The organism is Siminovitchia thermophila (genome assembly GCF_016909185.1).
GTDB classification, from domain to species: Bacteria; Bacillota; Bacilli; order Bacillales; family Bacillaceae_C; genus Siminovitchia; species Siminovitchia thermophila.
This window is the reverse complement of record NZ_JAFBFH010000019.1, coordinates 1-57,671: the sequence shown is the minus strand read 5'-3', so window position 1 is coordinate 57,671 and position 57,671 is coordinate 1. Positions and strand designations below refer to the sequence as shown.

Genomic DNA, 57,671 nt, shown 5'->3' with positions numbered 1-57,671 from the left:
TGCCGGTCACCATTCCGCGCCATCCAAGGGAGTAAAAAAGCCGGTTCATCATACGGATCCAAGAGAGGAAGTCGCAAATCTGTTCATCCCCCAGTTGATCGTCCCCGTCAAAGAGAGTAAGTCACAAATCTGTTCATCCCCCCGGTTGATCGTCCCCGCTCAAGAGAGGAAGTCGCAAACCTGTTCATCCCCCCCCGGTTGTTCGTCCCCGCTCAAGAGAGGAAGTCGCAAACCTGTTCATCCCCCGGTTGATCGTCCCCGCCCAAGAGAAGAAAGCATAAAACTGGCCATTACCCCGGTTGAAGATCCCTTCCAACTAAATAAACCCGCAAAGAGGGGCGGAATCGCATCTAAGAAAAGGGGGCAATCAGGTAATTTGTCGGTCTTTGGATACCCTTCTCTTTATTAAAATTTTTTTTAAAGGAATGATCTTTTTTGGATAATCCCTCTAATCCATTGAAGATTTTGATGCGTTTCGCTTGTTTTCTCTAATATCCGGGATTTTTATTTTTAATGTAAATTGATTTTGAATCACGGAAAAATCGAGCACTCCACGGTATTTATTGACGATTCTATTGATTTCCCGCGTTCCGATTCCTTCGTGATGTCCCGCTTTTGTAGATGTTGCTTTGTTCGTAAACATTCGTTCGATTATGTGTTCGGGAAGGGGCAGGGTATCGTTTTGGCAATGAATGATCCAGATACCGCTCTGTCTTCGGCATATTAGGCACACTTTACCCGGTTTCTCCTTATTTTTGCCAAATTCGGCTGCGGCTTCAATAGCATTTTCCAACATATTTCCTAAAAATGAGACACATTCGAATTCAGAGAGCGGCAATCCCGATAAAGGGTGTTGGATGTGATAGTCCAAGAAAACTTCCTGTTCCTTTGCTTGTTCAAGATATGAGTATAAAATGCCCGCGATGACATTGGATTCACCGCGAATGATTTGATCCAATTCGATATAGCGGGAATGTACATCAGCCTTATAGGCTGATATTGCCCCGGATTCCCCGTCATGATGCAATAGGGCCGCTGCATGCTTTTGAAGATCGTGCCGTTGTCTTCTTAATTCATATAATAAGGCTTTTTGTTGTTCAAAGTTTGCAGCCATGGCCATTCTTCTTTGTTTTTCTTCCCGAACCGTTTGCATCATCACCAACAGCGCAATAAGCTGCACAATCATTCCGAGCGTTAAAAAGGGAGTATCCGTGAAAAATGCCGCGGCAATCCAGCATAATTGCAATAAAGCGGACATGACAAGCCATAAAAATGGAGCAGGGCCTTTTTTCGCAAGCGGAATATGGAAAAGTGCCCCGATACACAATAGAGCAGCGATCACCAGATGTTTCGTCCAGAACATCCATCCGACCGCCAAAACCCATGGAATCAGAAGTATGAATAATTCCACCTTTTCACCTCAAAAATAATACTTTTGCAAGTAATCCATTTTTTCTTTCGTTAACATGGCGATGTTTTTTGTACCTTCAAATGATACACTGTATGATTTTTTTGTATAAACCGAAAAGCTTTTTACATAATGAAGATTAATGATAAAGGAACGGTGGGAACGGATAAAATGGTGTTCCCTAAGACTCCCCTCCAGCTCCGTGATCGTCATATATGTGATAAAAGTATCGTTACTGGTATGGATTGTTGTGGTGCGTCCTGTTCGTTCAACAAAGATGATGTCTTTTTTGGGAATCAATTCAATGCGTCCTTTTTGCTTTAGGACAAGCCTGCCCGTAAGATTTCCGGAGTGCTGCTTTTCCCGATATTTATCCAATGCCTGTAGCAGACGCTCTTTTTTATACGGTTTCAAAATATAATCATGGACATTCAGTTCAAAAGCATGAACGGCGTAACCGCTCTTGGCTGTCACAAAGATGACCGTGATCAGCAGTCCATGCATTTGGATAAAGTCTGCCAGTTCATATCCCGAAATGCCCGGCATTTCGATATCGGCTATTAAGAGGTCGATCTTGTTTTTTTGAATTTCCAAGTAGGCTTCTTCGGAATCGGTTGTGGCAAAGACAATCTCAACGTCATCTATCGGCTCCAATATAAACTTTATTTTTTCGAGATCAATGAATCTATCATCGACGATTCCAACCCGCATCTGAAAAGCTCCTTTGAAAAATCTATGTATTATTATAAAGCAATTCTCAGCAATATTCAGGAAAATCATGTAGGGACAGGCCAAGTAATCCATACTTCGCTCTTTTTGCGACATATAACTCCCCCTTCGCGACATGATGGCAGACGGAGTCTCCTTATCGATATACAATAAGATTGAGTGCAAAAAGGAGATGAGTGAAAATGATTCAAGTAGCGCATGTCTCAAAACAATTTAAAGATAAAAAGCAAGTGATAAAAGCGGTTGATTATGTATCGTTGCAAATACGAAAAGGGCATGTGACAGGTTTGATCGGGGAAAATGGCGCGGGAAAAACAACGTTATTGCGCATGCTTTGTACGCTGATTGAACCGGATGAAGGAACCATCTCGATTGATGGTGAAAATATCTTTCATCATAAAGAAAAAGTGAGACGCCGACTCGGTGTTTTGTTTGGATCGGAAACCGGCTTGTATAACCGCTTGACAGCCAAAGAAAATCTGGAGTATTTTGGGAATCTTTACGGCATGACGCAACATGATATTAAAAACAGAATAGAGACGCTGGCGAAACGCTTTGGCATGCGCAAATATATGGATAGAAAAGTGGAAGGCTTCTCAAAGGGCATGAAACAAAAAGTGGCGATTGCCCGCACACTAATTCATGATCCGGATATTATTTTATTTGATGAACCAACGACGGGCCTGGATATTACTTCTTCCAATATTTTTCGTGAATTTATTTATCAGTTTAAGAGTGCGGGGAAAACGATTGTTTTTTCTACTCATATTATGGATGAAATCGCCCATCTTTGCGAGGATGTTATTATGATGCACAAAGGACAGATTGTATATGAAGGTGGATTGGAAGAGTTATATGAAGCAGAAAACAGCAGGGATCTGAATTATTTATTCACTTCAAAAGTAGTTAGGGGTGATTTATATGTTTAAAACGATATTTTTAAAAGAGATGAAAGATGTACTTCGCGATAAAAGGAGCATTACTCTGCTTGTTTTGCTGCCCTTATTGATGATGATGGCATTAACGATCTTTTATGATAAAATCTTGACCTCCCACAGTGATAAAAGCTTCCAAGTCGGTGTTGAGAAAGCAGCGGACCGAGAATTCATCGATCAGTTAGAAACGTATTTGCCTGATGCGACAATCAAGGAATATGCAGATGTGCAAAAAGCGGTTGAAGAGAAAGAGGCCCAGATCGGGATTTCGATCGATTTCGCTTGGAACGAAAAGCTAAAAAAGCAAGAGAAAATCCCTGTACATATTTACTTTGATCCCGGGAGCCAGGAGTCATCAAACGCCTTCAGTCTTGTACAGACCGTTTTTTCCAACTGGCAAAATGAGACCGTTCAACTTCGTTTGAAAGAACAGCAACTGGATCCGTCTGTGCTTGAAGTCTTTCAAATAAAAACGAAGACAACGAAAGATGAAGATGATGCGATCGCCTCATTTATGTTGACCATTTTGATTCCTTTACTCATTCCGATAGCGATCGCAAACGGTTCTTATCCATCCGCCACCGAGCTGTTTGCGGGAGAAAAGGAAAAGAAAACAATTGAAGCATTGCTCATAACGCCTGTAAAACCGATAAAAATTTTATTGGCAAAATGGCTGACTATATCACTCCTGGGCATTTTTACGGGCTTGCTGTGCATTGGGCTGCTCAGCCTACTCATGAATTTTACAACGGAACTTAAAAAAGGGCTGGGCGCGCTGGAGCATCCACTGTTATTTGTTTCCATGAGCGTTGTCATCATCGTTCTGTTCTCCATTTTCATGGCGGAGGTTGAAATGATTTTAAGTATGCTGGCCAAATCGGTAAAGGAAGCCGGATATTATATTACGCCGGTTATGGGTCTGATGACGCTTCCAATGCTGTTCATGTTCTTTACAAACGAATCGTTAAATCTTGCTTTATATTCCATCCCGTTCATGAATCTGTTTATATTTGTCCGCGATGCATTTACCGGCCAATTGACCGTTGCGGCATTTTTGATCGCTGTGGGATGTTATGTTGTTATCATCGGCTTACTATTTCCGATTGCCCTGAAAATGTTTCATAATCATCGTCTCATGCTGGGGAAATAATCTATATGGATAAATAAGGCATTTTTGGGGAAGGCAAGTTCTTCATATATCATTTTTTTCAATCAACAAGAGGGGATGGATGCCAAATGCTGCAAGTGTGACGATGGACGCGTGGTTGAGGGATTGAATAGGGATTCTCGGTGCTCCCAAGGGATGTCTGGGTGAAAGTAGGCGCTCAAGCAATCCCTGACTCTAACCTGAAAATTTCAAGCATCGTTAGAAATAGCAAGACACACTAGTTGAGCACCTTACCTTACTATTTGCAAGCAGCTGAAAAGGACTTCTTCTCAAACGAATAAAGGCGCATAGCTAACGTAGCATGCGCCAATTTGTTTCTTTGAAAATGTATGTATTAATGCAATGGTCTATAATAAGATGAAGAATCTTCTTTCTTTCCTTCCAATTGGGCGAATTTACCTTTTAGTGTTTCAAGCAAGTACAGCCTGATAAAATATTGCAACTCATATTCGTCCATTTCTTTTACAATTTCCAACAGATCTTCGTGATCATACCCTTCCAAAACGGCAAAAGTAATCATGTCTAAATCTTCTTCCTCTCCGGTTAATTTATCCCGGTATAATTCAAATAACTCATCAATCAGTTTCATTTTGATCAACCCCCTTTCAGAATACGCTGCTCCTTTTATATATACCCATAATTGAAGTAATAAATCAGAGTCACTATTAATCCCATTATTAAGAATAAAATAAGATTGTGCAAGGCAAAATATGCATAAACAATTGGTTGAAGGAGTCATAACAGTGAACGAGGAAAAGAAAACTTACTATATCTCCGTTGGAGCCGGCGAAATTATGAGGGTTCCGAACGCGTCCCCATGGGAATTTAAAATTGAAGCCACCGATGAAGAAATAACAGAGATGCGCGCAGTATTTGATATGATGCAGGATAACAGCATAGGTGATTTCCTTCGCACGCATGTTCCATTTGTTGAGTATTCTCACGACCCGACTAATGATGCCCATGATGAAAGTCTGCACAAAATTTTTACGATGATTTACGAACTGGGAGATGCCGAAGCAAAGCAACATGTCAAAAGCCTTGGCATTTTGGACGGGTTTAAAAGTGATTGACATGTGACTCCTTTTCTTTATAATTGGTTCGATAACCAATTAAAGGATGATCTCACATGAGCATACAGTTTTTTGATCAAAAAGGAAAGCGTGTAACGCTCGCTTTTCAAAAAAACGCCTTTCAACAAAGTTCAGGCCATGTTTTGGCGATTTGCCGATACCGAGATGAATGGCTGTTAACAAACCATCCCGCAAGAGGTTTGGAATTCCCCGGCGGTAAATTGGAAAAGGGGGAATCCGTTGAAGATGCAGCCATCAGGGAGATCTATGAAGAAACCGGGGCTGTTGCGAACATCCAAGCATATGTCGGAGAATATTTGGTGGAAGAAAAAACTGGCGCATCATTTGTCAAAGCGATTGTTTTGGCAAACATACTCAAACTGGAAAAAAAGAATCATTATCATGAAACAAAAGGCCCCGTTTTCGTCCAGGGCGATTTGCTTGCGAAAGTACATGGTGAGGAATTCAGTTTTATCATGAAAGACCGAGTCGTAGAAGAAGCATTGAAAAGATGCTGTCCAGAAAGTCAGTAACACCTGATTTTCTGGACATTCTAACCACAAACATTTCCGAAATGTTAAGACCAATCCGAAATAACGAGTACACCATACAAAAGGACCTTCGTTTAGAAAAAAGGAAGCCCCTTTTCAACAGCAGAAAATACATTACTCGATATCATAGAATTATTCTTGAAGCAAAAGCTTTTTGAATGGGTTGACAAAAAACTGATCATAACACTGATTTCCAGAAGTGATGCATACAACAAAAATGGAAAAGAGCACCGCCAGTCTGCCTTGAATAAAGAGGACTTACACACTTTATTTGACAAACCTTTACGTATCGGCGATCAAAAAAGATTAAACGGCTTAATGCCCTCTAGAATACAGGGATCAAGCCGTTTAACACATTTTATTCATGCAAAACAGCCGTGTAACAGCTATTATTTTTCTTTGATTGGTTCTTCCTGGGTTACCGCAATTTCATGCCGGTCTAAGCCATAATACTCTACGGTATAGTTTAACACGCGATTATTAACAGGCGTGATTTCAGCGCGATAAAGCGTTGGGATAACGGGAACTTCATCTACCATTAACTGTTGCCATTCTTTATACACTTCCTGACGATACTCCTGATCCATCGCTTTTTCGGATGCTCCTTCATCTAACAACCTATCATTTTCTTCACTTGCATAACGTGGAAAGTTAAACAATGCTTTGCGGCCATAGGTACCAGCAGGATTGACATCTGTTGCTACACTCCATGCCGCCATGTAGATATCAATCGCCGGATCATCTTCTCCCGTGTTTCCGACTCGATCATAAAAGGAGTTAAATTCGTGCAAACGACCGTCTAACAATTGAACATGTAAGCCAACGTTTTTCCAAGCTTGAATATAGAAATTAGCAAGCGGTTCAGCCACATCTCCACCAGACATGGACGCAAAGTTAATCACCAGTTCTTTTCCTTGCGGATCTTCGCGCATGCCATCCCCATCGACATCCTTATAACCGGCCTCATCCAAGATTTTCTTTGCTTTTTCCGGGTCATATGTTAATCCCGGGTTATCTTTATCATGAAAAGTTGGATGTGATGGTGGGATTAAGGTGTTCGCTCTCCAGCGTAACCCGTGATAAAACTGTTTCCCTACTGCGTCGTTATCAATTGCGTGCCACATCGCTTTACGCAAATTCACATCGGCCATTTTCTTCTTTGGGTCAGGCTTTACTTCTTTCTTTTCTTTATCCCATGTTCCTAATTTAAAACCAATATAAGTGTAAGACATTTCGATATTGCCTAAAAATTCAACATTAGACATCTGCGCATTATCCGGGTATTGATCGGCTGGAAAACTATCAACTGTATCCACTTCACCTGTTTTTAATGCTTGGACGACCGTTTTAGGGTTAATGATTTTAAGCGTCACCTTATCTAATTTTGGTTCTCCCTCCCAATAATCTTCGTTTTTTGTCATCACTACAGCTTCTCCCGGGGTAATGCTTTCTATTTTAAACGGGCCGAAGCCAATCGGATTTTTCCGCACCGCGTCGGATTCCTCCATTTTGGCTACCGGAATATCTTTAAAGATATGCTTCGCTAAAGGCCGACTCCAAACACCGCCACTTAATAAAGAAGGGGATGCTTTTTTATACGTTATTCTTAAAGTTTTGTCATCAAGCACTTCAATCCCTGAAATAGAGTCGGCTTTCCCGCTATGATACTCTTCCATTCCTTCAATATTAATAAAATCATCATTATACCGGACCCCCGTGTAATCAGGATGTCCAATCACTTCATGAGCAAATGCCCAATCCTCGGCGGTTACCGGTTTGCCATCATGCCAATTGACATTATCCCGAATCTTAAAGGTAAACACTCTGCCACTTTCATCTACTTCAAATGTTGCGGCGCCATCTTGCGTTATATTATGATTTTTATCAGCATTTAGTAACCCACCATAAAACCAATCAATAATCTCTCCATCAGGTACCCCTGAGGAAAAATTATAATTTAAGATTCCCTCAAAAGGTGTATCATAAACGATGCCGTATTTAAAATGCCCACCATCTATGGCTTTTCCTTTGTTTGTCTTCTCCAGTTTAAAATCATCAATGGAATATACCTGTTTACTCTCTTTTTCTGTCTTCTTATCACCAGACTCATCTGCCATACTGTCCTTTTTACCGCTGCATGCCGCCAAAGCAAGCAGCAGCCCAAGCGTACATGCATATAGCATGCGGCGCCATTTTCTTTTACTGCTCATTCAATGAACCTCCCCTTTTTTCATTTCTGCCATGGTGACTTCATCCTTACCATCATTATATGATGTAAGTAGCTTAAAAAATGCCGTGTTTATTTATCACCCCCTGCGTTGTCTGGCATCCGTCGCGCGCTTTAAAGCTTCTCCAACATTGCGAACAGCCAACATTAGTAGAAAAATCATTGCCGCAGCCGGCAGCCAAACCCACCATCTGAGCTCCAATGTTTGCGGATTGCGCGCATATCCCAACAATGTCCCCAAGCTTGGAGTCGATTCAGGAAACCCAAATCCTAAAAAGGATAGCCCGGATTCCAAACCGATATTGGCAGCTAAGTTTAATGTCATGGTGACAATAATAATGGAACTTAAGTTAGGCAGTATTTGCGTAAACATAATCTTCCAATCTGGTGTACCTAATGTTTTGGAAGCTTGGGCATAGTCCAACTCTCTTTCTTGCAATGCTTTTGAACGGATTAGACGAGCTTTTCCCATCCATAAAAAGGCTGTCATAATGAAAGAAAATGACCATATGCTGTATTTGGGCACAATCGCTACAAATACAATAACAATCATTAAAAAAGGTAAGATTAAGAAGAAATCAACAATTCGCATCATGATATTGTCGATTGTTCCACCGTAATAGCCGGAAACCAATCCGTAAATAATGCCAATCATTCCTGTCATTAATGTAACTAGTAAAGCGATGGATAAAGAGTTGCGTGTTCCGATAATAAGCTGGCCAAAAATATCCCGCCCGCCATAATCGGTTCCGAGCCAATATTCGGAAGACGGAGGCTCGTTAATGGCAAATAAATCAACTTTAACAATTTCTGCTTGATTTAAAAATAAAGAAATACCATAGACAAATGCTGTAATGATCACAAGAAATAGTAGTGAAAAAAGTGCGATTTTATCGCGGACGATTTCTCGCCAAATAATTTGCAACATATCAGGAGCTTGTTCCGTCCCTGTATTCATCGTTTCAACATTTACTTGTTCCAACAGGTATCACCTCCATGCCTATCAGAATAAACTTACTTGATCCGTATTCTGGGGTCGACTAAACTTAAAATAATATCTGATAGTAACGCCCCTAAAATAGAAGCAATGCCTAATAATAAGACAACAGATGTTACCACACTATAGTCGCGTTGTAAGATAGATTCCATAAATAAGAGTCCCATTCCCGGATAACTGTAAATCGTCTCAATAAAAATGGTTCCGCCAATTAAGCCAGTAATCTCAAAGCCTAAAAATGCTGCTATCGGCAGAATAGAATTTCGCAAAATATGCTTGTTATAAACCCGGGACTCCGAAGCGCCTTTTGCTCGCGCCGTGATGACGAAGTCTTTTTGCTTCGTATCAATAATTTCACTTCGCAAATATTGGACTGTACTTACAGTAGTAATGAGCGCCATTGACAAAGCTGGCAACAGCATATGGTTAAACTTGCTCATAATATAGGCGAATGACCCGGGTTCTAACCCCGGTGTAACGCTCCCCCCTGTAGGAAACCAGCCAAGTGTATAGCCAAAAACCCACAACATGACAAGCGCGAAAATAAACAACGGTGTCGCAAACCCGATATACGTATACCCGGAGATTAATTGATCACGTAAAGTATCATGATAACGACCGCTTATAATACCAAGAGGAAGCGCTATCATATAAGTGAAAATTAACGTTACCAAAGAAAGCCAAAATGTATTAACAAGCCGCTCGCCAATCAGTTCTTCAACCGGCATTTTAAAACGGAAAGATTGCCCTAAATCTCCTTGCAAAGCTGAGGTAACCCAATCAGCATATTGCACATACCAAGGATTATTAAGCCCTAATTTTTCCCGTTGTTCTTCGATCGCAGCCGGATCAATATTCGGATCGATTAAACCTGATAAGGCATCTCCAGGCATCATTTGCGCCATAATAAAGACCAATACACTCAACAAAATGATTTGCGGCATGGTAATCAACAGTCGTCTAACAATAAATTTCCACATTGTTATCACCTTTCTCTGGCAACGCGACTAAATGTGTATTGGATATACTCCGTAAGCCGTAAGCCATCCCTTCATGATCAAAATAATCGTCATAATGTCTGTTATATTCTTTCTCTACTTTATCCCGCCATTTCTGCTGTTTTTCTCGATTGGAAGGGTCAATATCCGGAATTGCGGCAATAAGGCGTTTCGTATAGATATGTTGCGGATTATGAAAAATATCATCTCTAGAACCTTGCTCGACAAACCTTCCTTTGTACATGATGCCGATTTGATCACACATATGTTTGACAATACCTAAATCATGGCTAATAAAAAGATATGTCAAATGTAAATCCTTTTGGATATCCTTTAGGAAATTTAAAACTTGAGCTTGAACCGATACATCAAGAGCAGATACCGGCTCATCCGCTATAATTAATTTCGGCTTTAACGCGATTGCTCGGGCAATGCCAATTCGCTGGCGCTGTCCTCCTGAAAATTGATGTGGATATTTATACATATTTTCCGCCGTTAAACCAACTTGTTCCAGTAATTCTTGCACTTTTTTTCTTTCTTCTGTTTTTGATAATATTTCGAAGTTGCGCAGCGGTTCTGCAACAATATCCAGTACTCTTTTTTTGGGGTTTAATGAAGAGTAAGGATCTTGAAAAACCATCTGAATCTCTTTTCGAATCTCTTTTCTGTTTGACTTTACATTTGTTAAATCGACACTCGAAAATCGGATTTTTCCGTCAGTCACATGGTTTAAACCAATAATCGCTCGGCCTAATGTGGTTTTTCCTGAACCTGATTCCCCTACAAGCCCGTAAGTCTTGCCTTCTTCAATTGAAAAGGAAACCCCGTCTACAGCTTTGATCTCACCAATTTTACGATTTAAAATGCCTCCACGAATGGGAAAGTGGACTTTTAAGTCTTCAACCTCTAAAAGTGCCATATGCAGTTACCTCCTTGTCGATTTCATCCGGAAAATAAAAGTGCTGATAACATGTACAGCGGACAAAATGGCCAGGAGCTACTTGACGCAATTCCGGATGCGATTCATGTGCTGTTTTATCTATCCACGGAATCCGGGCGGAAAATCGACACCCTTCGCGCGGCATTTTTTGTAAAGAAGGGACAATTCCTTGAATCACATGAAGCTTATCTTTTATTTGATCAGTACTTGGTATGGAGTTTAATAGCGATCTGGTATAGGGGTGTAACGGCTCTTTAAACAAAGTGTGAACATTTGTCACTTCAACGACTTGCCCCGCATACATGACTGCTACGCGATCTGCCATCTCTGCAACCACCCCTAAATCATGGGTGATTAAAATGACCCCCGTTCCCATTTTGTTTTTTAAATCATTGATTAACCGTAATATTTGCGCTTGAATAGTGACATCTAAAGCTGTTGTGGGCTCATCGGCAATGAGTAGTTTTGGTTTATTGGCAATAGCAATGGCAATCACAACCCGTTGCCGCATGCCTCCTGACAGTTGATGGGGATATTGCTCACATGTATACTCCGGTCTGGGTATACCGACTTGTTTGAGTAAATGAACTACCTTACTTTGACGGTCTTGCTTGGATAGTTGTTTATTGTGAAGCAACAATGCTTCACCAATTTGGTCTCCAATTGTCATGAGTGGATTTAAAGCGGCTAAAGGGTCTTGAAAAATCATCGCCATATCATTACCACGCAACTTATTTAACTTCCCAATCGGTAAATTCATGATGTCTTGGCCATGAAAGTAAATATGGCCTTCTATTTTAGCGCGATTATGCAAGCGCATGATGGAGAATGCTAAAGCACTTTTTCCGGAACCCGACTCACCTACAATCGCCAGCGTCTCATTTTTATTGACCGATAAAGAGACATGATCGACCGCGGCGTAATATTGATCTTTTATTCTGAAAGAGGTTGTTAGATCTTTAATTTCTAATAAACGATCGCTCATATGAATCCCTCCCGTTTCATTGGGTAGCGCTAAGCGTTTTTTTATGATCTTCGAATGGTAACCACCGTCTAGCAGAAATCTATCAATTTTAAAAAATATAAAAATATTTATTTAACAGTATATTATACCTATTTATTTTAAAGAATCAAATAATTCAAATTTGATAAATAGTTTAAACCGGAAGTCATCACTTCTACGAAATGGTGTTCGAATACAACAACTGAAATGATTTCAAAATCCCAAGGCTCTCACGCAAAAAGGCAGCACTTTTTTTGGTTCGATGAGGTTAAAACAAGAAAAACAAAATCGCTATTTAATGATGATCAATCTTTCCTGAATAGGTGATGGAATGTTAAAAATTCTTATCGTCTTGTATTCTAGAAAATTGCCAGAAATGGCGCCTGTTGAATATATTATCCATAGACAGATGGGGCTTGTGGAAGGTGAATTACAAACAGGCGAGTGTCTTTTTCAAAAAAAATGGAAACCTTTTCAAAGACTTTCAACAAGTCTCATACAGGAGAAGACTCTATTATGGCGGATAGCTTTTGTAAAAAGATGATACCACTGACAGTACGGTGAGAAACTGACGGGGCTGTCACAGAAATCGGTATTTATGGACTTTCCGGACAGTCCCGTGTTGGGGCTTTTTAGATGCCCCCCTAACGGTGATCTTTAAGGAGCTTTTTTTCCAGCAATTCAACAAGCATATACATGATTGTGGCAAAAATGACAATGAGCAAGAGAGCGAGCATGACGAGCGTAAAATTGAATACTTGAAACCCGTAAACAATCATATACCCGAGACCTTTTGCCGAAACGAGAAACTCACCGACAATGACACCGACCCAGGAAAGACCGACATTGACTTTTAATGTTGAAATAATCGTTGGAAAGGATGCGGGCAAAACCGCCTCTTGAAAAATATGTCTCTTACCGGCGCCAAATGTCCGGAGTACTGTTAAATAGTTTTCGTCGACATCCCGAAATGCCGTATAGACAACGATTGTCGTAATAATGATGGATATGATCGCCCCCATCGCAATGATCGATGTAAATCCGGGACCAAGACCGACGATCAGGATCGGTCCCAGCGCCACCTTTGGCATCGCGTTTAAGATAACGAGGTATGGATCAAGCACCTTTGAAAGAAATGGGGACCACCATAAAATAGCGGCCAGAATGGTTCCCAGAAAAGTGCCCAAAATAAAGCCGAGTACCGTCTCGAACACTGTGACTCCCACATGTGAAAATAGAGAACCGTCGGCGATTCGTTCTATCAGCAGAGCCCACACTTTGGAGGGATAGCTGAAAATAAGCGGGTCCAGCCATTGGTTGCGACTCCCTGCCTCCCAAACAATGAAAAAGGCGGTCAGAATGAGAAATTGGTAAAAACGAATCCAGCGCTTTTCAATCACAATCTGCTGTTTGTATTGCTCATGAAGGAGGAAAGGATCAACGGACTTCTTTTTCAAGGGATTCCAACTCCTTCCATATGGTTCCGAATAATTCATGGTGAGCATCTTTCGTCCTGGATTCGAAAGGACTGGTGTTTCGGAGTTCCTCTGGGACGTGAAATATTTTATGAAGCCGTCCCGGATTCGTCGCAAAAAGCAGTATGCGATCGCTCATGGAAATGGCTTCGGCAATATCATGTGTGACAAGAACAGCTGTTTTATGGTAGCTTCTTAATATATGGAACACTAGATCTTCGAGCTTTAACTTGGTTTGGTAGTCCAGTGCGGAAAATGGTTCATCCAGAAGCAGCAGTTTAGGCTGGACTGCCATGGTTCGAGCCAATGCCGCCCTTTGGCGCATTCCTCCGGAAAGCTGGCGGGGATAGGATTTTTCCACATCACCTAGTCCGATCTGCCTTAAAAAACGAATGGCATTTTCTTTCGTTTCACGATTGAGCTTCCCGTTAAGTTTTAGTCCGATTAACGTGTTGTCCTCGATTGTTTTCCAAGGAAATAAGTAATCTTGCTGCAGCATATAACCGATGCTGCTTTTTTGCGATTCCGGTGGCTTGCCATCAATCTTTACATCTCCGGTTGTCGGTTTTAACAGTCCCGAAACAATGGAAAGCAGTGTTGTTTTTCCGCAGCCGGATGGCCCGATCAGTGAAATAAACTCACCTTCATTTACAGTAAAAGATACATCCTTCAAGGCGATTTTGACTGATGAAGGGGAAAAATAATGATGTTCTATTTGTTCTGCCACAAGGAAGCTCACGATGTTTTGACCTCCTTCTTATTCAATAAAGTTATTCAGCCATCACCTTTTCAACGATGTTTGTATTGACGAGTTTGTCGTAATCCACTCTTTCCGGGAGCTCGCCAGCTTCTTTCATAATGGCCTGCAAATTTTCCCACCCTTCCTTTGTTAGCGTCATTTTCTCAGCAAACGAACCTTGATTTTTATACCGGTCAATGACAACGGCCAATGTTTCAATGTCCGAGTCTTCAAAATAAGGCTGTACGACCTCCGCTATCTCTTCTCCACTGCTTTTTTCAACCCATTTCTGGGCTTTATAAAGAGCTCTTACAAATTTTTCTACTGTTTCCTCGTTTTCTTTCAGATAGGTTTCTTTTGCCATAAATGTCGTATAAGGAACATGACCCGATTCTTCACCGAATGAAGCGATGATGTAACCTTTTCCTTCCTTTTCAAACACCGATGCAGTCGGTTCAAAGAGTTGGACGTAATCTCCGGTGCCGGAGGCAAATGAGTTGGCAATATTTCCGAAATCGATGTTTTGGATTAGCTCCAAGTCCTGCTGAGGATCGATGCCGTGCTTTTTCAAAACAAATTCGCCAACCATTTGCGGCATGCCTCCTTTTCGCTGGCCGAGAAAAGTGGTTCCTTTTAGCATCTCCCAGTCAAAGTGGTCGACTTTTTCGCGTGATACGAGGAAAGTTCCATCGGTTTGCGTCAGCTGCGCGAAGTTAATGATAGGATCACTGGTACCTTGGGCATATACATAAATCGAAGTTTCCGAGCCGACGAGGGCAATATCGACTGCATCTGATAAGAGAGCCGTCATTGTTTTATCACCGCCCCAGGTCGTCTTTAATTCAACGTCGAGCCCTTCTTCTTTAAAGAATCCTTTTTCCAGCGCCACATATTGCGGGGTGTAGAAAACAGATCTGGTCACTTCAGCAAGCCTGACTTTTTGCACTGCATCTTTCTTGTTGGAGCATGCCGCGCCAATCAGCAATAGAAATGATGCAATGAGTATCATTCCAACCTTTAGCGATATTTTCACGAAAGAACCTCCCATCAATGTTTGTAAAACGCCGTGAAATTGGGCTAACATATCGTATGATGGATGTTTAAATATGTGAAACAAATTTTGATGGCAGGAGGAACGAGTCATGAATGAAACTTCAATCATTGAGAAATGGTTGTTCCCATCTCCCAATCCGAACGTACGCATGTATTTAATGACATATATGTCTGCGGGGCTCTGCGTGAAGGGATTGCTCGCGGAGCCGACCGAGGCGGGTATGTATGATGGCCTTTTATATTTAAGGGGCGGCATTAAAAATGTCGGGATGGTGAGGCCGGCACGCATCGGCCAATTTGCTTCGGAAGGCTTCGTTGTCTTTGCTCCGTTTTATCGGGGAAATCGCGGGGGTGAAGGAAATGAAGATTTTGCCGGGGAGGACCGGAAGGATGCTTTTTCGGCATTGGCTGTATTAAAGAGCCACCCGGCAGTCCTGGAGGATCGCATTCACATTTTCGGTTTTTCTCGCGGCGGCGTGATGGCATTGTTGACCGCCATTAAACACAAAACGGCCGCTTCTCTCGTGACATGGGGAGGAGTAGCGGATATGGCATTGACATATGTCGAGCGGAAAGATTTGCGCCGGATGATGAAGCGTGTTATTGGCGGGTCGCCTAAAACGGCACTTCAAGCATATACATACCGCACTCCTTTGTACGAGCTTGAGCATCTTCGTTGTCCCGTACTGATTGTTCATGGCGAGCGCGATGAACATGTTTCGATTGAACATGCATATCGGCTGGAAAAAAGACTATTGGAACTTGGCAAGAAAGTGGAAACGAGATATTTTAAGCATGTTACGCATTACTTTCCGCCATCCTTAAACAGGGAAGTTGTGAGCGAAATCGGGAAGTGGATGAAGGGGAGAGTGTAAAAGAGCCGGAATGTAAACATAAGGGGCTGTCTAAGAAGTCCAATTCAGAGTAAATGCACTACAGTGTAAAACCAAAGAATGTTGATTTTACAGCATTTTTTGTTTCAAGCTGCGATATTACTTTTCGGACACCCCCTCAGGAATGTTTTAGAGAAGCCCATTTTCCCTTATTGGCGGTTGGGTTCCTTTGGAAGAAGAAAGATCCTTAGGTGCTGGCATCTGCCGAAGCTCTTATCTTTAATTCAGAATCCAAAATGCTGTGCCAGAATGAAGGAAATTTTCTGTCCGAGCGTTTTCGAGAGCTTTTTCAATTAAAGCGATTGTCAATAAAGGAATCCTATCCCAATGGAGGGTGTTACACTGCTCATTTCGATCGTTTTCCAGCTAGGAAGATCGTGCTTTTTCATGTACTTGCTTTAATAGTTAAAATGATTAATGGCAAACTCCCAATAGCTCTTTCAAGAAAGCGATTATGGGGTCGATGGGCCGTTTTTTTATTTCCCAAATGAAACAAATACAGATAAGATAGAACATAATGTAAGGGCTTACTAGACTGATTTGAAATATTGATAGAAAAAGAGGGATGACATTTGAAAAAGGTTTCTAAGATGATCCAAGAAGAGGGTATTTGGGCTGGGTTAAACCGTCCAGGCATTGATATGGAAGAGGCGGATATTGTTGTCTACGGGATTCCATATGATGGAGGGGTCAGCTTCCGTTCGGGTGCAAAAGAAGGCCCGGCCGCTATTCGCAATATAACCTATACAATTCCCCCGACAACGGAAAGATGGGAAGATCTCTCGTCCTTAAAGATATTGGACTTGGGGGATATGGAAGGTGCCAGCCGTGATGAAATCTTTTTGCAAGCAGAAGTAGCCGCCTACTCTATCGCTAAATCAGGCAAACTGCTAACGATGATCGGCGGTGACCATTCTACGACGATTCCTGTCTTAAAAGGCATTGACAGAGCTTTGGAAAAGCCTTTTGGCATCATCCACATTGATGCCCACTTTGATTTGTGTCATGAAATGGGGGGAGATTTACTCTCGCATGGTTCTACCGGAAGGCGTGCTTTGGAACTGGAAAATGTGCCGGATACGGAGAGTATCTTCTTTGTGGGAGTACGTTCTGTCGAGTCAGAGGAGCTGGCGTTTATTCAGAATCATGACATGAATATGATCAAAGCGCTCGAAGTAAGAAGAAATGGTGTGGAAAAAACATTGGAAACTATTCAATCCAAAATGGCCCGATTTGAACAAATTTATATTACAGTGGATATCGATTCGCTTGATCCAGCTTATGCCCCGGGAACCGGAACACCGCAGTTTGGCGGTTTGGATAGCCGAGAGCTGCTTGATTTGTTATACGGCTTGTTTGAGCTTCCTGTCATTGGTTTTGATGTCGTGGAAGTGTCACCTAAATTGGATGATTCCGCACTCTCGGTTTTTGCGGCGAGAAAAATATTGACGGAATGCTGGGGACATCATCAGCGGAAGAACAAGAACATAAGAGGGAAATATGTAGCGGAATAAACGTAATTCGCTTGATCCCGCATTAACCGGCAGTAAGGCCCTTTGCAGAAAGGACCCGAAAAAAGTAAACAATGGGTTCAAACAACCAGTATCCGCCCGATTGGCTTAACGAACAATCAGCTGAATAAAAGCTTTCGTTCCTTGAAATTTCGCTTGACCCGGCATTAACATCCTGTCATGCCCCCCTGAAGAAAGGATGATGTCCGGAGAAAAGCTAGTTGGTCCAACACCCAGTGCCGGATTGGCTTAACGAACAAAAAGCGGAATAACAACCTTCGCCGCATGAAGTTTCGCTCTATCCCGAATAGAGCGTGAGGAATTTACACAGTAAAATGGACTGAACTCGATCTTGGCCTTTGTCTTGCTGTGTTCAGTGGGGAACGGGGGTGGAGGAAAGAACGCGACATCGTATGGCAACCTTGCTTGGCTTACATCTTGTAGGTCTGCGTCCATTGCTGGAAGTTTTTCTTTATGATGAGTGCGTGGATTGAAAATCGGATTCCTGAAATGACTCTTTCAAACTCTTTTTCTCGCACTCTATATGAGTTCATGGATTGAAATATGTATTTCATCCTTTAAAGTGCCATCATCATCCGCGTCGCACTCTATATGAGTGCGTGGATTGAAATAACGCTATATATGGAGTTTTATCTCATTGTATCGTGTCGCACTCTATATGGCTTCGCAATGATTTTTTCCAACTTCCTCACATTATTCCTTCATGACCGCGGAAGCATAGTGGATTAATGTTTTACGGATTGGGAATTATCCATGAATCCTACTCATAGACGAAAACGTGCCGTTCGCTCAATCGAGAAAGGCAGAGTTTTCATTTTTTAGCATTTGCACATTGATAAGTTCATACGTTAGTTATGGATGTGTTTGCGGGAATATGGGTGATTCGGGCGAAGCGAAAAAATATCAGGACTGGAAGGAATGGACGACATGGAAGCAACGGGCGTAATAGGACAACATTTTATCGTGGATGCATATGATTGTAATGCTAGTGTCATTGATTGCGCTGATGAGGTAAAAAGTTTGATTTTAGAGTCCTTGAGAGAACTGCGATTGGAAATTCTGATGGCTTATTTCCATACGTTTTCACCCCAAGGAGTAACGGGTACGATCGTTATCTCTTCGTCCCATTTCTCTATTCACACTTGGCCTGAATACAGGTATACAGCTTTGGACTTATATACATGTTCCCATCAGGATGTCTGGAATGTGTTACAAAGATTTCTACGCAAAATAGGCGCAAGGCGCGTCTTTATGCATGAAATTCCAAGAGGGCATAAAAGCCGAATTTTTTCCGGAAATGAAAGTATTCGTGAGCCGGGAAAACCACTTCATGTAACAAATAAAGAGCGGGGAAATGAGTCGGACATGAAGGTTCTTAAAGAACTTATAAATGGAAAGCACAATATTTTGTATAGAGGATTCAGTGGTTTTCAGGATATTTTGCTTGTCGAGGGAAAAGACCTTCGATTGTATCTAAATGATGAGTTGCAGTTTTCATCCCTTGATGAAAGATATTACCATGAAGCACTGGTATTTCCGGCAATGGAACTGGCAAAAGCAAGAAAAAGAATACTGATTTTAGGCGGAGGGGACGGGCTGGCGCTTCGTGAAATATTAAAATATACTGATGTAGCACATGTAGATCTTGTGGATATTGACCCCGTCATGATTCGTTTGGCAAAAGACGAGCCCGCACTTGCTGCTATAAATGCCGGCTCGTTATGGGATAGCAGGGTAAAGGTGCATATAATGGACGCGATGGAATACTTAAAGAAAACAATGGAGGGTTATGATGTCATCATCGTTGATTTTCCTGATCCCGCCGATCCTACAACCAGCTTATTATATACCAAAGAATTATTTATCGGGGCCGGCAGGCATTTGAATGCGGGAGGAGTCGTTTCATGCCAATCCAATTCCCCGAGGGATACTCCGAGGGTGTATTGGAGCATAGCAAAAACATTGAATACTGCTGGTTTCAAAACGAAAGCCTATTATACAGTGGTGCCGTCGTTTGGTGTCTGGGGATTCCATTTGGCCAGCCGTGAAAATATCATGAAAATAATCCCTGACATTTCAGTTCCCCATCGAGCAATCGACTCAAATCTAGAAAAATTATTTCATTTGCCCCCAAGTCTTCAGCCTCCGAAAACGGGCTTAATCAGTAACTGTATAAAAGCCCTCAAACTTCATGTAATATACCAAAAAGAAATAAATCAATTTTGAGTATCTTACAATTTCTCAAGACAAGGGGATTTTTCATATCGAGTAATGATTCCTGTAATCGTCAAGAACCATCTAAAGCAGAGGGCCGAGGATTCCCGGGAGTACCCAGGCGGCGCGGCAGAGAGATCCTAGCGATTGGAAAAACGCAATTTGCCAAGGCTTCCCTTTTAGATGTTGTGAAAAATCTTGAGAATAGCACTTTCAGCGTTTTTCTACAGCGGCTAGGGATAAATGCCATGCTTTCATGAAGAGTAAGGTACAGAAAAAGATTTTTTTATTGACAATCCCTTGAAGTTCAGATATATTATGAAATAATCAAATAATTGCGAATGACAATCACGGGAGAGACTAAACCGTTGGGTTTGGCACCGAAGGAGCAAGTCCCAAAAAATTCCTTGGGATATAATCTCTCAGGTAAAAGTACCGTGCTTGGACGCGTCTCTGGAGAGCGCCTGTAAAGGCCACCAAAGGGGAATACTTCGTTATGAAGTTTTAAACTCTCAGGTAACAGGACAGAGGAAGGGTAGATTAAAATGCTATCTTTCCCCTGTCTTTTTTGTGTGCGAAAAAATACAAGGAGGGGAAGATAGGGAAAAGGAGGAACCAAAATGAGCTTGTTAAACGGGGATGTGGAAATTTATCGGGCTATTCAGGCAGAAAGAAAGCGCCAAGATGGATCATTGGAATTGATTGCTTCTGAAAATTTTGTCAGTGAAGATGTGATGGAGGCAATGGGTTCTGTTTTAACGAACAAGTATGCGGAAGGGTATCCGGACAAACGGTATTACGGAGGATGTGAACACGTAGACGTTGTTGAAAAATTGGCGATTGCCAGGTTAACGGCTTTATTTGATGCCCAATTTGCCAATGTTCAGCCCCACTCCGGTGCTCAAGCGAATACGGCTGTTTTCTTCTCGATGTTGGAGCCGGGCGATAAGATCATGGGGATGAATTTATCACACGGTGGGCATTTGACTCATGGAAGCCCCGTCAATCTGTCAGGAAAATGGTTCGATGTCGTCGCTTATGGTGTAAGTGAGGATTCCCACTTGATTGATTATGACGAGGTGGAAGCCATCGCTTTAAAAGAGCGTCCTAAAATGATCATTGCCGGTGCAAGTGCATATCCGAGAATCATAGATTTTTTCAAGTTTAAAGAGATTGCGGACAAAACGGGAGCGATTTTAATGGTGGATATGGCCCATATTGCCGGCCTTGTAGCCAGTGGCCTTCATCCTTCTCCCGTCCCGTATGCGGATGTCGTTACGAGTACAACACATAAAACATTGAGAGGCCCGCGCGGGGGAATTGTTGTGACGAATGATGAAGATGTGATGAAAAAAATAAACAAAGCAGTGTTTCCAGGCATTCAAGGCGGACCGCTCATGCATGTGATTGCTGCTAAGGCGGTGTCATTCAAGGAAGCGCTTCAACCGGACTTTAAAGCGTACACTCAACAAATTGTGTCAAATGCCTCAAAACTTGCTAAAACCTTATTAGAGACGGGGGCCCGGCTCGTTTCAGGCGGAACGGATAACCATCTTGTCTTGTTGGATGTGCGTGCTTGGGGACTGACTGGAAAAGAAGCGGAGCATTTGCTGGAAGAAGCAGGCATCACCGTCAATAAAAATACAATTCCATATGATCCGGAAAGTCCATTCGTGACGAGCGGGATTCGGATTGGAACCGCTGCTGTCACAACCCGCGGAATGAAAGAAAAAGATATGGAGCTCATTGGCCGCGCTATAGCGGATATTTTAAAGAGCAAGGGAGATCCGGCTGTTACGAAGCGCGTGCAAGAAACGATACAGCAACTTTGTCGCGAATATCCCCTTTATCAAGAGCTATTGGTTAGATAAAGTGGGGTGGCGAAAGTGATTTATAACAGTTGTTTTGATATTATCGGTCCAATTATGGTGGGGCCTTCCAGCTCTCATACGGCTGGTGTCGTGTCCATCGGAAAGTTTGCTTATGATCTTCTCGGGGGTGTTCCCGACTATGCCCATATCACTTTCTATGATTCGTTCGCGGAAACATATCGGGGGCATGGGACAGATAAGGCCATTTTAGGCGGCCTGCTTGGCATGGATACGGATGACCCGGGTATTCGCTATGCCTTCGATCTTGCGCAAGATGAAAAAATGAACGTTACGTTTCAAATGGAGAACCAATGTTCTTACTTTGACCACCCTAATACGCTAATGGTTGAAGTCAGAAGGAAAGGCAAGCGGCTGGAAATTGGAGGTGCATCCCTGGGAGGGGGGCTTTCAAAAATTTTTTACATGAATGAGCATCGGCTGGATCTGTTGTTGAATACCGAGATTGATATGGAGTGGATCAAAGAAACATATCTATCAGAAAGCAGGTGAAAAGAATGGAATTCTCTTCGATGGAAGAGCTGCTCCAACAGTGTCATGAAAAAAATTGGGGAATTGGCGAGCTTATGCTGGAATGGGAAGCAAGCAAGACCGGCCGAAGCCAGAAAGACATTTTCGAGAAAATGAAAGAGCGGCTTTTGAGGATGAAAGACGCGATTGAAACAGGCATTGAAGACAAGTCAACGGCTCCAAGCGGTATTTCGGGCGGTGACGCTTACTTGCTGCAACAATATAAAGAGAAAGGCAATTACCTGACAGGAAGCATAACGGTCGATGCCATGAAGTATGCGTTCGCGACTTCCGAAACAAATGCAAGGATGGGAGTCATTGTGGCCACGCCCACCGCCGGTTCTGCCGGAATCCTTCCGGGATGTATTTTTGCCCTCAGGGACAATACCGACATTCCATTTGATGAACTGGTGATGGGCCTGTTTACTGCCAGTGCCATCGGATATGTGATCGCCAACCGGGCTTTCATTTCAGGAGCGGCAGGCGGATGCCAAGCCGAGGTGGGATCGGCAACAGCCATGGCAGCGGCCGCCATCGTTGAAATGAATGGAGGTTCGCCTAAACAGTCGGTGCAGGCAGCGGCCATGGGGCTTAAATCACTGCTTGGACTCGTGTGTGATCCGGTTGCCGGGCTTGTCGAAGTGCCTTGTATTAAAAGGAATGTCATCGGCACTTCAATTGCTTTTACAGCGGCAGAAATGGCTCTTGCCGGCATTCAGAGCAGAATTCCGTGTGATGAGGTCATTGGAGCGATGTATGATATCGGGAAAAGCATGCCGCGCACTTTAAAGGAAACAGCGCTCGGCGGATTGGCCGCTACCCCGACGGGAGAAGAGTTAAAGCAAAAAATAATGGGGAAACCGTGTTTAAGAAATGTGAATTAATATCAGTGAAGAGGGATGAAGTCATGGTAATCAACATAACGGATACAGCTTTAAAGGAGTTAAGGGAACTTGTGTTGGAGGAAGGAATTTATCCCCGGATAGACGCTGATATTTCGGGGGGCTGCGGTATGGCTGTCAAATGTAGTGTTGTTTTTGATGAACCGCGCCGAAATGATTCAATTGTAGAGTATGAACACATTCAGATTCGGCTGGACCGGTTTACAAAACGGATTTTACAGGAAGAAACAAATATTGATTTCACTGAAGAACTTGGGTTTTTTATCAACGAGAGCTTTGTTGCCAGTGATTGTATGATCGAAATCGTATAGGTTCAAAAATGAGAGAAGGGAACAGTATCCAGCTCCTTTCTCTCTTTTTTATGGCCATTGAGGCGTTTTTTCAAATCCGGATGCAATGAAAGGATGGGCTGGTTTCCACATTATGCATCATTGGGCCCTGACGGAGCTCCCCAAAACAGCTTTATTCACATAAACTACTTCTGCGAGTTAACGTCAACTGTGAGACAACGGGAAGCGCCATTTTAAAAGCAAAAAAGTTTGCAGAGGCATATTTTCCTCCGCAAACTTTTCAATCATTATTTAGCTATTGGTCCACCCAGTTGTTTGATGAGTTTATCAACATGTGAAAACTTGGAGAAGTTTTGATCGAACTTGCCAGCCAATTCTTTGGCTTTCGCATAGTAGGCTTTTTCATCAGACCAGGTTTTGTTTGGTTGAAGTACTTCATCAGGCACTCCAGGAACGTGGAGTGGAATAGAGAGACCAAATACTTTATCTTGAACGGTTTCAACGTTTTCTAATTCTCCATTTAGCGCTGCTTGAACCATGGCGCGTGTGTAGCTTAAATTCATTCTGCTGCCGACTCCATATTCTCCGCCGGTCCAGCCTGTATTAACGAGGAAAACCTGGACTCCGTGCTCATCAATTTTCTTTCCGAGCATTTCAGCATATCGTGCAGCCGGGAGCGGTAGGAATGGCGCTCCGAAGCATGTCGAGAATGTCGCTTCAGGTGATGTAACGCCTCTTTCTGTTCCAGCGAGCTTGGACGTGTACCCGCTCAAGAAATGGTACATGGCCTGCTCCTTTGTTAACTTGCTGATTGGAGGCAGTACGCCAAAAGCATCGGCAGTTAAAAATACGATAACAGAAGGATGGCCGGCGATGCTTGGTTCAACGATGTTGTCGATTGCCTGGATTGGATAGGCCGCTCTTGTGTTTTCCGTCAGCGTTGTGTCATCATACAGCGGTTCGCGTGAATCCGGATCAACAATGACATTCTCTAAAACAGAACCAAATGTAATGGCATTATAAATTTGCGGCTCTTTTTCTACTGATAAGCCTGCCGTTTTTGCATAACAGCCGCCTTCAACGTTAAAGACTCCGTTTGGAGACCAGCCGTGCTCGTCATCACCGATTAACCGGCGGTTTGGATCGGCAGACAATGTCGTTTTGCCTGTTCCGGACAATCCGAAGAACAATGCTACATCGCCCTCAATTCCAACGTTGGCCGAGCAATGCATCGATAAGATGTCCGCTTCCGGGAGAACATAGTTCATGACAGAGAAGATGGATTTCTTCATCTCTCCCGCATACTCTGTTCCACCGATTAAAACAATTTTTCGTTCGAATGACACGATAATAAACGTTTCTGATTTTGTGCCGTCAACTTCAGGGTTCGCTTTGAAGCCTGGAGCTGAAACAACAGTAAATTCAGTTTGATGTTTTGCAAGTTCTTCCGCGGAAGGGCGTATAAACAGCTGATGGGCAAAAAGATTATGCCAGGCATATTCATTCACGACTTGGATCGGTAAACGGTACTTTTCATCAGCTCCGGCAAATCCTTTAAAAACAAAAATTTCATCTCTTGATTGTAAATATTTGATCACCTTCGTGTAGAGCTTTTCAAATACATCTGAAGAAATGGGCTGGTTAACGGAACCCCATTCAATTTTGTCTTTTACAGATGGTTCCTCTACAATAAACTTATCCTTAGGGGAACGGCCTGTATATTTTCCTGTTTCGGCGCGCACAGCACCTGATGCAGTAAGAATTCCTTCATTGCGGTTTAATACTTTTTCGACCAGCCGAGGAACTGATAATTGTAAATGAACGTTTTGCCCATTTATTAATTGAGTTAATTCGCTTTTGATGCCTATTGAACTCATTCCTTACCCTTCCTTTGTTTTGATTTTTAAGTTTTAGGTACTTGAGAATTAGTATAACACATTTAAATGAATAGTCTATACTATTTTTGAAGATTTCATGAACATGGGCTGGCATTTCATTATATACCCTATTTCTTTAAAAAAAGCCAGAAAAGACTCTTTTTCATGAAAATATCGCCCGATTTTCCAAGATCTTTATATAATTAAGGGTTCCCTGTTGACATCGTTTTATCATTTAGGTTATGATTTTATAATGAATGGATACTCTTATCCTGAGATGGTGGAGGAAACAGGTCCTTTGAAGCCCGGCAACCTGCTATGAGCAAGCGAGTATGCTTGACGAATAGAAAGGTGCTTACCTGTAGCAAGGTCGAAAGCCTTGGACGATAAGAGTGAAAGGCTCGAACACGATGATAAAACCTTTCCTCAATGATTTACTGTGGGGAAAGGTTTTTTTGCTTTATTTGGCAAGTTCGCATGAAAATGCTTCATATGAAGCATTTTCTATTGGATCCATTATTTTTATTGTTAAAAGGAGGAGCTTTGATGTCCAAAAATCGGCGGTTATTTACATCTGAGTCCGTTACTGAGGGACATCCGGATAAAATTTGTGATCAAATATCTGATGCCATATTGGATGCCATCCTTGCCGAGGATGCAAATGCCCGTGTGGCTTGTGAAACATCCGTTACGACCGGGCTTGTTTTAGTTGCCGGGGAAATTACAACATCTACTTATGTTGATATTCCAAAGATCGTTCGCGACACTTTGAAAGGCATTGGGTATACACGCGCAAAATACGGCTTTGATGCCGAGACATGTGCGGTCATTACTTCGATTGATGAGCAATCGCCTGATATTGCTGCGGGGGTAGATGTCGCCCTTGAAGCAAGAGAAGGAGAAATGAGCGATGAAGAAATCGAAGCGATCGGAGCAGGAGACCAAGGGCTTATGTTCGGCTATGCATGCAATGAGACGAAAGAGCTGATGCCGCTTCCCATATCGCTGGCTCACAAACTTTCAAGGCGGCTGGCTGAAATCCGCAAGAACGAAGTGGTTCCGTACTTGCGCCCCGACGGAAAAACGCAAGTAACGATTGAGTATAACGAAGACGGAAAGCCTGTTCGTGTGGACACGATTGTCATTTCGGCCCAGCACCATCCAGAAATTACCTTGGAACAAATTCAACAGGATATAATAGAACATGTCATTAAGCCAGTCGTGCCTCCCGAATTAATGGATGATAAAACCAAATATTTTATCAATCCCACGGGACGCTTTGTTATTGGGGGACCTCAGGGAGATGCGGGGTTAACAGGAAGAAAGATCATCGTCGATACGTATGGAGGCTATGCCCGCCATGGAGGCGGCGCCTTTTCCGGAAAGGATCCTACGAAGGTAGACCGCTCTGCGGCCTATGCCGCAAGATATGTGGCGAAAAATATCGTGGCAGCGGGTGTTGCGGATAAATGTGAAGTGCAGCTCGCGTATGCGATTGGTGTCGCCCAGCCTGTTTCCATTTCAGTAGACACGTTTGGCACCGGAAAAGTGGATGAAGAAACACTTGTAAAAGCGATTCGGAAAACCTTTGACCTTCGCCCGGCAGGGATTATTAAGATGCTCGACTTGCGACGTCCTATTTACAAGCAAACGGCTGCTTACGGCCATTTTGGCCGGGCGGATATCGACTTGCCTTGGGAGAGGACCGATAAGGCTGATGCCCTTGTCAGCTTAACTTCTGTGTAATTTGATGCAGCGGAGCCGCATAAGTGCGGCTTCGCATTTTTTTACCTGAAAGAGCCAAAAAATTGTGTCATTGACATCAGTTATTGATGTGGGAGAATAGTTAATTAAGTAAGAAATATTTGGCATTGGGGGAATGATGATGAAAAAAAGACATACCTTTGTTGAATTGAGGGAATTTTTCGCCGATGGAACATGTGCTTGTGAGTATCCGAATTTGGGAACGAAAGAGCGAAAAAGAAGTAAGAAGGTGATAAAAAATGCTTAAACTTCCTGTCATCGTAGCGCCGATGTTTTTAGTATCAACGCCCAAAATGGTTATTGAAGCGGGGAAGTCGGGCGTCATCGGTTCCTTCCCGCTTTTAAATGCTCGTCCTGCTGAAGTATGCGCGCAGTGGCTTGAAGAAGTGAATAAAGGCTTGGCGGGAAAGGCTTGGGCTGTAAATTTGATTTGTCACAGAAAAGCAAATAAACGATATGATGAAGATATTGAGTTAATCCGGACATATCAACCGCCGATTGTGATTACATCTCTGGGAAATCCCGGTGAAGTGCTGGACATTGTACATGGATATGGCGGACTTGTTTATTCGGATGTTGCTCATATCAGCCATGCGAAAAAAGCGGCACATATAGGAGTAGATGGATTGATTTTAGTATGTGCTGGCGCCGGAGGGCACGGTGGTACGCTGAATCCGTTTGCTTTTATCGCGGCGGTAAAAGAATTTTATGATGGAACAATTATTTTGTCGGGGGCGATTTCTACGGGGAAGGATGTTTTGGCCGCGCGAGTAATGGGAGCTGATTTTGCCTATATGGGCACTCGTTTTTTGGCTGCGCATGAAAGCAATGCGGATGATGAATATAAAAACATGGTGCTTCAGTCCACCATTGAAGACATTCTTTATACAGATGCTTTGAGCGGAGTCCACGCGAATATTCTGATTCCCAGCCTGATCAAGGAAGGGATTGATCCAGAGACATTAAAGCCGAACGAAAAGGTGGATTTATCGCATTTGGTTAACGTGAAAGCATGGCGCGATATTTGGTCTGCGGGCCAGGGAATCACCACTGTCAAGAAAAAGGAAACAACGAGGGAAATTGTGGAAATACTGTTAAAAGAATATGAGGAAGGAAAAGCGGACTTATTACAAAACGAATTTAGAGTAAAAATAGACTAATTGCTGAAACAACGGATCATACGAGAGGGCCGTTCACATATTGTCTCTCTCTTTTTTGCCAGGCAATATCATTTTGATTCGTTTATATCTGCAAATGAGGAGGAAATAATGTTAATATAAGTAAGGTATTGCTTGAATTTAATTAGAGTAGGTGACACACAATGTGCGGTTTTATCGGTTGCATCCATGAACAAGCAACAGAACAAAATGATTCAGAGAAGAAATTGTTGAAGCAAATGAACGATTTAATCGTCCACCGCGGTCCGGATGATGAAGGCTTTTTTTCTGATGAACATATCCGTTTCGGATTTAGGCGGTTGAGCATTATCGATATAGAAAGTGGAAGCCAGCCCTTATCATATGAGAATGACCGTTACTGGATTATCTTTAATGGAGAAATATACAATTTTGTCGAATTGCGTGAGGAACTCGTAAAGAAAGGATTTTCCTTTGAAACGGAATCGGATACGGAAGTCATCCTTGCCCTGTTCAGCGAGTTAAGGGAAAAAGCGGTTGAGCGTTTGCGCGGCATGTTTGCTTTTGTCATTTGGGACAAAGAAAAGCAGGAGCTGTTTGGCGCGCGCGACCCATTTGGAATCAAACCATTTTTTTATTTGGAAAACGATGAGGAGACATTTTTTGCTTCAGAGAAAAAGAGTATTTTGCTTGCGATGGAATCCAGTGAGTTACATTTGGATTCATTACAGCAATACATGACTTACCAGTTTGTGCCTGAACCGGAGACGATGACGAAAAACATTCGAAAACTGGAACCGGGACATTATTTTACAAAAAAGCCTGGAGGGCCCTTGAATATCGCCCGTTATTGGAAAGCAAACTTTTCCCCTGTCGGACACCGTTCGCAGGAAGAGTTTATCAAAGAAATCCGGGATGTGCTGTTCGACTCGGTTAACATTCATATGAGAAGTGATGTTCCTGTCGGATCTTTCCTGTCAGGCGGAATAGATTCATCAATAATTGTATCAATTGCCAAACAATTCCATCCGAATATTAAAACATTCTCCGTCGGTTTTGAAAGGGACGGATTCAGTGAAATTGATGTGGCAAAAGAAACAGCCGATCGTCTAGGAGTGGAAAACATCAACTATGTTATTTCTCCTGAAGAATATATGAACGAGCTTCCCAAAATTATGTGGCATATGGATGATCCGTTAGCGGATCCTGCGTGTGTTCCTTTATATTTTGTCGCGCGTGAAGCGAGAAAGCACGTCACCGTTGTTTTATCCGGAGAAGGAGCCGATGAACTCTTTGGAGGTTACAACATCTACAGGGAGCCACAATCGTTGGAGATGTTCAATAAAATCCCCGATGTCGGAAAAGCTTTGTTAAGGTCTTTGGCCAGCGCTCTTCCTGAAGGTGTAAGGGGAAAAAGTTTCATCGAACGCGGTGTTACTCCAATGGAGGAGAGATATATTGGGAATGCGAAAATGTTCTCTGAGGAAGAAAAGCGGTCTTTACTCGTCAAATACAACGGAGCCGTCGACTTTCGCGATGTAACAAAGCCTTTGTATGCTGAAACGGCCGGGTATGATCCGGTTGACCGGATGCAGTATATTGACATCCATACATGGATGCGCGGGGATATTTTGCTGAAGGCGGATCGGATGACGATGGCGCATTCTCTTGAATTACGGGTGCCTTTTCTTGATAAAGCAGTGTTTGATATCGCTTCGAAGATTCCGACATCGTTAAAAACAGCCGAGGGTACGACAAAGTACATATTGAGAAAAGCGGCGGAAGGAATTGTGCCGGATCATGTACTTAACCGGAAGAAGCTTGGATTTCCAGTTCCGATCCGGCATTGGCTGAAAGCCGAAATGCATGATTGGGCGGTTGATCTCATTAAACAAAGTGAAACCGGCCACTTAATCAACAAACAGTATGTACTGGATTTGCTGGATGAGCATTGCCGCGGCAAGTTGGATCATAGCCGTAAAATTTGGACAGTACTTGTCTTTATGGTATGGCATGGAGTGTTTGTAGAGGAAAAATATGATTTTCAAAAAGAAAAAAAGGCAGCCGTTTCAGGATCTTAGTCTCCTGAATATGTAAGAGCTTGGCTACCCATTTGCACCCATGATTTTTCGAAATCTCTTATGGGTGCTTTTTTATTTTTCTTTCCTGTTAACGGGTCGTTGAAATAGACATACTTTTCATCGTAACCGGTAATCAGGACGGAATGTTCTTTCATGGTGATTTTGACTGGGCCTGATTTTGTTTCCCACGTTTCAAAATAGGAATCATCCAGTTCACGGTATTCGGCATTAATGATGACCCAGACCGGCCGGCCGGTTGAAAGGGGAATCTTTAATTCTTCGAACGATTGCCCAGTCAAGTTGACCATTTTTCCAGGAAGGTATTTTTCTCCGAGTTCCATAATCGGCCCGTGGTAAACGCCAAGGCCCGGCTCGCTGAATGTATACATATTTCCAACAAAGCCTTCGTTCGGATTTCCGAAATACACTTTGCCGTTTTTTACAGTGCGGGGCGTGGGATCTTTCTTTATTTCTTTTGCGAGTTTCATTTTGTCGGTAGAGACTCCCGCACTTTCCAAAAGCATGGAAAGGGCAGTTACTTCACAGCCGCGGGGCAGTTCGGGCATCTGATTCACAACGGGGGCGTCTATTAACACCTGATCTTTAATGGGGATGATTTCCATATTCCCGCTTTTTGTTCCTCCTTGAAAAGCGATCGCCTGATTGCTTTTCGAGGATTGAACCGTGTTAAATAATACAAATATGAAGGTTGCTGCTGAAAGCAACACAGCAATCGTATAGCCCCATGAATCACGTTTAAAATAAAGAAACAGCAACACGAGCAGCAGTGAAGGGATCATAATATACAACACTGATGTATTCATTTTTTTATCACCCGTCTTAAAACAATTCGTTTGAAATGCTTATTGTTTTAATCGGCATAAATCATGAAAGCTTAAGGTGAAGAACCGTCAAATATGTGAACATTTACTTTTTTTGCAATGATTGATAGTAAACCCCTTTTTCCGCATACTCCCTTGAAATTCTTTCCATCTCCGCCCTGTCGGCATCGGTGACCTCGCGGATCACTTTTGCCGGACGGCCAAAGGCGACCGTGTTTGGGGGGATTACTTTTCCTTGGGGAACGAGGCTTCCGGCTCCAATAAAGGCGCCTTCCCCGATTTCCGCCTGATCCAATAGGATGGACCCCATGCCAATAAGGGCTTTTTTTCTTATAATACAACTATGGAGGATCACTTGATGTCCCACTGTCACTTCATCCTCGATAATAAGCGGGTTCCCGGGACTTTGATGCAGTACAGAGTTGTCCTGGATATTTACTTTTTTACCGATGATGGTTGGGGCAACGTCCCCGCGAATGGTACAATTAAACCAAACGCTTGATTCCTCCCCGATGACGACATCTCCAGTGATTGTCGCATAGTCCGCTATAAAGACGGATGGCGCGATTTGCGGTGTTTTTCCATTGTAAGGGTAAATAGCCATAATAAAACATCCTTTCTTGCCATTAATGTATATCGCTTTAACTGGCAGTAAGCCCATATCCAAAATTCGATGTGAAGTAGGGCAACTGGCAGTAAGCCCTATTTCAAGAAAACGAGAATGGAAAGTATGGGATCAACAGCCAGTAAATGCCTGATTGGTTCAGCGAACCATCAGCAGCCGAAAGCCCGCAGTTTGAAGTTTGACTGTACCCCTATCTTAACGAAAATGACGGAAAAAGTGTTAAAGAAGACTCATTAAGTAGAAATACGGGGAGAGTATACGTATGATAGAAGAAGGAACTTTCACATTGGTTTATCAAACAGCCAATTTATTGTTCTTGAAAAATACAGGCAAGGAGTTTACAACATGAGGAAATGGGAAGCTGTAGGGCAAGCCCGTGGCGTTATCGTACTAGTTCATGGCGCTATGGAGCACCATCGGCGGTATGGATGGCTCATAGAAATGTGGCGTGTGAACCATTTTCATATTGTAACGGGGGATCTGCCGGGACAGGGGCTGACGACCCGCTCGCACCGGGGCCATATCGACTCTTTCAATGAATATATTATCGAAGTGGAAAGCTGGATCGAGGAAGCTGAAAAATATGAATTACCCGTATTCCTTCTTGGCCATAGCATGGGTGGTTTGACAGTGATCAGGCTTCTTCAGGAAAGAAATATAAAGCCGGCAGGCGTCATTCTTTCATCTCCTTGTCTCGGTCTTGTGGAATACCCGTCGCTGACGATGAACGCCCTATCTGTCGGGTTGAACTGGATTGCCCCAGAGATCAAGGTAAAGAGCACTTTAAATATTGATATGGCTACTAGAAACGAGGATGTGAAAGACCGGGCTTTAAACGATAGTTTATTTGTTACAAAGGTATCTGTCCGTTGGTATCGTGAACTTTTAAAAGCCATGAAGGCGGCTTTCACACACATTTCAACCTTTCCTGATGTTCCTCTTTTGGTTATGCAGGGCGGGGATGATAAAATTGTAGATAAAGCAGAAGTGGTCGAGTGGTTCAATCAGCTATCGGTTACGGAAAAGATTTATAAAGAATGGCCGAATTGCTTTCACGAAATCTTCAATGAACCTGAAAGAGAGCTTGTATTTGAATATGCAAAGAACTTTATTCACAACGAGCTGCTTCTGATAGAGTATAATGGTAACGAATGAGGTGATGTCAAAACATGTTGCCAACGCATCCAATTACATTAATGAATAAAGTATACCGCCAAATCATGCCGGCTGTTCATGAGGAGCTCGGTTACTGGAAACAACGTGCGGACGAGATACCAAATAGAGAGCTCCGACAGCAGGCTTTGGCAAGCATTGAACATAAAACGTTTCATTGTGAAGGCGGGTCTATCATGGCATTGGCTGCGCTGGAAAAAAAGCGGGATGTAATTAAATTTATCGTCGCCTACCAAACAATCAGCGACTACCTGGATAATCTTTGTGACCGGAGTACTTCTCTTGATCCGAAGGATTTCGCGGCGCTTCATGAAGCAATGGAAGACGCGTTGACGGTTGGTGCAACGGAACGGGATTATTATCGCCATCGGCAGGACCGGGATGATGGCGGTTATCTCGTTGATTTAATGAAGACGTGCCAATCTGTTCTTGAAAGAGTCCCCCATTATAAAACGATCAAACCCCATTTATTTGAACTATGTACGTATTATTGTGATTTGCAAATACATAAACATGTTCGTACGGAAGAACGGGAAGACCGTTTAAAAAATTGGTTTGCTCAATATGAGCACGGATTGCCAAAGATGGGATGGCATGAATTTTCCGCTTGTTCGGGTTCCACTTTGGGGATTTTCTGTCTAGTATCTTACGCCATGCGGCACGATTTTATGGATGAACATGCCCATATGATACGTGATGGGTATTTCCCCTATATTCAGGGTCTCCATATTTTGCTCGATTACTTTATCGACCAGGAGGAAGACCGAAAAGGCGGGGACTTGAATTTTTGTTTTTACTATAAAAACAATGAGGAAATGTTAAACAGATTCATCCACTTTTTGGACGAGGCCGACAAACATACGAATAATCTTCCAGACAGGAAATTCCATCGCTTAATCAATAGGGGCTTGCTCGGTGTCTATTTATCAGACAATAAAGTCCACAAACAGGAAAATGTCAAGTCGATGGCCAGAAAAATGATGAAGCGGGGCGGTTTCATCAGTTACTTTTTTTATTGGAACGGGCGGGCCTACAGGGCTGTCCAAAGAATGCTGATGGGAACATCCAAGCAACTTTCTTCATCCATTAAATAACGGGAAAATGGTCTCCGCAGGCAATAGGAAGGAGATGTCCAATAAGTCGACTTTTCGGCTTCGGACGCTCCTCCTAAAACGTTATGATTTCAATATATAGAGAATATATTCTTTTTGAACAGATTAGGGCTGTTTTAACATTTTTATATAGCGAACTTAACAAAGTTATTGCTAAGCCATTGATCAGGAGACGAGCCCCCACCGAATTTCGTTGAAAGCTCCGAATATGCAGGGATATAGGCTGGGCTTTATGATGAACATTTGGACAGAGGAAAGAGATTGGGACAAAATCGTATAAAAATGAATAACCGCATGAAATCAATTTTAAAACCTTGATTTCACGCGGTTTTATTTTGGCGCTTTGGGCAAAAAATGTCATAACGCTAATAACTGTATGGAATGACCTAAATTTTTTTCGGCAAATAGAAATGAATGAGGATGAAATCAAGACGAAAAAAAGACAGGCAATATGCCTGTGAGATAAGACGACCCACGGAACGGACAAACTTGCTGTGAAATCAGAGGAAACTGGTAGCCATGGGTTGATCCAATAAAATAAAAATGATCAATCACAAAGGATATTGCAATCCCCGCTTCGTAGCAGACTTCCGCTCAAATGACAGTAGTTGCTGTCATCTTCCACCAAAGCCATAAGAAAAAACGGCAAGACTACATCAGACTGTCCCTCTTATCTTTTTTCAAAAGCAAGTACGAAGGGCGCATTGTTTTTTAAGTTGATAAAAGCATATTGCAGGACATGCACCATGTCTTGATCAAGGTTTTGTGAAAATTTTAACAGCTCGTTCCGCTCTTTTTCCCCTTCTTTATGCCCATGGTAAACAACGAGAACAATGATTCCGCCTGGAGCCATCATCTTCAGCAACTGTTTCACAGCCATGATCGTCGTTTCCGCTTTCGTAACGATGGATTTATTCCCGCCAGGCAAATAACCGAGATTGAACATGGCTCCGCTTAGGCTGCCATGGATTTCTTCAGGGATTGTAGCGGAAATGTTTTCGTGGCCTGTCTGAAACAAGGTAACCCGTTCAAGAAGTTCTCGTTCCTGCAACTGCTTTTTCGTATTAGCAATGGCTTCTTCTTGAATATCATAGCCAAATACTCGGCCTGTGTCTCCGATAAGCTGTGCCAAAAAAAGTGTGTCGTGGCCATTTCCAACTGTCGCATCCACTACAAAGCCACCTGGTCGAACAACCCTCTGCATGACGGTTCTTGTAAAAGAAAGTACCCCTTCAAGATTCATGGTTTAGCTCCTCCTAAGGCATTCATACAAAATTGTAACATAACCGTCAAGATTTGAGTATATACTACAGGAAGACGAGCTGATATGCCGTCGAAAAAAGGGGAGGATTGTTAAATGGCTACCAGACAGTCGATTGAACACTTTATCAACCGGTGTGAAACAGCCATTATCAATGCGGAAGAGCAATACGACCTGGGCAGCAGGCAGGAGCACCACTATGATATAGAGTATAGTGATGCCATGCAAGAGCTTGAAGCCATGCTCGTACAGCTCCGAAAAATATCTGACAGCGCCAACCCGGAGCAGCGTGAACGGCTCCACAGAGTGCGCTTGAAGATTCAGCAGTTGCAAAACAAAATGATTCTCCTTAATCATGATCGTCCAGTATACAGCACGTGGCATTAACAGGAAGACAGGCTGAATGTGGCCTGTCTTTTTACATAAAAACCGGAGACAACACCCCCAGATTCGTCAAATAGGAATGAAAGTCGTTTCTGAATAAATAAGGGAGAATCTTTTGTATCTGAAGCCCATCCATCTGAATAGAATACGCAGCCCCAATATAGGCTTGAAAACCTGTCTAAAATTGTCTACAATGGGGAATAAAGATAATAAAATATGTTAAAACGGTAACGAAGGACCAGTATTGATGTCACCCTGTTTTCAGAGAGTTGGCGGCAGGTGGGAGCCAACCAGGATCATCAGGAACTCCCCTTTCGAGTTGCAGGTGTGAAAGAAAACGGTTTATCCCGATTTTTTCCGGTAATGCTTGCCGTTCTCTGCGTTAAGGAACAATCAAGTGAGTGAGCTATACGCTAAAAATGGGTGGTACCGCGGGAGAAATCACACCTCTCGTCCCAGGAATATTACCGGGATGAGGGGTTTTTTTATTTAGTATAAGGTAGGAGGCATCTCGATGAGTTACAATCATAAACAGATTGAACAAAAATGGCAACGTTATTGGGAAGAAAACAAAACGTTTAAAACGACTGAAAATGAAGGAAAAAAGAAATTTTATGCTCTTGATATGTTCCCATATCCGTCGGGAGCAGGGCTTCATGTCGGGCATCCGAAAGGATATACGGCATCGGACATTCTTGCCCGTATGAAGCGAATGCAAGGATACAATGTCCTCCACCCGATGGGGTGGGATGCGTTTGGTCTTCCGGCTGAACAATATGCGATTGATACGGGAAATGATCCAGCCGAGTTTACGGAGCATAATATCGAGACATTCCGGAAACAAATCAAGGCGCTCGGCTTTTCTTATGATTGGGACCGGGAAATTAACACGACCGATCCATCCTATTATAAATGGACGCAATGGATTTTTCTCAAGCTGTTTGAACATGGCCTTGCTTATATTGATGAAGTTCCGGTCAATTGGTGCCCGGCGCTTGGAACCGTCCTGGCCAACGAGGAAGTCATTGATGGAAAAAGTGAGCGCGGCGGGCATCCCGTTGAACGCCGGCCGATGAAGCAGTGGATTTTAAGAATTACGAAATATGCGGACCGCCTGCTTGAAGATTTGGATGAACTCGATTGGCCCGAAAGTATTAAAGATATGCAGCGCAACTGGATTGGCCGTTCCGAAGGGGCGGAAATCACCTTTTCCATTGCCGGTCATGACGAAACGTTTACGGCTTTTACAACTCGCCCCGATACATTGTTTGGTGCGACATATGCGGTGCTGGCTCCAGAACATCATCTTGTTGCCAAAATTACCACTCCTGAACAAAAGTCAGAAGTGGAAGCTTATATAGACAACATTAAAACAAAAAGCGACTTAGAAAGAACAGATCTTTCCAAAGAAAAGACGGGCGTATTTACAGGTGCTTATGCCATTAATCCGGCAAACGGCGAAAAAATGCCCATTTGGATCGCCGATTATGTATTGGCTTCCTATGGAACTGGCGCTATTATGGCCGTGCCTGCACACGATGAGCGGGACTATGAATTTGCCCGGAAATTCGGGTTGGAAATTAAAGAAGTCGTTTCCGGCGGAAACATTGAAAAAGAGGCCTATATTGGCGACGGCCTTCACGTAAACTCCGGATTCTTGGATGGTTTGGGTCTTGATGAAGCCATCGAAAAAATGAATGACTGGCTGGAAAAAGAAGGACATGGCAAAAGAAAAGTCACATATCGCTTGCGTGACTGGTTGTTTAGCCGCCAACGTTACTGGGGAGAACCGATCCCGATTATCCATTGGGAGGACGGGACAATGACGGCTGTTCCCGAAGAACAGTTGCCAGTTTTACTGCCTGAAACAGACGAGATTAAACCATCGGGAACCGGTGAGTCGCCGCTTGCCAATATTACTGACTGGCTTCATGTGGAAGACCCGGAAACCGGGAAGAAGGGCCGCAGGGAAACGAATACGATGCCGCAATGGGCCGGAAGCTGCTGGTATTTCTTGAGATTCATTGATCCTGACAACGACAAGGAGCTTGCCGACAAGGAACTATTAGAAAACTGGCTTCCAGTCGATGTTTATATTGGCGGCGCGGAACATGCCGTACTACACTTGCTATACGCCCGTTTTTGGCATAAATTCTTATATGATATCGGAGTTGTTCCGACAAAAGAACCGTTCCAAAAACTGTTTAACCAAGGGATGATTCTTGGAGAAAACAATGAGAAAATGAGTAAATCCAAAGGGAATGTCGTCAATCCGGATGATATTATTGAAAGCCATGGAGCAGATACACTCCGGCTCTATGAAATGTTCATGGGCCCTCCTGAAGCATCCGCTGCATGGTCAACGACCGGACTTGACGGTGCCCGTCGTTTCCTTGACCGTATTTGGCGCCTTCTCGTTGCCGAAAATGGTCATATTACGGATAAAATCAGTGATCAAACAGGCGGACAGCTTGAGATAGTGTATCATCAAACGGTCAAAAAAGTAACGGAAGACTTTGAAGCAATGCATTTTAACACTGCAATTTCCCAATTGATGGTGTTCATCAATGAATCATATAAAGCAGAAGTACTTCCAAAAAAATATATTGAAGGCTTCCTGAAACTGTTATCCCCGATCGCTCCGCATATGGCGGAAGAGTTGTGGCAAAAGCTTGGTCATAAAGAGACGATTTCCTATGAACCGTGGCCTCAGTACGACGAAGCAAAACTCATTTCTGATGAAGTGGAAGTCGTTGTCCAAATCAATGGAAAAGTAAGGTCCAAATTGATTGTTTCTCGTGAAGCAAGCAAGGAAGAGCTAGAAAAAGCCGCTAAAAACGATGAGAAAATCAAAGCACTCATAGAAGGTAAGACTATTAGAAAAGTGATTGCAGTACCAGGAAAATTAGTCAATATCGTTGCGAACTGATGATGAAAAGTCTCCACTTCCGGAGGCTTTTCTTTATTGTTATAATGTTAAAAGATTTCTTGATGGGAAGGTGTCAAACATGAACATAAAAACGATTACGCCTGATGAGGTAAAAGAACGGCTTCAAAAAGGAGAAACGTTACATTTAATTGACGTAAGGGAAGATGAGGAAGTGGCTGAAGGAATGATTCCGGAAGCAGTTCATATCCGCATGGCGGATATTCCGGATCATCTTGACAAACTGGAATCGAAAAATGAATACATTTTTATTTGCAGATCCGGGGGCCGAAGCGGAAAAGTTTGTGAATATCTGCAGCTACAAGGATATGAGCATGTGGTCAACATGGTTGGCGGCATGCTCAAATGGACCGGAGAGCTGAAGCAGAAGCGCTAAACATTTCCTAAGACAGGCATAAAGTCTGACTATTATGGAAACAATGGTTGAAAAAACAAAGAGGTGGAGACAGTGCTTCAGGTGAAGCTGTTCGATTGCGAGCACGAACAGGATCTCGAAGAGGAGATGAATAACTTTCTAAGCGGTCTGGACAGAAAACACATTGTTGACATCAAATACAACATTGCGATGCTTGGGGAAGCAGGAGATGAACAAGTATATTGCTTTAGCGCCATGGTCATGTATGTTCGCTGACAGCGGATTAGGAAGATAAACCTTATTGTAAGTCGGCAAAATAAAACGGTGAGTCTGGGACATAAGCAAATATGAAATAGCAAAAACCCGAACAATTCATTTATAAATTGTTCGGGTTATTTTTGTAAAAAATCCCTATTATCGCTACGTCAACATATTTCGCTTTCCGCAGGTCTCTTCAGCTTCCTCGGAAAGCAAAGGTCGCTTTCCTGCGGATCTTCAGCTCGAGCTATTCCCGCAGGAGTCTACCTATGTTGACACGCTAAAAGCTTGCGTATGATACACTGGGACAATTTATCCGGCATGTAAGGTGCCGTAAGCCTCCCACTACAAAATCTTGAGTGAATACAAAAGGTCTAAGTGGGAGAAAACGGCACCTAAATGCCCGATTGGTTCAACTAACATTCAGTAGGAGATGGAAGAAAACTCCTACTGAATGAAGTTTCACTTTATCCGGCATGTAAGGTGCCGTAAAACTCCCACTTCAAAATCTTGAGTGAATACAAAAGGTCTAAGTGGGAGAAAACGGCACCTAAATGCCCGATTGGTTCAACTAACATCCAGTAGGAGATGGAAGAAAACGCCTACTGAATGAAGTTTCACTCTATTGTTCGTTTTTTTATCAGTTGATTTAGTTGGGTCCCAGGCTCCTTTCCTTTTTTCGATAAAGGACATCGTGCTCGACTGAACCTTTCTTGCGCAAATCTGGTAATGATGATAACGAGGAATCTTGCCCATAAGACCGTTCCTTCCACAAGTTCGATAACGATAAAGGAAAAATCCATACCTGAATGATGTTATTTTCGTCATTCGATAACGATAAAGAAAGAATTGTTCCTGAGTCAAAAGTCCATAATGAATTGTTATTTATCACCATTCAAAAGCAATGTTATATCCAAATGTAAGCGAATACATATAATACCACATTGCACGGATAATTCGGAATATAATGAAAATAAACGCGGAAAAATTTCTACATGATCGCTATGTAATCTTTCTTCATTGTATTTGTTCTTTTTTTCCCAGTTCGATCAAATTGCTTTGTATGAAGTGACAACAGTATTTCACTTTTACCGGGAGGGGGTGCAAATGGGCATGTTGATCAATGGGAAACGTTCGTTTCACTATTTTATGTTTTTTGAACATGGACTTGTCTAGAGAAAAAATGTTTTTGTATTTCATTCATGAGACACAATAGAAATGGAAGCGGGTGTTTGAATGAGTAAAAACAAATACAGCTGGTTATCAACGTTATTTTCAATGGTCCTTATCGTTACTTTTAGCTTTTCGGCTCCGCCCCAACCTATTTTAGCCAGTACGGATGATAATACCGGGTATGAACCAGAAAATCCCGGTGTACAGCCTGAGCAAACTGCCGAAGGAGACTACGGCATGGTGGTTACGGCCCATCCACTTGCGTCAAAGATTGGGGCAGAGGTTTTAAAAAAGGGCGGTAATGCAGTAGACGCAGCTGTCGCCATCCAATTTGCTTTAAATGTTGTGGAACCAATGATGTCCGGAATTGGTGGCGGCGGCTTTTTCATGTACTACGATGCTAATAAAAAGATGTGTCCATTATCAATAGCCGAGAACGAGCCCCAAGTAGGGCAACACCAGATATGTTTATGGATAAGAGTCAAGTTGTAGAAGGTAAAGGGAAATTCCTGATAGGAGCAAATGAGTTAAATAATAACGGCGGAGAACAATTCCATATTGGAGAAGTCCATGTCAATGATTTGAGTTCAAATCAAAATATTTTCACATACCATTTTGAAGGAGATGAAGGGGAGTGGAATCCTGAAAAATTTCAAGTCTTTGAAAGAGGAACAACGTTAACATTAGATCAAGATGGAGGAAGCATTCATTTTGGTTCTGAGAAAGCAGATGGTGAAAAAAAACCTTTTGCACAAGCCGTCTCTGTAATGGATGAGATTGCGGAAGGCGAGTTACTGATTCGATTTAGGACAGATGATCCTGGGGATGACAGAAGAATTCGATTATGGTTACGTGCTGATGAGTTTCAATCTGCCAACACTACATTTGTCAAAAATGGCTATGGAATTGAAATTGACACGAAAGCAAATGAAGTGAAATTGATTCAGTCTAAAGGATCAAACAATACCACATTACAAAAATACAAAGTTGAGCAATCAACAGATTGGCAGTGGTTAAGATTTCAAGTTGCCAATAACAAATTGAAAGTTCGGACATGGAATCATCATTTGGGAGAACCGGAAAAATGGAATATAGACACAATGATGGGAACCGTCATTCCTTTTTCTGAAAGAGTACAAAGCGGGCTTTCAGTTGGAGTTCCCGGAACATTAAAAGGGTTGGAAGCGGCTTTAAATCAATGGGGAACAATGTCTGTAGCTGAACTTATTTCACCTGCAATCAAATTAGCTAAAGATGGGGTGAAAGTAAACTGGGCAGTAGCTGCGGCGATAAGCAGTAACCAGGACAAACTATCACAAGGAGCGGCAAAGGATGTATTTTTGCCTGGTGGCCAACCTTTAAAAGAAGGCGATTTACTCATCCAAAAGGATTTGGCTCGCACTTTTACATTAATCAAAGAACATGGTACAGATGTGTTTTATAAAGGAGAAATCGCGGATGCCATAGCTAAAATTGTACAAAAAAATGGGGGCTCAATGGCTCCTGGTGATGTTCACAAATATGCTGTGTCGTACCATAAACCGGTGTGGGGAGATTATCTAGGCTATGATATCGCATCCATGCCCCCGCCGAGTTCCGGCGGATTGACAGCATTACAAATATTAAAAATGTATGAAAAAATGGATATGACTAAATATGGGGTAAGGTCCCCCGAAAAATACCATTATATGGCGGAGATTACACGATTAGCTTATGCAGACAGAGCGGCCTACATGGGAGACCCGGAATATGTCGATGTACCTGAAAAAGGATTACTAAATGAAAACTATATTGATAAAAGAATCAAAACAATTCAGTCTGATAACGCAAATTCGGAAATTCAGCAAGGTGATCCTTGGGAGTATCAGGATAAAGGAACGGCAATGACCATTGATCAATCAAATGAACAACAGGATGATAAGGTTGACGGTGAAACAACTCATTTCACGGTAGCAGATCGGTGGGGGAATTTCGTTTCTTTTACAACAACCATTGAGCAACTATTTGGATCAGGAATCATGGTGCCTGATTACGGAATAGTTTTGAACAATGAGTTAACTGATTTTGACGCAACACCGGGAGGCGCGAATGAAGTTCAAGCGAATAAGCGACCATTAAGCAGCATGACACCTACGATCGTTTTAAAAGATGGAAAACCCTTTATGACAGTCGGTTCGCCTGGAGGAACGACTATTATTACTTCAGTGGCACAAACGATATTAAATGTCATTGGTTATAAGATGGACCTGAAAGACGCCATTGAAGAGCCGCGTATTTTTACAAATTCTTTTCCGACCATTCGTTGGGAATATGGTATTCCAAGTAATGCCCGAGAAAAACTGCAACGAAGGGGACATAAATGGGAGCCTGCTCCTAAAGAAATTGGAAACGTAAATAGCATTATCGTTGATGAAAAGAGAAATCTTTTTATTGGGGCCGCCGATTCTACAAGAGAAGGTTCAGCAATTGGCCTTTCAGCGCAAGACTTCATTGATAAGTCGGGATTACAGAAAGCGATTGATAAAGTCAAAGCGGAAAAACGAGACGCATCCGCCTATACGAAAGCAAGCTGGAAAGCGTTGCGGGATGCACTGCGACATGCCGAATCTATATTACATGACGAACAGGCGACCCAGGACGATATAAACAAAGCATTACAAGTGTTAAATAGCGCCAGAGAAGGATTGGAATTGTTAGGCGAGGAGAAAGAAGAATTAAAACCTGGTAAAAAGGACACGACGGATGCAGGTGAAAGCAAGTTGCCAAACACCGCAACAAATATATTCAACTGGTTCATTGTCGGGCTAGTACTGTTCTTAGTTGGCGGCCTTCTAATATACAGACATAGAAAGTAAAAAATGACTAAAAGAATGGAAGACGGACAGGTGTAACGATTTGGCAACGAGAACTATCTTTACGGTTGCTGATGGATTTGCCATTTACCGATGATCCAATGTTACAGGGATTGTTAAGTAAGTCGACGGTGTTACTTCCTTCCGCAAATCCTGATGGGAGAGCAGCAAACACACGGAGAACTGCAGGTGGAGTAACTTGAATAGCGATCATATGACACCTGAGATTCATGTCGCTTGCCATCGGCTTTATGAGTGGTAACAGTGATTTTTTGTAATGGAAGCTGTCGTTGGTAAAATGCAATGCGATGTGAATAAGAGATCAGCCGACCAATGACAGCTTCCGTACTTTTACGGAAAAAATAGGGTTGTTTTTCGGATGCTTTTCTTGCTAGCATGCGGAGTCTTACATTCTGAAATTGACTAGTCCTCTTTTATTCGAATTATAATTTGGTTTTCCTTCTTTAAAGCAAAGGGGTAGGAGGACGGGAATATAAGCAAGGCGAGCGTCTCGTGTTTCGGTGCCAGTTTGGGGAAGCAGTGGGAAAACGAGCAAAAGATTTGTCACAAGCCGGCTTACACGTCCATGAACGAGAGACTACTTTGCCGCATTTTCCCCCGCGAGGCGTCCTGTGACAAGCGCCGCGGTAATATTATAGCCCCCGGTATATCCGTATATATCCAATATTTCTCCGCAAAAAAACAATCCTTTCATCAGTTTTGATTCCATCGATTTCGGTTCGACTTCTTTGACTGAGATGCCTCCGCCCGTAACGAAGGCTTTTTCCAACGGAAGCGTGCCTTCCACGGTAAATTCGAACTGCTTGCAATGAGTGGCAAAGGTCCGTATGTTGTCTGTTGATATGGAGGCACCTTGCGCGGAAGGATCAATTCCGCTTTTTTCCAGCAAAAAAAGCAAATAACGTTCCGGAAGCAAGCCTTTTAACGTATTTTTGGCCGCTTTTTTTGGTTCATCCTTCAACATCTTTTTTAGTTGCCCAAATAGTGGCTCCAGATGTTTGTCAGGAATTGCATCAATGCGCATGACGACTTCTTTTAAATTCCATTTTTTCTTCGCTTTTACAACAAATTGGCTACAGCGAAGCACGGCCGGGCCGGAAATGCCGAAATGAGTAAAGAGCATGTCCATTCGATGTGTAATGATCGGCTTTCCTTTCGGATTGAGAACGCTGACTTCCACATCCCTTAATGACAACCCTTGCAACGTTTTTTCCCTGATAAAAGTTTCATTGGATGTTACGGGTACTTCTGTCGGAAAGAGATCGGAAATCGTATGTCCCGCTTTTTTCGCCCACGGAAAACCGTCGCCGGTGGAACCGGTATGGGGAACGGATTTTCCGCCAACAGCCACCACAACAGACCGGCAGGATAATGTTTCACCGTTTTCGAGTAAAACGCCTTCCACTTTGTCCTTGCCATATAAAATATCTTTGACGGGAGTGTTCGTGCGAACGGAGACGCCCAAATCTTTCATATGGGATAATAATGCGTCCACGACCGACTGGGCTTTGTTCGAAGCCGGGAACATTCGGCCGTGATCTTCTTCTTTTAGCCGGATTCCCAGGTTTTCAAAAAAACTGATAATATCTTCATTGTTAAAAATGGAGAAAGCTCCATAAAGAAAGCGGCCGTTCCCCGGAATATGACGGATGATTTCATCGGTTGGAAGCCTGTTCGTCACATTGCAGCGCCCCCCGCCCGATATGGCCAGTTTCCGCCCAAGTTTATTACCTTTATCCAGCAACAGTACGCGGGATTCCCGTTCAGCCGCAGCGATAGCAGCCATGAGGCCGGACGGGCCGCCGCCTATCACAATTACATCCGCATTCATCTATGTCAACACCTTGTCGTTTTTTTGCTATTTCATTGTAAACTGTCAAATATCGTAAAAGCAAATGTCACTAGACTGTTCATTGTCAAATGTCGTCGATCACTGTAAACTATAACAGTAGAGCTTGATGAAGCAAATGGTGAGAAATAAAGCTGGGAATGATTCGTCCTTGAATTGAAGAGGGAGTTAAACTGCATGAGGAAGAGCATCCATTTTCTAGTTAACATACAGGAACAGGTCGCATACAATCATTCTTAGCGGTATCAGGCCGCCTTTTAAATAAAACAATGGAGAGTAAGAGATTGCATGTCTTCTAAATTAATTCGGGGTACATTTATATTAACGCTCGGAACCATTTTGTCAAAAGTCCTTGGACTTCTTTATGTCATTCCGTTCTATAGAATCATCGGCGGAAATGAACCCGCCGCATTATATCAGTTTGGATATGTTCCTTATACGATTTTTATTAGTATTGCGACAGCGGGCGTCCCGCTTGCTGTCTCCAAATATATCGCAAAATACAACGCGATGGAAGAATATGCGGTTGGCCGAAAGCTGTTTCACACAGGCATTTATGTCATGTTGGCTACAGGGATTGTTTCGTTTTTGACCATGTATGGACTTGCTCCGTGGCTGGCGGAGCTTGTGCTAAAAGGAGCGGAAACAAAACATCATTATACAACGGCCGATGTTGCCGTCGTTATACGGGCTGTCAGCTTCGCGCTCTTGATTATTCCCGTGATGAGCTTAATCAGAGGTTTCTTCCAGGGACATCAATCAATGGGCCCATCCGCTGTTTCAACGGTTGTAGAACAGTTGGCGCGCATCATTTTTCTGTTGGGGGGCACTTTTATTGCCTTATATGTGATGAAAGAAGATATTGTCACTGCCATTAGTGTCGCTACTTTTGCCGCATTTATAGGCGGAATTGCCAGCCTGTTCGTTCTGTTTTGGTATTGGAGAAAAAGAAAGCCCGGTTTGGATCAAATGCTTCAACATGATCGGGGGACATTGGAAGTATCGCTGCCGGAAATGTATAAAGAAATTATCGTATATGCATTTCCATTTGTTTTGGTCGGGATTGCGAATCCGCTTTTTCAATTTGTCGATCAAATGACATTTAACAGAGCAATGGCGGAAGCGGGGAGAGCCGCCGAAGCGATGGATTCTCTCGGAATCTTGAATATGACGACCCACAAGCTTGTCATTATTCCAGTTTCCCTGGCAACGGCATTTGCGTTGACGCTTGTCCCACTTATAACCGAATCATTTGTGACACATAATAAAAAGCTCATGTTCCGCCAGCTTGATCAAACAATTCAACTCCTTCTTTTTATCACCATGCCTGCCGCGATCGGGCTTGCCCTGTTGGCGGAGCCGATGTACACAATGTTTTACGGCTATGATGAATATGGGGCACAAGTGCTCCGCACATATGCCCCGGTGGCTATTTTATTTGCCTTATACTCTGTTACAGCAGCGATTTTACAAGGGATTAATGAACAGCGGTTTACGATTCTCAGTTTGCTCACGGGTCTCCTTGTCAAGCTTACTTTCAATATGCCGCTCATTCAGGCTTTTTCAACAGAAGGCGCCGTTTATGCCACAGCTTTGGGTTATGGAGCCGCGATTGCCATCAATTTGTTTGTCATCAAACAATTTGCATCTTACCCAATTCGGCTCGTGTACCGCAGGTCACTGTTAATCGTCTTATTCAATGTGATGATGGCGATCCCGGTTTATGGATTATACCGTTTATTGTTGTTTGTCTTTTCTCCTGAATCGGTCTTTCATTCGCTTTTGATCGTCTTGTTGTGTGCGGGCTTGGGTGCGGCCATTTATGGTTATCTTGGGCTGAAATCCGGCTTGGCGGACCGATTATTTGGCGACAGGCTGCAACGATTGAGGCAGCGTCTTCACATTTGATGAAAAGACAAAGGAAAGAGGCTTCCTTGCGGATGCCTCTTTAATAATATCCTCCAGAATAGTGCTGGACTTCAAGGTCTTCGGGTCTGCCAAATCCGAGTTGCCTTTCGATTCTTGAGATGCGGCGATCGAACCGGTTAATTTGTCGGTCGACCCGTTCAACTTGCCTTTCAAGGCGTTCCAACCTTCTTTCGAATCCGGCACCGCTTTGCCCGCCGCCCGGAAAAAGTGAGGGCGCGCCCTGTTGCTCTGCCGTATGCGGTTGGAAACCTGTTGGCTGCTGCATTTCACTCGGCTGCATTTCCATGGGCTGGCCCATCGGCATTCCCATCTGAGGATATCCTTGCATCCCCATTGGCATTTGCTGCATACCGGGAATTTGCGGCATACCGGGCATTTGTTGCATACCGGGCATTTGTTGACGATAATCTGTATACATGACATAACACTCCTCATGAATTGTATCCTGCAACATCAGCCTATGATACTGCGCCTAAAACGTATGGACGATGGCCTATTTCCACGATTTTTTTTGTAAAAGCAAGGTGGTGATTTTTGTGAGAATAGATAAATTGTTAAGCAATTTGGGTTTCGGGAGCCGAAAAGAAGTAAAGAAGTTTTTAAAAAAGGGCTCCGTTTCCGTAAATGGGCAGGTGATCAAGGATCCGAAGCACCATGTCCACCCTCACGAAGATGAGGTTTTCATTTTTGGGGAGGAAGTGGAATATAGAGAATATATATATATAATGATGAATAAGCCGTCTGGCGTTATTTCGGCAACGGAGGATGTGCGTGAGCCCACCGTCATTGATTTGCTGGAGGAAGAGGAGAGAATATTCAAGCCGTTTCCGGTTGGAAGACTGGATAAAGATACAGAGGGGCTCATGCTGCTGACAAATGACGGCAAGCTTGCCCATCAATTGCTGTCTCCCAAAAAGGATGTGCCTAAAACATATTTTGCCATCATTGACGGAATTGTCACGGAAGAAGACATCCAATTGTTTGAAAAGGGCGTTACACTGGATGACGGGTATCAGACAAAGCCGGGGAAGCTGCACATTATCAAATCCGGAACATATTCAGATATAGAACTAACGATCACAGAAGGAAAATATCATCAAGTCAAGCGGATGTTTCAGGCGGTTGGAAAAAAGGTGAAATATTTAAAGCGGGTTTCGCTTGGGCCGCTCGTACTCGACAAAACGTTAAAAGAAGGAGAATATAGGGAGTTGACGGAAGAAGAAATCGGGCAGTTAAAAGATGTAGATCAGAGTTAATCATGTGTATAAAAAAATCCGCCACTGTTTGAAACAGCTGGCGGCATTTTGTTATGAAAAAGAAAGTAAGTTCTTTCTTTGGCATTTCATTTGAAAAGTCTGGCTCCAGCGCTATTGACTGACAGTATTGCCTTCATACTCTAGCGGTATCGCTATTTTTGGAGGTAGAACATCATGATAAAAACGTTGCACGAAGCTTACATGGTACGTTTCTCATGGCGTCCTGCGATAAGTCAACATGACTGAGGCTCGCGTCGATGCTTCTTCAGCCTGTACATTTGTGAAAGGCATCTGCGCTTTTCTGCTAAAGGAAAGCAAACATAAACGTAGTGGGTTTGTGAATCTTCTAAGTATACGTGTAGTTAAGCGATCGTATGAGCTTTGGGGCCAGTCAAATTTTCTTTTTTTCTAAGATGTTAATTTCACTTTTTTCTCTGTTGTTGTCCACTTCCCGCGGCGCGGGCTGCTGATTAGGTCATTGTATTCTAACACATTCAAATCCCTTTGAATGGTGCGAGGTGTACTGCCGAATGCATCAGCCAGCTCCCGTGTCGTCACGGTACCATTTTCTTTAATGTACAAATATACATCCTTGATCCTGGTGAGCATCCTATTCGTAGAAGGTTTCAAAAAACCACTCCCTCATCTTGAATTCCTTGGCAGATGGTGCGGACAGCTGCATTGATGAAGTGCAGTCTACGTCGTGATTCCTTTCGGACAACTCCTTTTCTTTGTAATTAACATCTTGTGTCTGAAACTAAAATATCAGACAGTTTTATTCTACCGCAATCTTGCTTGCTTTAAAAGGGATTTTTAACAATTGGAAGAAAAAGGTCGTAATTTGTCACATTTTATCTTTGCAATGAAACTTTTATTATGTTATATCGTATATCTTTAAAAGCGAATCTAGGACGAGGTGAAGGATTTGGCGCTTATACATGTAAAGATCAAACAGGCTGGATATAAACCGAATGAATCTATTATTTCCAATATTGATTTTTCCATCAATAGAGGCGAATTAGTTGGCATGATTGGCAACAATGGAGCTGGTAAAAGCACGACAATCAAAGCAATGCTGGGAGAATTGCCATTTTTGGAAGGGAAAATTGAAAAGAATGAAGACTCTTCTTATTCTTATATTCCGGAAAGGCCAATATATTACGATGAATTGACTCTTTGGGAGCATTTCGAGTTTGTATGCGCGGTGGAACAGTTGCAGGAAGAGAATCTTGAATATGCCAAGGAACTGTTAAATGTTTTTCGGCTCATTGACAGAATTCATGAATTTCCGTCTACCTTTTCTAAAGGGATGCAACAAAAAGGGATGATTGCGCTTGCTATGTTTTCAAAGCCGGATTTGCTTGTCATTGATGAGCCTTTTATGGGACTGGACCCCGGTTCTACGAAGCTGTTGCTTGACATGATTGATCAGGAGAGGGTTTCTGGAACCGCCATATTAATGTGTACACATATTGTGGACACGGCACAGCGGATTTGCGATTCTTTTTTGGTTGTGGAAAATGGAACGATTAAGGCATCGGGAACACTGGATGAGGTGCTCTCTCAATGCGGTGCAGAAGATGGCAATTTGTATTCGTGTCTTTCACTGGAGGATGAAGGGGATGAATAGCGGGCGACTGCTTTGGACGAGGGTGTTGGAAAACGGAAAGCATAAGTTGAAAACGATGCGGGCGGTAATGGATTGGACGATCATCGTTTATTTTGTCATTCCAAGTATCGTCATTGGATTTTTCATTTATCGGTCTTGGTGGCTGGAAATGCCTGGCTGGATTCAACACATTCCTTTTTCTTTCCTGTTTATCGGTTCTTTTTTTCTGTTATGGAATAGCCATTTCAGAACGTATGTCAGGGAAGCGGACACCATTTTTTTAATGAAAAAAGAACGCCTGTTTATTGGTTTAAAAAAGGGCGGAATACTATTTTCATATACATTTGAAATACTGACAGCAGGCCTTCTCGCTTTGTTGATAGCCCCGTTTTGGTTTCAACATTACGGTTTTACCGGACTTCAGCTGTTATCCTTTTGCATCTCGTGGATCACGTTAAAATGGCTCGTCATGGCTGTATCTGGCCGTTTGGACGTTCAGTTACGCGGCTTGATCAGCATCTTGAGAAATATCCCGCTTGTGATCGGAGCCGGCGCCATATGGTATGTCAGCTTTCTGGCATTTGAACATGGAGCTATTTTACTGATCATCCTAATCTCTTTGCTCAATACAGTTGGATCGATCGTGTTGAATTATCCCCGATTTACGAGCATACATACTTTTGAGCAGGATCTCGCTATTGATGAACGGGAAAAAAGAAAACATACGGAGTTCGTGCTGGGGATGTCCTCGGACATTGAGAAATTACCGAAACTAGGGACAGTGCGAAAAAATCCCCGCTTGTATTCCAAATCAAACCGTTTATTTAAAAAACGGACTGAAATGGTCGGCTATTTGGAATTATTTATAAAAGTAACGACGAGAAATACAGAATATTTTTGGGGATATATAAGGATTATTGGTGTAACGGTGGCTGCACTGGTCATGCTTCCGCCGCTTTGGATGAAGCTTGGTATAACTGCTTGTGGTTTCTTTACAGTGGTTGCGTGGAGCGGATCTGTATGGCATAAAGTAGTCGGCAGCCATCCTTTTACAAAGCTATATTCGGGGAAAGACGGATATTATAAAGGGAAAAATGTCGTAACTACGGCGCTTGCGGTTCCTTTTACGGTGATCTGCCTTGCTTACTTTTTCGCCATACAGTATGTCCAAAAAGTATTTCCCCTTTTTTTGAATGGCTGAAAAGTTGTACAATAGAGTCAGCAAGCATTCAAAGGAGCTATGTCTATGGCAAATATTGATTGGATCTCTGAAGCAAAAAAGAGAAAAGCTGATATGATAAGAGATTTGCAGGGACTTTTGCGAATCAAGAGTGTTTTAAATGAACATGATCAAACTGAGGATGCCCCGCTTGGAAAAGGAGTAAAAAAAGCATTGGATTATATGCTTCAGCTTGGGGAGAAAGACGGTTTTATTGCAAAAAATGTCGGAAATGTAGCCGGGCATTTGGAGATGGGCTCAGGTGCCGGGCTTATTGCGGCCTTATGCCACGTGGATGTCGTCCCTGAAGGGGATGGCTGGACGAAAGATCCGTATGGCGGGGAAGTGGAAGACGGCAAAATTTATGCCCGCGGCGCCATTGATGATAAAGGGCCGACGATGGCCGCTTATTATGGCATGAAGATTGTGAAAGAGCTTGGATTGCCTATTGAAAAGCGCATTCGACTGATCATTGGAACAGATGAGGAAAGTGATTGGCGCTGTGTCCACCATTATTTTCAGCATGAGGAAATGCCGGATATGGGATTTGCTCCGGATGCCGATTTTCCGATTATTCATTCCGAGAAAGGTATTTGTGATTTCGACTTGGTGCAAAACAATCATTTTGAAAAGGAATACGGTGCCCCCAAAACGCTCATTTCCTTTGTGGCGGGACGCCGATATAATATGGTTCCGGACCATGCGCGAGCGGTGCTTGATATCCAAGGCGACCACACCGAACTACTGCAACTTTTTAATCATTTTAAAAAGGAGCAAAATATAGCCGGGTCTTATTATGTGGAGAGCGGATATCTTGTGATGGAAGTGGAAGGTGTTTCGGCCCACGGAATGGAGCCGGACAACGGAAAAAATGCCGGCTTGCTTTTGGCGAGTTTTCTCTATACATTGAAGCTTGACCGTAGAGGAAGAGAGTTTGTGAAAGCGGCCGTCCATTTCTTTTTCGGGGATTCACGCGGCCGGGCTTTGGGTGTCCAGCATGAGGATGAGATTACAGGTGAATTGACAATCAATGTTGGCATTATGACGTATAATGAAGAAGATGGGGGACGTTTTGGGTTGAATATGCGCTACCCCGCCACTTTTCCTTTTGAAAAAGGGATTCAAGATATAGCAAGCGCAGCTTCAAGCGCCCATTTTGATTTTGTGAAGATTAGAAACTTACCACCCCATTACGTTCCGAAAGATCATGAATTGATTCAAAAGCTTATAAAAGTTTATGAAGAGCAGACAAATGAAAAAGCGGAGCTGCTATCGATCAGCGGCGGGACATATGCGCGCTCATTGACAGCGGGAGTCGCATTTGGGGCATTGTTTCCCGGCAGGGACGACGTTGCTCATCAAAAGGACGAATATATGCATATCGATGACTTAATAAAAGCGACAGCGATCTACGCCCAGGCATTTCATGAATTGGCACGTTCATAATGACATTACGATAGGAGAATGATGACGTATGGGAAAAGTGATTTTGAATGGGGAAATGATGGAAAGGTCCGAAGCGGTCATTGACATGGAAGACCGAGGATATCAATTTGGAGACGGCGTTTACGAGGTGATTCGCGTATATGACGGCAATCTTTTTACAGGTGAAGAACATATTGAACGTCTGTTTGCGAGTGCCGGAAAAATAAAGCTCGACATTCCTTTTTCCAGGGATAAAGTTCTTTCCCTTGCCCGCCAACTTGTCAAAGAAAACGGCGTGAAGCTGGGAACGGTCTACATGCAAGTAACAAGAGGAACAGCTTCCAGAAGTCACATTTTCCCGGACCCAAGTAGAACGAAAGGGGTTTTTTCAGCCTATACGACAGAAGCGCCGCGTCCTGAAAAAGCACTTGAAAATGGAGTGGCCGCCATCACCGAAGATGATATCAGATGGCTCCGTTGCGATATTAAAAGCTTAAATCTATTGCCAAATGTGCTGGCAAAGCAAGAAGCATCCGGTCAGGGATGTTATGAAGCGATTTTGCATCGTTCCGGAACGATCACGGAAGGATCTTCATCAAACGTGTATATTGTAAAAGATGGAACAGTGATCACTCATCCGGCGACCAATTTGATTTTAAACGGTATAACCCGGCAAGTCACACTGAAATTATGTGCAGAAAACAATATTCCTTTTTCAGAAAAAGAATATTCCTTGGAAGAGTTGCGGCAGGCGGATGAGGTATTTCTGACAAGCACAACATCCGAAATTATGCCGATCGTAAAAGTGGATGGCCGCCAAGTTGGTGAAGGAATACCCGGGCCTGTAACGCGCAAACTTCAATTGCTTTTTCAAGAAGAATTAAACAAATAAGGAAATCTAAGGGGAGTTATAGATGCATTCTGACCACTTTTTCTTTGCCCTTGCATTGCCTGGGGAGATGAAGATGTATTTACATTCGATCAGTGAGCGGATCAAGAGCGTTTTCCCTTTTAAGACCTGGGTTCATCCGGAAGATTACCATATGACGTTTGCGTTTCTGGGGAAGGCAGAAAAAGAGGTGCTGGCCTCTTCCATTAAACTCGTTGGGGATGCGATTCAGGGGGCCGAGCACATAACGCTCCGCCCTAATCAAGCCGGGACGTTCGGACAAGCAAAAAGACCGCGGATTTTATGGGTGGGCACTACAGGTACAGACCAATTAGATGCACTGCGGAATAATGTTTTTTCAGCATGTCAGCGGGCTGGTTTTGAGCTTGAAACGAGACCGTTCAAGCCACATATTACAATTGCCCGCAAATGGATGGGGGAAGAGCCATTTTCCTTGAGCCAGCTTCAAGAACTTGCGCGTAATGCCTCCCCCAGTTTGCCCGGCCCGGCTTTTGACGCGGTGGAAGTGGTGCTTTACCGCACCCGGTTGGATCATTCCCCAAAATACGAGAAAATCGAATCATTTACATTGATATGAAAGGTTGTTTTTAAAAGGAAATGGCGCAGTTGATCAAATTACAAGATTACGTATCACGCTATGAAGAGGACCTTTCGGAATACTCTTCTAAGTTTGTCCGCCTTAAAAAACGAAGATGGCAAGCAATCGTGAATACTCTGGAACAGCGGGGAAGTCGTCTGAAAAACATCGAAATCGCCAAACGGAAAACTGCTTTAAAGCAGTCTTTTTTGGATAAGTTATTTTTATCACAAATTCAATGGGCCAGCACGACCATTTCGGAGAGATCGTTTGTCCAGTCCAGCTACTACACGGATCCACGTTTGCGCGGCCTCTTACAACGGTTTCCCGACTCTTTTTTTGTCATGTACCGGCCTGTCATGCGCTTCGAAAAAACGGAAGTGGAATTGGAAGTGTTGCTCCTGACTCCTTCGATGATTTTCTGCATTGCTTTTTTAAACGGTGCAGAGGAGGCGGTATATATTGGGTCTTCTTCGCATTTTTGGAGAAATGCTGTCAATGCGGATGATAAAGTGTTAAATCCATTAATTTCGGCCAATCGCATGTCTACAGTAGTCAAGCGGATTTTTAAAAATCATAAGGTCGATTTACCCATCCAACGCACTGTTATATCAGAAAATAGTTACATAGACTACCCAGAGGGGCAAAGCGATGTGCTTTTTATAGATAAGCATGATTATGAAAGCTGGCTTCGTAAATTAAAAGCGCCGCGCTTACCTGTTAAAAGGATGCAAATGCTTGGGGCAAAGGCCTTGTTGGACAGTTGCAAAACAGTGGCTATTAAAAGAACGACATAAATCATTTTATGGTCATTCATTCATTGTATCCATAGCCTGAAGCGGCCTGTAAAAGATAAAGCGCAGATTTCGACAAAAGTAACATCTACTTTATCGGAATACGGACTTGACGAAAAATGCAACTTAGAGTTAAAATTTAAAGAAGGATGGCTATTGTATTTTATCACTCCAATAGCTGTCTTTTTTCTTTCTACTGAGATAAATGGGAGAGGAACGTCCCTTTCCATAAATATTGAAGGTGAATGACGGTGAAACATTTATTCGAGCATAATTGGGAAATCATTCCTGCTGGTGGTGCGACAGGGGAAGCTTTTTTCGCGTGTAATGAACGGGAAAAACTTTTCTTGAAGCGCAATTCCTCTCCTTTTCTTGCCGTATTATCTGCGGAGGGCATTGTTCCGAAATTGATTTGGACAAAAAGAATGGAAAACGGAGATGTCATTACAGCTCAGGAATGCTTAAACGGCAGGGAATTTAAACCCCAAGATATGACTCACTCCCGCGTTGCGAAATTACTGAAAAAAATACACGCATCGCGCGCGTTGTTAACAATGCTTTCTCGCCTCGGAAAAACACCTTATAAGCCGGAAATGATCCTGTCAGATGTAGTCGCCGTGGTGGATGGGGATTTACTTTCGAATGAAATTGTTCAATCATCCCTTCAATTTTTGCAAACGGAAAAATCCAATGTCCATCATGACACATGGACAGTTTGCCACGGTGATGTCAATCATAACAACTGGCTTCTTTCCGACGATGGTGAGCTCTACTTAATTGATTGGGATGGAGCGGCGATTGCAGATCCTGCTCTTGATATCGGGCCTCTTTTATATTTTTATATCCCGCGTACTGATTGGCCGAAATGGCTTGAACAATATGGAATAGATATGACAGATAACCTGCTGCTTCGAATGAAATGGTATGTTATCGCCCATACGATGCTTTCTGTTGGTTGGCATAAAAGTAAAAATCGTATTCAAGAAGTAAAATTCTGGATCGGATATTTAGAGAAATTTATCTAATGCTCATTTTATAGAACCCCGCCGCAGTCTTCCAAATGATGATGGTATGTTAACAGTATGTACACCATTTTTCATTGGCAGGTTGCGGTTTTTTATTTTTTATTTGCTTTTACATGGCTGAATATTCAATTAATATGGTACAATAATTTCGAAATGTGCGGGAGGTCGAGAAAATGGAAACAATGAACATTGGTGAATTGACGTTAACCTGGCTCAATGGCGGAGATACGTATCTTGACGGGGGAGCCATGTTTGGTGTAGTGCCCAAGCCCTTATGGGAAAAAAAATATCCGGTTAATGAAAAGAATCAAATTGAATTAAGGTCAGACCCTATTTTTTTGAGAGTAAATGGAAAAAACATCTTGATTGAAGCAGGGCTTGGCTACGGCAAGTTGTCCGCAAAGCAATTAAGAAACTACGGCGTTACGGAACAATCGAAAGTGGAAGAATCGCTTGCCAAGTTTGGGCTGGCACCTTCTGACATTGATATTATTTGTATGACCCACATGCATTTTGACCATGCAGGCGGATTAACGAAAAAAGTTGGAGATCGTTATGTTTCTTTTTTTCCGAACGCGGTGATTTACACATCTGCCATTGAATGGGATGAAATGCGCAATCCCAATATCCGCTCCCGAAATACATACTGGAAAGAAAACTGGGAACCGATTCAAGAACAGGTGAAAACGTTTTCTGAAGAGATTGAGATTGAAGGCGTCATTAACATGGTTCATACAGGGGGACACAGCGCCGGGCACAGTATCATTACGATCGAAAGTTCCGGTGAAAGGGCGGTTCACATGGCTGACATCATGCCGACCCATGCCCACCGAAATGTATTATGGGTTTTGGCTTATGACGATTACCCGATGGATTCTATTTATGCAAAGCAAAAATGGATTCCGGAAGCAATCAAGTCAGGAAGCTGGTTCACATTTTATCACGATGGCCATTACCGTGCCATCAAATGGGACGAAGATGGCCATATCATTGATTCGGTTAAAAGAAACCGTCCCGCAGCCGTGGTAAAATAAGTGCCGGCTATCCAAGCAAATTGACTAAAGGTAAGAACAGGGCGGTTGAGAAAAAAGAACTGCACCCTGCCTACCAATGACATAAGAGGCTTCAGCCCCGTATGTAAACGGGCTGAGGCCTTTTTGTCCGTTGATAATGGTAAATGATCGTAAAGCACTCCAAGGACGAATCCTGATGGGGGAGCCGCCCAATCAGGCAGTATTATTTACACACAAAAAAATGGATGTCACAACGAAATAAAAGAAAAGGGTATTGACAACCTATCTGAAAGAATATGAACGCATTCTTTTAATGGAGTCCGAGTCTGGGACACGACTAAATCAGCTGATGAAAAAAGAACAATAAAGTGAAACCTCATTCAGTAGGCGTTTTCTTCCATCTCCTACTGAATGTTAGTTGAACCAATCGGGCATTTAGGTGCCGTTTACTCCCACTTAGACCTTTTGTATTCACTCAGGATTTTGAGGTGGGAGTCTTACGGCACCTTACATCAGACTGTCTAACAAATAAAACCAAAAAAAGGTATAATATAGGTAACTTATAAGCAGAGGGGATTATTAAAATGGGCAATGTTCACGGTTTTTCAAGAGATCAAATAAGTTTTCAATTACTGTGTTTAGATGAAATGATTGATAAGGAAAACCCTGTTCGAGCAA

The 57,671-nt window shown here is 42.9% G+C and carries 48 protein-coding genes, 1 pseudogene, 3 riboswitches and 1 other annotated feature; of the genes and pseudogenes, 31 read left to right on the top strand and 18 right to left on the bottom strand.

Annotated elements, in window-relative coordinates; translation table 11 throughout:
• Positions 1-448: 448 nt before the first annotated feature.
• Together JOC94_RS23220 and JOC94_RS13595 are read right to left on the bottom strand one after the other, a co-directional pair.
• Complete coding sequence (locus tag JOC94_RS23220) at positions 449-1,411, bottom strand: sensor histidine kinase (protein ID WP_077110927.1); 963 nt, start codon at positions 1,409-1,411, stop codon at positions 449-451.
• A 9-nt stretch (positions 1,412-1,420) separates the two neighbouring features.
• Positions 1,421-2,119 (bottom strand): LytR/AlgR family response regulator transcription factor, encoded by a 699-nt coding sequence (locus JOC94_RS13595; RefSeq protein ID WP_077110976.1) that lies wholly within the window; start codon positions 2,117-2,119, stop codon positions 1,421-1,423.
• A 200-nt stretch (positions 2,120-2,319) separates the two neighbouring features.
• Between JOC94_RS13595 and JOC94_RS13590 the strand changes: the two genes are divergently transcribed.
• Both JOC94_RS13590 and JOC94_RS13585 read left to right on the top strand, forming a co-directional pair.
• Complete coding sequence (locus JOC94_RS13590) at positions 2,320-3,066, top strand: ATP-binding cassette domain-containing protein (protein ID WP_077110925.1); 747 nt, start codon at positions 2,320-2,322, stop codon at positions 3,064-3,066.
• Positions 3,059-4,222, top strand: coding sequence for an ABC transporter permease (locus JOC94_RS13585; RefSeq protein WP_077110924.1), 1,164 nt, complete (start codon positions 3,059-3,061; stop codon positions 4,220-4,222). Before JOC94_RS13590 ends, JOC94_RS13585 begins: the two co-directional genes overlap by 8 nt.
• Positions 4,223-4,574: 352 nt before the next feature.
• Here the strand turns inward: JOC94_RS13585 and JOC94_RS13580 are convergent, their stop codons facing one another.
• Positions 4,575-4,829 (bottom strand): DUF6154 family protein, encoded by a 255-nt coding sequence (locus JOC94_RS13580; RefSeq protein WP_077110922.1) that lies wholly within the window; start codon positions 4,827-4,829, stop codon positions 4,575-4,577.
• A 121-nt stretch (positions 4,830-4,950) separates the two neighbouring features.
• On the opposite strand from JOC94_RS13580, the gene JOC94_RS13575 reads away from it, so the two are divergent.
• Both JOC94_RS13575 and ytkD read left to right on the top strand, forming a co-directional pair.
• Positions 4,951-5,313, top strand: a complete 363-nt coding sequence (locus JOC94_RS13575; RefSeq protein WP_077110920.1) for a hydrolase — start codon at positions 4,951-4,953, stop codon at positions 5,311-5,313.
• A 56-nt stretch (positions 5,314-5,369) separates the two neighbouring features.
• Positions 5,370-5,846: an RNA deprotection pyrophosphohydrolase gene (gene ytkD, locus JOC94_RS13570; protein ID WP_077110918.1), complete on the top strand. Its 477-nt coding sequence runs from the start codon at positions 5,370-5,372 to the stop codon at positions 5,844-5,846.
• 407 nt (positions 5,847-6,253) lie between these two features.
• On the opposite strand, the gene opp4A is transcribed toward ytkD, so the two are convergent.
• The 8 genes from opp4A to JOC94_RS13530 form a co-directional block, all read right to left on the bottom strand.
• The gene (opp4A, locus tag JOC94_RS13565) at positions 6,254-8,074 is read right to left on the bottom strand and encodes an oligopeptide ABC transporter substrate-binding protein (protein ID WP_205179613.1); all 1,821 of its coding nucleotides are present in this window, start codon (positions 8,072-8,074) and stop codon (positions 6,254-6,256) included.
• Positions 8,075-8,170: 96 nt separating this feature from the next.
• Positions 8,171-9,049 carry an ABC transporter permease gene (locus tag JOC94_RS13560; protein WP_205179638.1) on the bottom strand — a complete coding sequence of 293 codons (879 nt, stop codon included), beginning with the start codon at positions 9,047-9,049 and terminating at the stop codon, positions 8,171-8,173.
• A gap of 56 nt (positions 9,050-9,105) precedes the next feature.
• Positions 9,106-10,068 carry an oligopeptide ABC transporter permease gene (gene opp4B / locus JOC94_RS13555; protein WP_077110916.1) on the bottom strand — a complete coding sequence of 321 codons (963 nt, stop codon included), beginning with the start codon at positions 10,066-10,068 and terminating at the stop codon, positions 9,106-9,108.
• Complete coding sequence (locus JOC94_RS13550; RefSeq protein ID WP_205179612.1) at positions 10,049-11,005, bottom strand: ABC transporter ATP-binding protein; 957 nt, start codon at positions 11,003-11,005, stop codon at positions 10,049-10,051. Before JOC94_RS13550 ends, opp4B begins: the two co-directional genes overlap by 20 nt.
• A complete protein-coding gene (locus tag JOC94_RS13545; RefSeq protein WP_205179610.1) occupies positions 10,986-12,011 on the bottom strand; it encodes an ABC transporter ATP-binding protein in 1,026 nt (341 codons plus the stop codon). Before JOC94_RS13545 ends, JOC94_RS13550 begins: the two co-directional genes overlap by 20 nt.
• A 662-nt stretch (positions 12,012-12,673) precedes the next feature.
• On the bottom strand, positions 12,674-13,486 hold the full coding sequence (locus JOC94_RS13540) for an ABC transporter permease (protein WP_077110909.1): 813 nt from the start codon (positions 13,484-13,486) through the stop codon (positions 12,674-12,676).
• Positions 13,467-14,243: an ABC transporter ATP-binding protein gene (locus JOC94_RS13535; RefSeq protein WP_077110907.1), complete on the bottom strand. Its 777-nt coding sequence runs from the start codon at positions 14,241-14,243 to the stop codon at positions 13,467-13,469. Before JOC94_RS13535 ends, JOC94_RS13540 begins: the two co-directional genes overlap by 20 nt.
• A 31-nt stretch (positions 14,244-14,274) precedes the next feature.
• Positions 14,275-15,252 (bottom strand): ABC transporter substrate-binding protein, encoded by a 978-nt coding sequence (locus tag JOC94_RS13530; RefSeq protein WP_340085282.1) that lies wholly within the window; start codon positions 15,250-15,252, stop codon positions 14,275-14,277.
• Positions 15,253-15,385: 133 nt separating this feature from the next.
• Here JOC94_RS13530 and JOC94_RS13525 point away from each other — a divergent pair, with 133 nt between their 5' ends.
• The 7 genes from JOC94_RS13525 to JOC94_RS13495 all read left to right on the top strand — a co-directional run bounded on the left by JOC94_RS13525 (position 15,386) and on the right by JOC94_RS13495 (position 23,547).
• Positions 15,386-16,171 (top strand): alpha/beta hydrolase family protein, encoded by a 786-nt coding sequence (locus tag JOC94_RS13525; protein ID WP_077110906.1) that lies wholly within the window; start codon positions 15,386-15,388, stop codon positions 16,169-16,171.
• A gap of 590 nt (positions 16,172-16,761) precedes the next feature.
• Positions 16,762-17,703 (top strand): agmatinase, encoded by a 942-nt coding sequence (gene speB, locus JOC94_RS13520; protein ID WP_205179609.1) that lies wholly within the window; start codon positions 16,762-16,764, stop codon positions 17,701-17,703.
• Between the two features lie 936 nt (positions 17,704-18,639).
• A complete protein-coding gene (speD, locus tag JOC94_RS13515) occupies positions 18,640-19,947 on the top strand; it encodes an adenosylmethionine decarboxylase (protein WP_205179608.1) in 1,308 nt (435 codons plus the stop codon).
• A gap of 329 nt (positions 19,948-20,276) precedes the next feature.
• Positions 20,277-20,383: riboswitch (glycine riboswitch) on the top strand.
• 3 nt (positions 20,384-20,386) lie between these two features.
• Positions 20,387-20,465, top strand: a riboswitch (glycine riboswitch).
• A 90-nt stretch (positions 20,466-20,555) separates the two neighbouring features.
• A complete protein-coding gene (gene glyA / locus JOC94_RS13510) occupies positions 20,556-21,806 on the top strand; it encodes a serine hydroxymethyltransferase (protein ID WP_077110902.1) in 1,251 nt (416 codons plus the stop codon).
• Positions 21,807-21,821: 15 nt separating this feature from the next.
• Positions 21,822-22,316: a serine dehydratase beta chain gene (locus JOC94_RS13505; RefSeq protein ID WP_077110900.1), complete on the top strand. Its 495-nt coding sequence runs from the start codon at positions 21,822-21,824 to the stop codon at positions 22,314-22,316.
• Between the two features lie 5 nt (positions 22,317-22,321).
• Entirely contained in the window at positions 22,322-23,218 is an 897-nt protein-coding gene (sdaAA, locus tag JOC94_RS13500; RefSeq protein ID WP_077110898.1) for an L-serine ammonia-lyase, iron-sulfur-dependent, subunit alpha, read from the top strand.
• A gap of 23 nt (positions 23,219-23,241) precedes the next feature.
• The gene (locus tag JOC94_RS13495) at positions 23,242-23,547 is read left to right on the top strand and encodes an iron-sulfur cluster biosynthesis family protein (protein WP_077110897.1); all 306 of its coding nucleotides are present in this window, start codon (positions 23,242-23,244) and stop codon (positions 23,545-23,547) included.
• 266 nt (positions 23,548-23,813) lie between these two features.
• Here JOC94_RS13495 and pckA read toward each other — a convergent pair whose 3' ends face one another.
• Positions 23,814-25,403: a phosphoenolpyruvate carboxykinase (ATP) gene (gene pckA, locus JOC94_RS13490; RefSeq protein ID WP_077110895.1), complete on the bottom strand. Its 1,590-nt coding sequence runs from the start codon at positions 25,401-25,403 to the stop codon at positions 23,814-23,816.
• A gap of 264 nt (positions 25,404-25,667) precedes the next feature.
• Positions 25,668-25,796: riboswitch (SAM riboswitch) on the top strand.
• Between the two features lie 153 nt (positions 25,797-25,949).
• Between pckA and metK the strand changes: the two genes are divergently transcribed.
• The 3 genes from metK (at position 25,950) to asnB (ending at position 30,384) form a co-directional block, all read left to right on the top strand.
• Positions 25,950-27,149 (top strand): methionine adenosyltransferase, encoded by a 1,200-nt coding sequence (gene metK, locus JOC94_RS13485; RefSeq protein ID WP_077110893.1) that lies wholly within the window; start codon positions 25,950-25,952, stop codon positions 27,147-27,149.
• Between the two features lie 257 nt (positions 27,150-27,406).
• Positions 27,407-28,327 carry an NAD(P)H-dependent flavin oxidoreductase gene (locus JOC94_RS13480; RefSeq protein WP_077110891.1) on the top strand — a complete coding sequence of 307 codons (921 nt, stop codon included), beginning with the start codon at positions 27,407-27,409 and terminating at the stop codon, positions 28,325-28,327.
• A 161-nt stretch (positions 28,328-28,488) separates the two neighbouring features.
• The gene (gene asnB, locus JOC94_RS13475) at positions 28,489-30,384 is read left to right on the top strand and encodes an asparagine synthase (glutamine-hydrolyzing) (protein WP_077110890.1); all 1,896 of its coding nucleotides are present in this window, start codon (positions 28,489-28,491) and stop codon (positions 30,382-30,384) included.
• On the opposite strand, the gene JOC94_RS13470 is transcribed toward asnB, so the two are convergent.
• A complete protein-coding gene (locus JOC94_RS13470) occupies positions 30,381-31,208 on the bottom strand; it encodes a C39 family peptidase (RefSeq protein ID WP_077110888.1) in 828 nt (275 codons plus the stop codon). The genes asnB and JOC94_RS13470 overlap by 4 nt on opposite strands.
• Before the next feature lie 103 nt (positions 31,209-31,311).
• A complete protein-coding gene (locus JOC94_RS13465; protein WP_077110886.1) occupies positions 31,312-31,830 on the bottom strand; it encodes a gamma carbonic anhydrase in 519 nt (172 codons plus the stop codon).
• Between the two features lie 366 nt (positions 31,831-32,196).
• Here JOC94_RS13465 and JOC94_RS13460 point away from each other — a divergent pair, with 366 nt between their 5' ends.
• Together JOC94_RS13460 and JOC94_RS13455 are read left to right on the top strand one after the other, a co-directional pair.
• A complete protein-coding gene (locus JOC94_RS13460; protein WP_077110884.1) occupies positions 32,197-33,006 on the top strand; it encodes an alpha/beta fold hydrolase in 810 nt (269 codons plus the stop codon).
• 14 nt (positions 33,007-33,020) lie between these two features.
• Positions 33,021-34,118, top strand: a complete 1,098-nt coding sequence (locus JOC94_RS13455) for a tetraprenyl-beta-curcumene synthase family protein (protein WP_077110882.1) — start codon at positions 33,021-33,023, stop codon at positions 34,116-34,118.
• Between the two features lie 688 nt (positions 34,119-34,806).
• Here JOC94_RS13455 and JOC94_RS13450 read toward each other — a convergent pair.
• Complete coding sequence (locus tag JOC94_RS13450; RefSeq protein ID WP_077110880.1) at positions 34,807-35,379, bottom strand: tRNA (mnm(5)s(2)U34)-methyltransferase; 573 nt, start codon at positions 35,377-35,379, stop codon at positions 34,807-34,809.
• Between the two features lie 114 nt (positions 35,380-35,493).
• Here JOC94_RS13450 and JOC94_RS13445 point away from each other — a divergent pair, with 114 nt between their 5' ends.
• The 5 genes and pseudogenes from JOC94_RS13445 to ggt form a co-directional block, all read left to right on the top strand.
• A complete protein-coding gene (locus JOC94_RS13445) occupies positions 35,494-35,784 on the top strand; it encodes a YtzC family protein (RefSeq protein ID WP_077110878.1) in 291 nt (96 codons plus the stop codon).
• Between the two features lie 215 nt (positions 35,785-35,999).
• Positions 36,000-36,242: a binding site (T-box leader), on the top strand.
• A gap of 53 nt (positions 36,243-36,295) precedes the next feature.
• Entirely contained in the window at positions 36,296-38,710 is a 2,415-nt protein-coding gene (gene leuS, locus JOC94_RS13440) for a leucine--tRNA ligase (protein WP_077110876.1), read from the top strand.
• A gap of 79 nt (positions 38,711-38,789) precedes the next feature.
• On the top strand, positions 38,790-39,104 hold the full coding sequence (locus JOC94_RS13435) for a rhodanese-like domain-containing protein (protein WP_077110874.1): 315 nt from the start codon (positions 38,790-38,792) through the stop codon (positions 39,102-39,104).
• 72 nt (positions 39,105-39,176) lie between these two features.
• Positions 39,177-39,359 (top strand): sporulation protein Cse60, encoded by a 183-nt coding sequence (locus JOC94_RS13430; RefSeq protein ID WP_077110872.1) that lies wholly within the window; start codon positions 39,177-39,179, stop codon positions 39,357-39,359.
• A 1,260-nt stretch (positions 39,360-40,619) separates the two neighbouring features.
• Positions 40,620-43,210, top strand: a pseudogene (gene ggt, locus JOC94_RS13425) (gamma-glutamyltransferase); the annotation flags it as partial.
• A gap of 754 nt (positions 43,211-43,964) precedes the next feature.
• Here ggt and JOC94_RS13420 read toward each other — a convergent pair.
• Positions 43,965-45,218 carry a BaiN/RdsA family NAD(P)/FAD-dependent oxidoreductase gene (locus tag JOC94_RS13420; RefSeq protein WP_077111913.1) on the bottom strand — a complete coding sequence of 418 codons (1,254 nt, stop codon included), beginning with the start codon at positions 45,216-45,218 and terminating at the stop codon, positions 43,965-43,967.
• Positions 45,219-45,524: 306 nt separating this feature from the next.
• Here JOC94_RS13420 and JOC94_RS13415 point away from each other — a divergent pair, with 306 nt between their 5' ends.
• Positions 45,525-47,144 (top strand): putative polysaccharide biosynthesis protein, encoded by a 1,620-nt coding sequence (locus JOC94_RS13415; RefSeq protein WP_077111914.1) that lies wholly within the window; start codon positions 45,525-45,527, stop codon positions 47,142-47,144.
• A gap of 40 nt (positions 47,145-47,184) precedes the next feature.
• On the opposite strand, the gene JOC94_RS22950 is transcribed toward JOC94_RS13415, so the two are convergent.
• Positions 47,185-47,583 carry a hypothetical protein gene (locus JOC94_RS22950; RefSeq protein WP_236017095.1) on the bottom strand — a complete coding sequence of 133 codons (399 nt, stop codon included), beginning with the start codon at positions 47,581-47,583 and terminating at the stop codon, positions 47,185-47,187.
• Between the two features lie 118 nt (positions 47,584-47,701).
• Between JOC94_RS22950 and JOC94_RS13405 the strand changes: the two genes are divergently transcribed.
• The gene (locus tag JOC94_RS13405; RefSeq protein ID WP_077111915.1) at positions 47,702-48,421 is read left to right on the top strand and encodes a pseudouridine synthase; all 720 of its coding nucleotides are present in this window, start codon (positions 47,702-47,704) and stop codon (positions 48,419-48,421) included.
• Between the two features lie 408 nt (positions 48,422-48,829).
• Here the strand turns inward: JOC94_RS13405 and JOC94_RS13400 are convergent, their stop codons facing one another.
• The gene (locus tag JOC94_RS13400) at positions 48,830-49,051 is read right to left on the bottom strand and encodes a DeoR family transcriptional regulator (protein ID WP_077111916.1); all 222 of its coding nucleotides are present in this window, start codon (positions 49,049-49,051) and stop codon (positions 48,830-48,832) included.
• Between the two features lie 286 nt (positions 49,052-49,337).
• On the opposite strand from JOC94_RS13400, the gene JOC94_RS13395 reads away from it, so the two are divergent.
• From JOC94_RS13395 to JOC94_RS13360, 8 genes are all read left to right on the top strand, one after another.
• Positions 49,338-50,051 (top strand): ABC transporter ATP-binding protein, encoded by a 714-nt coding sequence (locus JOC94_RS13395; protein WP_321189679.1) that lies wholly within the window; start codon positions 49,338-49,340, stop codon positions 50,049-50,051.
• Positions 50,044-51,231 carry an ABC transporter permease gene (locus JOC94_RS13390; RefSeq protein ID WP_077111918.1) on the top strand — a complete coding sequence of 396 codons (1,188 nt, stop codon included), beginning with the start codon at positions 50,044-50,046 and terminating at the stop codon, positions 51,229-51,231. Before JOC94_RS13395 ends, JOC94_RS13390 begins: the two co-directional genes overlap by 8 nt.
• Before the next feature lie 45 nt (positions 51,232-51,276).
• A complete protein-coding gene (pepV, locus tag JOC94_RS13385; protein ID WP_077111919.1) occupies positions 51,277-52,695 on the top strand; it encodes a dipeptidase PepV in 1,419 nt (472 codons plus the stop codon).
• 28 nt (positions 52,696-52,723) lie between these two features.
• On the top strand, positions 52,724-53,566 hold the full coding sequence (gene dat, locus JOC94_RS13380) for a D-amino-acid transaminase (RefSeq protein WP_077111920.1): 843 nt from the start codon (positions 52,724-52,726) through the stop codon (positions 53,564-53,566).
• A 22-nt stretch (positions 53,567-53,588) separates the two neighbouring features.
• Positions 53,589-54,161: an RNA 2',3'-cyclic phosphodiesterase gene (gene thpR, locus JOC94_RS13375; protein ID WP_077111921.1), complete on the top strand. Its 573-nt coding sequence runs from the start codon at positions 53,589-53,591 to the stop codon at positions 54,159-54,161.
• 29 nt (positions 54,162-54,190) lie between these two features.
• Positions 54,191-54,958 (top strand): NERD domain-containing protein, encoded by a 768-nt coding sequence (locus JOC94_RS13370; protein WP_077111922.1) that lies wholly within the window; start codon positions 54,191-54,193, stop codon positions 54,956-54,958.
• 248 nt (positions 54,959-55,206) lie between these two features.
• Positions 55,207-55,980 carry a phosphotransferase family protein gene (locus JOC94_RS13365; protein ID WP_077111925.1) on the top strand — a complete coding sequence of 258 codons (774 nt, stop codon included), beginning with the start codon at positions 55,207-55,209 and terminating at the stop codon, positions 55,978-55,980.
• A gap of 173 nt (positions 55,981-56,153) precedes the next feature.
• Positions 56,154-57,014: a YtnP family quorum-quenching lactonase gene (locus JOC94_RS13360; protein ID WP_077111923.1), complete on the top strand. Its 861-nt coding sequence runs from the start codon at positions 56,154-56,156 to the stop codon at positions 57,012-57,014.
• Positions 57,015-57,671: the final 657 nt, after the last annotated feature.

Excerpts from the sequence above, each read along its gene's own strand:
- JOC94_RS13550 (WP_205179612.1), bottom strand. The coding sequence starts at position 11,005 with ATGGCACTTTTAGAGGTTGAAGACTTAAAAGTCCACTTTCCCATTCGT.
- JOC94_RS13575 (WP_077110920.1), top strand. The coding sequence starts at position 4,951 with ATGCATAAACAATTGGTTGAAGGAGTCATAACAGTGAACGAGGAAAAG.
- JOC94_RS13495 (WP_077110897.1), top strand. The coding sequence starts at position 23,242 with ATGGTAATCAACATAACGGATACAGCTTTAAAGGAGTTAAGGGAACTT.
- JOC94_RS13445 (WP_077110878.1), top strand. The coding sequence starts at position 35,494 with ATGGCTACCAGACAGTCGATTGAACACTTTATCAACCGGTGTGAAACA.
- JOC94_RS13530 (WP_340085282.1), bottom strand. The coding sequence starts at position 15,252 with ATGATACTCATTGCATCATTTCTATTGCTGATTGGCGCGGCATGCTCC.
- JOC94_RS13525 (WP_077110906.1), top strand. The coding sequence starts at position 15,386 with ATGAATGAAACTTCAATCATTGAGAAATGGTTGTTCCCATCTCCCAAT.
- JOC94_RS13415 (WP_077111914.1), top strand. The coding sequence starts at position 45,525 with ATGTCTTCTAAATTAATTCGGGGTACATTTATATTAACGCTCGGAACC.
- leuS (WP_077110876.1), top strand. The coding sequence starts at position 36,296 with ATGAGTTACAATCATAAACAGATTGAACAAAAATGGCAACGTTATTGG.
- JOC94_RS13460 (WP_077110884.1), top strand. The coding sequence starts at position 32,197 with ATGAGGAAATGGGAAGCTGTAGGGCAAGCCCGTGGCGTTATCGTACTA.
- speD (WP_205179608.1), top strand. The coding sequence starts at position 18,640 with ATGGACGACATGGAAGCAACGGGCGTAATAGGACAACATTTTATCGTG.
- JOC94_RS13390 (WP_077111918.1), top strand. The coding sequence starts at position 50,044 with ATGAATAGCGGGCGACTGCTTTGGACGAGGGTGTTGGAAAACGGAAAG.
- ytkD (WP_077110918.1), top strand. The coding sequence starts at position 5,370 with ATGAGCATACAGTTTTTTGATCAAAAAGGAAAGCGTGTAACGCTCGCT.
- dat (WP_077111920.1), top strand. The coding sequence starts at position 52,724 with ATGGGAAAAGTGATTTTGAATGGGGAAATGATGGAAAGGTCCGAAGCG.
- JOC94_RS13470 (WP_077110888.1), bottom strand. The coding sequence starts at position 31,208 with ATGAATACATCAGTGTTGTATATTATGATCCCTTCACTGCTGCTCGTG.
- pckA (WP_077110895.1), bottom strand. The coding sequence starts at position 25,403 with ATGAGTTCAATAGGCATCAAAAGCGAATTAACTCAATTAATAAATGGG.
- JOC94_RS13585 (WP_077110924.1), top strand. The coding sequence starts at position 3,059 with ATGTTTAAAACGATATTTTTAAAAGAGATGAAAGATGTACTTCGCGAT.
- JOC94_RS13455 (WP_077110882.1), top strand. The coding sequence starts at position 33,021 with ATGTTGCCAACGCATCCAATTACATTAATGAATAAAGTATACCGCCAA.
- JOC94_RS13360 (WP_077111923.1), top strand. The coding sequence starts at position 56,154 with ATGGAAACAATGAACATTGGTGAATTGACGTTAACCTGGCTCAATGGC.
- pepV (WP_077111919.1), top strand. The coding sequence starts at position 51,277 with ATGGCAAATATTGATTGGATCTCTGAAGCAAAAAAGAGAAAAGCTGAT.
- asnB (WP_077110890.1), top strand. The coding sequence starts at position 28,489 with ATGTGCGGTTTTATCGGTTGCATCCATGAACAAGCAACAGAACAAAAT.
- sdaAA (WP_077110898.1), top strand. The coding sequence starts at position 22,322 with ATGGAATTCTCTTCGATGGAAGAGCTGCTCCAACAGTGTCATGAAAAA.
- JOC94_RS13590 (WP_077110925.1), top strand. The coding sequence starts at position 2,320 with ATGATTCAAGTAGCGCATGTCTCAAAACAATTTAAAGATAAAAAGCAA.
- opp4A (WP_205179613.1), bottom strand. The coding sequence starts at position 8,074 with ATGAGCAGTAAAAGAAAATGGCGCCGCATGCTATATGCATGTACGCTT.
- metK (WP_077110893.1), top strand. The coding sequence starts at position 25,950 with ATGTCCAAAAATCGGCGGTTATTTACATCTGAGTCCGTTACTGAGGGA.
- JOC94_RS22950 (WP_236017095.1), bottom strand. The coding sequence starts at position 47,583 with ATGTATACAGATTATCGTCAACAAATGCCCGGTATGCAACAAATGCCC.
- JOC94_RS13580 (WP_077110922.1), bottom strand. The coding sequence starts at position 4,829 with ATGAAACTGATTGATGAGTTATTTGAATTATACCGGGATAAATTAACC.
- glyA (WP_077110902.1), top strand. The coding sequence starts at position 20,556 with ATGAGCTTGTTAAACGGGGATGTGGAAATTTATCGGGCTATTCAGGCA.
- JOC94_RS13480 (WP_077110891.1), top strand. The coding sequence starts at position 27,407 with ATGCTTAAACTTCCTGTCATCGTAGCGCCGATGTTTTTAGTATCAACG.
- JOC94_RS13420 (WP_077111913.1), bottom strand. The coding sequence starts at position 45,218 with ATGAATGCGGATGTAATTGTGATAGGCGGCGGCCCGTCCGGCCTCATG.
- JOC94_RS13545 (WP_205179610.1), bottom strand. The coding sequence starts at position 12,011 with ATGAGCGATCGTTTATTAGAAATTAAAGATCTAACAACCTCTTTCAGA.
- JOC94_RS13435 (WP_077110874.1), top strand. The coding sequence starts at position 38,790 with ATGAACATAAAAACGATTACGCCTGATGAGGTAAAAGAACGGCTTCAA.
- JOC94_RS13560 (WP_205179638.1), bottom strand. The coding sequence starts at position 9,049 with ATGAATACAGGGACGGAACAAGCTCCTGATATGTTGCAAATTATTTGG.
- thpR (WP_077111921.1), top strand. The coding sequence starts at position 53,589 with ATGCATTCTGACCACTTTTTCTTTGCCCTTGCATTGCCTGGGGAGATG.
- JOC94_RS13450 (WP_077110880.1), bottom strand. The coding sequence starts at position 35,379 with ATGAATCTTGAAGGGGTACTTTCTTTTACAAGAACCGTCATGCAGAGG.
- JOC94_RS13595 (WP_077110976.1), bottom strand. The coding sequence starts at position 2,119 with ATGCGGGTTGGAATCGTCGATGATAGATTCATTGATCTCGAAAAAATA.
- opp4B (WP_077110916.1), bottom strand. The coding sequence starts at position 10,068 with ATGTGGAAATTTATTGTTAGACGACTGTTGATTACCATGCCGCAAATC.
- JOC94_RS13465 (WP_077110886.1), bottom strand. The coding sequence starts at position 31,830 with ATGGCTATTTACCCTTACAATGGAAAAACACCGCAAATCGCGCCATCC.